Annotated in this window: 60 protein-coding genes (2 of these 60 cut by a window edge); 29 read left to right on the plus strand and 31 right to left on the minus strand. The window is 68.4% G+C overall.

Annotation, left to right across the window (positions count from 1 at the left end):
* The 4 genes from ACFWV3_RS10165 to ACFWV3_RS10180 form a co-directional block, all read right to left on the minus strand.
* On the minus strand, nt 1–479 hold the 5' portion of the coding sequence (locus tag ACFWV3_RS10165) for an FtsK/SpoIIIE domain-containing protein (protein ID WP_382410327.1). Its footprint begins 985 nt before the window's first position; 479 of the gene's 1,464 nt are visible here — the first part of the coding sequence; the start codon lies at nt 477–479; the stop codon falls past the left edge of the window.
* A 968-nt stretch (nt 480–1,447) separates the two neighbouring features.
* Entirely contained in the window at nt 1,448–1,726 is a 279-nt protein-coding gene (locus ACFWV3_RS10170; RefSeq protein WP_382410329.1) for a hypothetical protein, read from the minus strand.
* Complete coding sequence (locus ACFWV3_RS10175) at nt 1,723–1,992, minus strand: hypothetical protein (RefSeq protein WP_382410331.1); 270 nt, start codon at nt 1,990–1,992, stop codon at nt 1,723–1,725. Before ACFWV3_RS10175 ends, ACFWV3_RS10170 begins: the two co-directional genes overlap by 4 nt.
* 2 nt (nt 1,993–1,994) lie before the next feature.
* The gene (locus ACFWV3_RS10180) at nt 1,995–2,474 is read right to left on the minus strand and encodes a hypothetical protein (protein ID WP_382410333.1); all 480 of its coding nucleotides are present in this window, start codon (nt 2,472–2,474) and stop codon (nt 1,995–1,997) included.
* A gap of 222 nt (nt 2,475–2,696) precedes the next feature.
* Between ACFWV3_RS10180 and ACFWV3_RS10185 the strand changes: the two genes are divergently transcribed.
* The 3 genes from ACFWV3_RS10185 to ACFWV3_RS10195 are packed head-to-tail and all read left to right on the plus strand — an operon-like array spanning nt 2,697 to nt 4,771.
* A complete protein-coding gene (locus ACFWV3_RS10185) occupies nt 2,697–3,539 on the plus strand; it encodes a GntR family transcriptional regulator (protein WP_382410335.1) in 843 nt (280 codons plus the stop codon).
* Nucleotides 3,536–4,240, plus strand: coding sequence for an HAD family hydrolase (locus ACFWV3_RS10190; RefSeq protein ID WP_382410337.1), 705 nt, complete (start codon nt 3,536–3,538; stop codon nt 4,238–4,240). Before ACFWV3_RS10185 ends, ACFWV3_RS10190 begins: the two co-directional genes overlap by 4 nt.
* A gap of 57 nt (nt 4,241–4,297) precedes the next feature.
* The gene (locus tag ACFWV3_RS10195) at nt 4,298–4,771 is read left to right on the plus strand and encodes an NUDIX hydrolase (RefSeq protein ID WP_382410339.1); all 474 of its coding nucleotides are present in this window, start codon (nt 4,298–4,300) and stop codon (nt 4,769–4,771) included.
* Nucleotides 4,772–4,781: 10 nt separating this feature from the next.
* Here the strand turns inward: ACFWV3_RS10195 and ACFWV3_RS10200 are convergent, their stop codons facing one another.
* Nucleotides 4,782–5,702, minus strand: a complete 921-nt coding sequence (locus ACFWV3_RS10200) for a hypothetical protein (RefSeq protein ID WP_382410341.1) — start codon at nt 5,700–5,702, stop codon at nt 4,782–4,784.
* 47 nt (nt 5,703–5,749) lie between these two features.
* On the minus strand, nt 5,750–7,045 hold the full coding sequence (locus ACFWV3_RS10205; RefSeq protein ID WP_382410343.1) for a hypothetical protein: 1,296 nt from the start codon (nt 7,043–7,045) through the stop codon (nt 5,750–5,752).
* A 405-nt stretch (nt 7,046–7,450) separates the two neighbouring features.
* Here ACFWV3_RS10205 and ACFWV3_RS10210 point away from each other — a divergent pair, with 405 nt between their 5' ends.
* Nucleotides 7,451–7,687, plus strand: coding sequence for a hypothetical protein (locus ACFWV3_RS10210; RefSeq protein WP_382410345.1), 237 nt, complete (start codon nt 7,451–7,453; stop codon nt 7,685–7,687).
* A gap of 429 nt (nt 7,688–8,116) precedes the next feature.
* Nucleotides 8,117–10,036 carry a hypothetical protein gene (locus tag ACFWV3_RS10215; RefSeq protein ID WP_382410347.1) on the plus strand — a complete coding sequence of 640 codons (1,920 nt, stop codon included), beginning with the start codon at nt 8,117–8,119 and terminating at the stop codon, nt 10,034–10,036.
* 36 nt (nt 10,037–10,072) lie between these two features.
* Here ACFWV3_RS10215 and ACFWV3_RS10220 read toward each other — a convergent pair whose 3' ends face one another.
* The 3 genes from ACFWV3_RS10220 to ACFWV3_RS10230 all read right to left on the minus strand — a co-directional run bounded on the left by ACFWV3_RS10220 (nt 10,073) and on the right by ACFWV3_RS10230 (nt 12,552).
* Entirely contained in the window at nt 10,073–11,455 is a 1,383-nt protein-coding gene (locus ACFWV3_RS10220) for an MDR family MFS transporter (RefSeq protein WP_382410349.1), read from the minus strand.
* Nucleotides 11,456–11,761: 306 nt separating this feature from the next.
* A complete protein-coding gene (locus ACFWV3_RS10225; RefSeq protein ID WP_382410351.1) occupies nt 11,762–11,968 on the minus strand; it encodes a zinc-binding dehydrogenase in 207 nt (68 codons plus the stop codon).
* A 17-nt stretch (nt 11,969–11,985) separates the two neighbouring features.
* The gene (locus tag ACFWV3_RS10230; RefSeq protein ID WP_382410353.1) at nt 11,986–12,552 is read right to left on the minus strand and encodes an NAD(P)-dependent alcohol dehydrogenase; all 567 of its coding nucleotides are present in this window, start codon (nt 12,550–12,552) and stop codon (nt 11,986–11,988) included.
* Nucleotides 12,553–12,713: 161 nt separating this feature from the next.
* On the opposite strand from ACFWV3_RS10230, the gene ACFWV3_RS10235 reads away from it, so the two are divergent.
* Complete coding sequence (locus tag ACFWV3_RS10235) at nt 12,714–13,409, plus strand: hypothetical protein (protein WP_382410355.1); 696 nt, start codon at nt 12,714–12,716, stop codon at nt 13,407–13,409.
* Here ACFWV3_RS10235 and ACFWV3_RS10240 read toward each other — a convergent pair.
* Both ACFWV3_RS10240 and ACFWV3_RS10245 read right to left on the minus strand, forming a co-directional pair.
* Nucleotides 13,374–13,850, minus strand: coding sequence for a DUF6328 family protein (locus tag ACFWV3_RS10240; RefSeq protein ID WP_382410357.1), 477 nt, complete (start codon nt 13,848–13,850; stop codon nt 13,374–13,376). The genes ACFWV3_RS10235 and ACFWV3_RS10240 overlap by 36 nt on opposite strands.
* 56 nt (nt 13,851–13,906) lie before the next feature.
* On the minus strand, nt 13,907–14,587 hold the full coding sequence (locus ACFWV3_RS10245; protein WP_382410359.1) for a DUF4241 domain-containing protein: 681 nt from the start codon (nt 14,585–14,587) through the stop codon (nt 13,907–13,909).
* A gap of 272 nt (nt 14,588–14,859) precedes the next feature.
* On the opposite strand from ACFWV3_RS10245, the gene dusB reads away from it, so the two are divergent.
* The 5 genes from dusB (at nt 14,860) to phoU (ending at nt 21,452) form a co-directional block, all read left to right on the plus strand.
* Complete coding sequence (gene dusB, locus ACFWV3_RS10250; RefSeq protein WP_382410361.1) at nt 14,860–15,981, plus strand: tRNA dihydrouridine synthase DusB; 1,122 nt, start codon at nt 14,860–14,862, stop codon at nt 15,979–15,981.
* Nucleotides 15,974–16,426, plus strand: coding sequence for a hypothetical protein (locus tag ACFWV3_RS10255; protein ID WP_382410363.1), 453 nt, complete (start codon nt 15,974–15,976; stop codon nt 16,424–16,426). The genes dusB and ACFWV3_RS10255 overlap by 8 nt, the downstream gene beginning before the upstream one ends.
* A 141-nt stretch (nt 16,427–16,567) precedes the next feature.
* Nucleotides 16,568–17,488: a GGDEF domain-containing protein gene (locus ACFWV3_RS10260; RefSeq protein WP_382410365.1), complete on the plus strand. Its 921-nt coding sequence runs from the start codon at nt 16,568–16,570 to the stop codon at nt 17,486–17,488.
* A 298-nt stretch (nt 17,489–17,786) separates the two neighbouring features.
* On the plus strand, nt 17,787–20,714 hold the full coding sequence (locus ACFWV3_RS10265) for an LCP family protein (RefSeq protein WP_382410367.1): 2,928 nt from the start codon (nt 17,787–17,789) through the stop codon (nt 20,712–20,714).
* Between the two features lie 72 nt (nt 20,715–20,786).
* Nucleotides 20,787–21,452, plus strand: a complete 666-nt coding sequence (gene phoU, locus ACFWV3_RS10270; protein ID WP_382410369.1) for a phosphate signaling complex protein PhoU — start codon at nt 20,787–20,789, stop codon at nt 21,450–21,452.
* 6 nt (nt 21,453–21,458) lie between these two features.
* On the opposite strand, the gene ACFWV3_RS10275 is transcribed toward phoU, so the two are convergent.
* From ACFWV3_RS10275 to ACFWV3_RS10305, 7 genes are all read right to left on the minus strand, one after another.
* Complete coding sequence (locus ACFWV3_RS10275) at nt 21,459–22,616, minus strand: hypothetical protein (RefSeq protein ID WP_382410371.1); 1,158 nt, start codon at nt 22,614–22,616, stop codon at nt 21,459–21,461.
* An 11-nt stretch (nt 22,617–22,627) separates the two neighbouring features.
* A complete protein-coding gene (gene pstB, locus ACFWV3_RS10280) occupies nt 22,628–23,404 on the minus strand; it encodes a phosphate ABC transporter ATP-binding protein PstB (RefSeq protein ID WP_330854097.1) in 777 nt (258 codons plus the stop codon).
* A gap of 10 nt (nt 23,405–23,414) precedes the next feature.
* A complete protein-coding gene (gene pstA, locus ACFWV3_RS10285) occupies nt 23,415–24,329 on the minus strand; it encodes a phosphate ABC transporter permease PstA (RefSeq protein ID WP_382410374.1) in 915 nt (304 codons plus the stop codon).
* Nucleotides 24,326–25,390, minus strand: a complete 1,065-nt coding sequence (gene pstC, locus ACFWV3_RS10290; protein ID WP_382410376.1) for a phosphate ABC transporter permease subunit PstC — start codon at nt 25,388–25,390, stop codon at nt 24,326–24,328. The genes pstA and pstC overlap by 4 nt, the downstream gene beginning before the upstream one ends.
* A 33-nt stretch (nt 25,391–25,423) precedes the next feature.
* Nucleotides 25,424–26,533, minus strand: a complete 1,110-nt coding sequence (gene pstS / locus ACFWV3_RS10295) for a phosphate ABC transporter substrate-binding protein PstS (RefSeq protein ID WP_382410378.1) — start codon at nt 26,531–26,533, stop codon at nt 25,424–25,426.
* Nucleotides 26,534–26,732: 199 nt separating this feature from the next.
* Nucleotides 26,733–27,608 carry a mycothiol synthase gene (mshD, locus tag ACFWV3_RS10300; protein ID WP_382410380.1) on the minus strand — a complete coding sequence of 292 codons (876 nt, stop codon included), beginning with the start codon at nt 27,606–27,608 and terminating at the stop codon, nt 26,733–26,735.
* 10 nt (nt 27,609–27,618) lie between these two features.
* Nucleotides 27,619–28,374 (minus strand): winged helix-turn-helix domain-containing protein, encoded by a 756-nt coding sequence (locus tag ACFWV3_RS10305; RefSeq protein WP_382410382.1) that lies wholly within the window; start codon nt 28,372–28,374, stop codon nt 27,619–27,621.
* A gap of 174 nt (nt 28,375–28,548) precedes the next feature.
* On the opposite strand from ACFWV3_RS10305, the gene ACFWV3_RS10310 reads away from it, so the two are divergent.
* From ACFWV3_RS10310 to ACFWV3_RS10360, 11 genes are all read left to right on the plus strand, one after another.
* The gene (locus ACFWV3_RS10310; RefSeq protein ID WP_382410384.1) at nt 28,549–29,265 is read left to right on the plus strand and encodes an alpha/beta hydrolase; all 717 of its coding nucleotides are present in this window, start codon (nt 28,549–28,551) and stop codon (nt 29,263–29,265) included.
* Between the two features lie 15 nt (nt 29,266–29,280).
* Entirely contained in the window at nt 29,281–30,114 is an 834-nt protein-coding gene (locus tag ACFWV3_RS10315) for a DUF2993 domain-containing protein (protein WP_382410386.1), read from the plus strand.
* The gene (locus ACFWV3_RS10320; protein WP_382410388.1) at nt 30,111–30,521 is read left to right on the plus strand and encodes a thioredoxin family protein; all 411 of its coding nucleotides are present in this window, start codon (nt 30,111–30,113) and stop codon (nt 30,519–30,521) included. Before ACFWV3_RS10315 ends, ACFWV3_RS10320 begins: the two co-directional genes overlap by 4 nt.
* Before the next feature lie 248 nt (nt 30,522–30,769).
* Entirely contained in the window at nt 30,770–30,841 is a 72-nt protein-coding gene (locus tag ACFWV3_RS10325; protein ID WP_355300619.1) for a putative leader peptide, read from the plus strand.
* 71 nt (nt 30,842–30,912) lie between these two features.
* On the plus strand, nt 30,913–31,350 hold the full coding sequence (locus ACFWV3_RS10330) for a DUF4395 domain-containing protein (protein ID WP_382410390.1): 438 nt from the start codon (nt 30,913–30,915) through the stop codon (nt 31,348–31,350).
* Nucleotides 31,351–31,380: 30 nt separating this feature from the next.
* Nucleotides 31,381–32,226 (plus strand): sulfurtransferase, encoded by an 846-nt coding sequence (locus ACFWV3_RS10335; protein ID WP_382410392.1) that lies wholly within the window; start codon nt 31,381–31,383, stop codon nt 32,224–32,226.
* Nucleotides 32,227–32,231: 5 nt separating this feature from the next.
* Nucleotides 32,232–32,531, plus strand: coding sequence for a DUF1416 domain-containing protein (locus tag ACFWV3_RS10340; protein ID WP_382410394.1), 300 nt, complete (start codon nt 32,232–32,234; stop codon nt 32,529–32,531).
* Between the two features lie 679 nt (nt 32,532–33,210).
* Nucleotides 33,211–33,828 carry an FABP family protein gene (locus ACFWV3_RS10345; protein ID WP_382410490.1) on the plus strand — a complete coding sequence of 206 codons (618 nt, stop codon included), beginning with the start codon at nt 33,211–33,213 and terminating at the stop codon, nt 33,826–33,828.
* A 214-nt stretch (nt 33,829–34,042) separates the two neighbouring features.
* On the plus strand, nt 34,043–34,630 hold the full coding sequence (gene pxpB / locus ACFWV3_RS10350) for a 5-oxoprolinase subunit PxpB (RefSeq protein WP_382410396.1): 588 nt from the start codon (nt 34,043–34,045) through the stop codon (nt 34,628–34,630).
* Complete coding sequence (locus ACFWV3_RS10355; protein ID WP_382410398.1) at nt 34,627–35,478, plus strand: biotin-dependent carboxyltransferase family protein; 852 nt, start codon at nt 34,627–34,629, stop codon at nt 35,476–35,478. The genes pxpB and ACFWV3_RS10355 overlap by 4 nt, the downstream gene beginning before the upstream one ends.
* 87 nt (nt 35,479–35,565) lie before the next feature.
* On the plus strand, nt 35,566–38,100 hold the full coding sequence (locus ACFWV3_RS10360; protein ID WP_382410400.1) for a glycosyl hydrolase family 18 protein: 2,535 nt from the start codon (nt 35,566–35,568) through the stop codon (nt 38,098–38,100).
* 4 nt (nt 38,101–38,104) lie between these two features.
* Here ACFWV3_RS10360 and ACFWV3_RS10365 read toward each other — a convergent pair whose 3' ends face one another.
* On the minus strand, nt 38,105–38,947 hold the full coding sequence (locus tag ACFWV3_RS10365) for an aminodeoxychorismate lyase (RefSeq protein WP_382410402.1): 843 nt from the start codon (nt 38,945–38,947) through the stop codon (nt 38,105–38,107).
* An 80-nt stretch (nt 38,948–39,027) separates the two neighbouring features.
* Between ACFWV3_RS10365 and ACFWV3_RS10370 the strand changes: the two genes are divergently transcribed.
* From ACFWV3_RS10370 to ACFWV3_RS10390, 5 genes are read left to right on the plus strand one after another with little or no spacing between them, the layout of a single operon-like run.
* Entirely contained in the window at nt 39,028–39,417 is a 390-nt protein-coding gene (locus ACFWV3_RS10370) for a Fur family transcriptional regulator (protein WP_382410492.1), read from the plus strand.
* On the plus strand, nt 39,414–40,475 hold the full coding sequence (locus ACFWV3_RS10375; protein ID WP_382410404.1) for a YgfZ/GcvT domain-containing protein: 1,062 nt from the start codon (nt 39,414–39,416) through the stop codon (nt 40,473–40,475). The genes ACFWV3_RS10370 and ACFWV3_RS10375 overlap by 4 nt, the downstream gene beginning before the upstream one ends.
* 18 nt (nt 40,476–40,493) lie before the next feature.
* Nucleotides 40,494–41,318 (plus strand): 3-keto-5-aminohexanoate cleavage protein, encoded by an 825-nt coding sequence (locus ACFWV3_RS10380; RefSeq protein WP_382410406.1) that lies wholly within the window; start codon nt 40,494–40,496, stop codon nt 41,316–41,318.
* A gap of 60 nt (nt 41,319–41,378) precedes the next feature.
* Entirely contained in the window at nt 41,379–41,948 is a 570-nt protein-coding gene (locus ACFWV3_RS10385; RefSeq protein ID WP_382410408.1) for an aerial mycelium formation protein, read from the plus strand.
* A gap of 58 nt (nt 41,949–42,006) precedes the next feature.
* Entirely contained in the window at nt 42,007–43,188 is a 1,182-nt protein-coding gene (locus tag ACFWV3_RS10390; protein WP_382410410.1) for an MFS transporter, read from the plus strand.
* Here ACFWV3_RS10390 and ACFWV3_RS10395 read toward each other — a convergent pair.
* Nucleotides 43,131–43,991: a hypothetical protein gene (locus ACFWV3_RS10395; RefSeq protein ID WP_382410412.1), complete on the minus strand. Its 861-nt coding sequence runs from the start codon at nt 43,989–43,991 to the stop codon at nt 43,131–43,133. The genes ACFWV3_RS10390 and ACFWV3_RS10395 overlap by 58 nt on opposite strands.
* Nucleotides 43,992–44,164: 173 nt before the next feature.
* On the opposite strand from ACFWV3_RS10395, the gene ACFWV3_RS10400 reads away from it, so the two are divergent.
* On the plus strand, nt 44,165–44,350 hold the full coding sequence (locus ACFWV3_RS10400; RefSeq protein WP_382410414.1) for a DUF3073 domain-containing protein: 186 nt from the start codon (nt 44,165–44,167) through the stop codon (nt 44,348–44,350).
* Between the two features lie 72 nt (nt 44,351–44,422).
* Here the strand turns inward: ACFWV3_RS10400 and ACFWV3_RS10405 are convergent, their stop codons facing one another.
* The 11 genes from ACFWV3_RS10405 to ACFWV3_RS10455 all read right to left on the minus strand — a co-directional run bounded on the left by ACFWV3_RS10405 (nt 44,423) and on the right by ACFWV3_RS10455 (nt 55,722).
* The gene (locus ACFWV3_RS10405) at nt 44,423–45,418 is read right to left on the minus strand and encodes an NADH:flavin oxidoreductase/NADH oxidase (protein ID WP_382410416.1); all 996 of its coding nucleotides are present in this window, start codon (nt 45,416–45,418) and stop codon (nt 44,423–44,425) included.
* Between the two features lie 89 nt (nt 45,419–45,507).
* On the minus strand, nt 45,508–46,401 hold the full coding sequence (locus ACFWV3_RS10410) for a pentapeptide repeat-containing protein (RefSeq protein ID WP_382410418.1): 894 nt from the start codon (nt 46,399–46,401) through the stop codon (nt 45,508–45,510).
* Between the two features lie 67 nt (nt 46,402–46,468).
* Nucleotides 46,469–48,322: a 3D-(3,5/4)-trihydroxycyclohexane-1,2-dione acylhydrolase (decyclizing) gene (iolD, locus tag ACFWV3_RS10415; protein ID WP_382410420.1), complete on the minus strand. Its 1,854-nt coding sequence runs from the start codon at nt 48,320–48,322 to the stop codon at nt 46,469–46,471.
* Nucleotides 48,319–49,206 carry a 5-deoxy-glucuronate isomerase gene (gene iolB, locus ACFWV3_RS10420; RefSeq protein ID WP_382410422.1) on the minus strand — a complete coding sequence of 296 codons (888 nt, stop codon included), beginning with the start codon at nt 49,204–49,206 and terminating at the stop codon, nt 48,319–48,321. Before iolB ends, iolD begins: the two co-directional genes overlap by 4 nt.
* Complete coding sequence (locus ACFWV3_RS10425; RefSeq protein WP_382410424.1) at nt 49,203–50,108, minus strand: aldolase; 906 nt, start codon at nt 50,106–50,108, stop codon at nt 49,203–49,205. The genes iolB and ACFWV3_RS10425 overlap by 4 nt, the downstream gene beginning before the upstream one ends.
* A complete protein-coding gene (gene iolC, locus ACFWV3_RS10430; protein ID WP_382410426.1) occupies nt 50,105–51,037 on the minus strand; it encodes a 5-dehydro-2-deoxygluconokinase in 933 nt (310 codons plus the stop codon). The genes ACFWV3_RS10425 and iolC overlap by 4 nt, the downstream gene beginning before the upstream one ends.
* Nucleotides 51,034–51,804 (minus strand): ATP-binding cassette domain-containing protein, encoded by a 771-nt coding sequence (locus ACFWV3_RS10435; protein ID WP_382410428.1) that lies wholly within the window; start codon nt 51,802–51,804, stop codon nt 51,034–51,036. The genes iolC and ACFWV3_RS10435 overlap by 4 nt, the downstream gene beginning before the upstream one ends.
* On the minus strand, nt 51,801–52,790 hold the full coding sequence (locus ACFWV3_RS10440) for an ABC transporter permease (protein ID WP_382410494.1): 990 nt from the start codon (nt 52,788–52,790) through the stop codon (nt 51,801–51,803). Before ACFWV3_RS10440 ends, ACFWV3_RS10435 begins: the two co-directional genes overlap by 4 nt.
* 74 nt (nt 52,791–52,864) lie before the next feature.
* Nucleotides 52,865–53,851 carry a sugar ABC transporter substrate-binding protein gene (locus ACFWV3_RS10445; protein ID WP_382410430.1) on the minus strand — a complete coding sequence of 329 codons (987 nt, stop codon included), beginning with the start codon at nt 53,849–53,851 and terminating at the stop codon, nt 52,865–52,867.
* A gap of 14 nt (nt 53,852–53,865) precedes the next feature.
* Complete coding sequence (locus ACFWV3_RS10450) at nt 53,866–54,726, minus strand: TIM barrel protein (protein WP_382410432.1); 861 nt, start codon at nt 54,724–54,726, stop codon at nt 53,866–53,868.
* Entirely contained in the window at nt 54,727–55,722 is a 996-nt protein-coding gene (locus ACFWV3_RS10455; protein ID WP_382410434.1) for a Gfo/Idh/MocA family oxidoreductase, read from the minus strand.
* A 110-nt stretch (nt 55,723–55,832) separates the two neighbouring features.
* Between ACFWV3_RS10455 and ACFWV3_RS10460 the strand changes: the two genes are divergently transcribed.
* Nucleotides 55,833–56,008: the beginning of a LacI family DNA-binding transcriptional regulator gene (locus ACFWV3_RS10460; RefSeq protein ID WP_382410436.1), read on the plus strand. Its footprint extends 835 nt past the window's final position; 176 of the gene's 1,011 nt are visible here — the first part of the coding sequence; the start codon lies at nt 55,833–55,835; its stop codon lies beyond the right edge, outside the window.

A 56,008-nucleotide genomic window follows, 5' to 3' on the forward strand; every position in this document is an offset into this window, starting at 1 on the left:
ATCCGAACCCGCACCTTGTCCCGCCAGCCCTCAGACCGCACACGACGCAGCTTGGGAAGGAACTCCTTCCGCCGGCTTTCCTTCGTGAGTTCAGCGAGACGCATCACGGTCCGCCAATGCGGCACGTACACCGTGAGCCGCCGCCACTCGGTCAGCAGCCGGTACCAGCCATGACGTAGGAATGAGCCGCGGTCCAGGCCAGCCCAGATCGTCAGCGCCCCGGCGATCGACAGGACAACGAAGGTCAAACCCGACCATCCGAACTGGACGTAGAACAGGTGCCCGGTAAGCAGCCCAACGACGGAAACCGGGTAGTGCACCGCGATGAGTCCCAGCCGCACGACCAGGCGCACCGCCAGCCAGGCCAGCACGAACGGCAGCAGGAGGAGGTTCAGCCACCACGGCAGGTATGCCCACCACGGGACCTGCGGCCGGTAGCCCTCGAACGGGGCCGGATCTACCCACTTGTGCTTCTTCATCGCAGGTCACCGCCGTCCACGACCACAACGACGAAGATCAGCGGCAGCCAGCCCAGGCAGCGGCAGCACTTGATCTGCCCCGGCGCGAACACGCCGAACCTCTTGCAACGCTGGCACTGACGACCGTTCGGAAGCTTCCATTCAGCCGGACGGCCGCCCTGACTTGACGTGCCACATACGTGTGGCGATACGCTTCGCATGGCTCGAATCTCCTTGTGGCGCAAAGAAAGCAAGGTGGATCGAGTCGGTACGTCGCCGGGGAACAGTCAAGGCCCGCCAAGACTTTGGACTGTTTCCCGTGCGACACACCAACACTTGTTCTTTAGTTGTCGATCAGCGCTCTTTGAGCTTCTTCGCGAGTGCCCTGCACCAGGAGCAGAGCGGTCGCCTCTCCGTCTTGCGGAACCAACCGCCGCCGAGGCAGCGCGAGCAGTTCCGGTACTCGATCCGAACCCGACCAGTCACCGGATGCGTTGCAGTCAGGTTCATGCGGTACATCAAGCGAGCCAGCAGGCGAGGCCTCACCGGCACCACCGCCTTACGCGGCTAGATGTGTGGGAGGCCGCAACAACACCGGCCACAATCACACCGGCAGGCGTCCAGGAGCGGGCCGAACCCCAGCGCCTTGCGAACCGACAGCCCGAGCGGTCCGGCCAACTCATGCAGCGCCTCGAAATTGGCGCGGATCATCCACCGGGCAGGCCTCAGTCCATCGGGCGTCACCCAGTACCGCCACGGGCGCTTGCGTTCTGGCCAGAACGAAACTCGTTGCACGATTCCGTTGCACCGCAAGCGTTCCAGCCTCCGATACGTGGCCCGCAGTGACGCGCCAAGATCCTCAGAAAGCTTCTGCGTCGTCCAAAGTGCCCACGGATCATCAAGCAGCGCAACCAGAATCAGCTGTGCGTCTACGTCCGTTGCGAATTCATCAAGAACGGTGTCAGGCCGTAGCAGGTCACCGAGCATGGCTAACCTCGCTCCGGCTGGAGCTGCTCCGGCATGTTGCCGATCCAGCCCATTCCACCCTTGGGGTCCAACACGGCAGCCAAGATGCCGGCGTGCTGAGACAGCGAGCGCAGGAACGTCGCCATCTCCTCCCGTGCATCAGGCCCCTCAGGCATGTGAATGACGATCATCGACGGATCCATGTTCAGCCGAAGGCAATGAGCCGCATCCGCCTTGTCAGGCCACGGCACGATGTCCGCCGATGCGTCCGGACCAGGCGAGATCAACAGCTTGAGCATCATGTTTCCTCGTCCACTGTTCGTGACTGCTCCAGCCGCGCCCGCCGTTCGAACTCCTCTGCCGCAATGGCGCAGGCGTGCCGTGCCCACAACGGCACCGCCAGGTCGGCGGCCAGGATCCGCCACGCCTGCGCCACAGCCGAGTAGCCAATAGCCAGACGAATCAGCGCGTTCTTGTCGCCCGTGCTGGACGCCTCGAACAGGGCTGCTGTCTGCTCGGCATACGCGGTGTTCCACCGGGCGACCGCCTCACGCGACGGCCGCGCCACAACTAGGCCGCCGTCTTCTGGTCGCTCTGGCCCTGCTGACCCGCGGGCTTGCCGGTCTCCCGCTTGGGAGCCGCACCCGTCTGCGGCGCAGCAATGCCCGTCGCGCGAATCGTGAAGCCCTGGTACTTGAACTTGTCGCCCATCACGCGGGGCTCGACCGTCAGCCCCTCGAACGCGACCGGCCGCACCTCAACACCGGGCATGACCTGGACCGAGTGCGGCGGAACGGGCTGCACCTCAGCCAGCACCGTCACGGTGACCGACGCGTCCCGCTCCTTCTCCGCGGACGGGTCCGTGACCACGACCTTCCACTGCCGCTTGCCGGACCTCTCGTCAACCCTCTGCTTGGCCTGCCGACCCCGAGCCCGGTCCTCCTGGCTCATGTACTCCAGGTCAGCGACTACCTCACCGATCATGAGCGCGCCCATCGGAAAGACCTGGTCAAACGCGGCCTCGAAGCGCGTGCCGTAGGGAACCGCCATGACTAACCTCCGTCGCCTTGCTAGCCCGCCTATCCGGGTTAGACAAGTTACAACGTAGCTAGCCTGTCTAGCCAAGTCAAGAACTGGCCCATTTGCGCTGGTCAGCTAGCTCACTAGGCGGGCTAGACAAGTGCGAACGGACACTGCGAACATGTGCGAACACGTTCGCTTTGCGCCGCTTTACACGTCGCTTTGCACCAGCCGACCGCGAGATGAGGAGACATGGCACTGGACCCGGACGACCCGCGCCCGCCGTACGTGCAGGTAGCGAACGCTCTACGGGCAGCCATCCTGACCAAGGTCTTCAAGGCCGGCGACAAGCTGCCCTCTCGCGCCGAGCTGGCGAAGAAGTACGAAGTCGCTCCCATGACCGTGCAGAACGCCCTACGCGAGCTGCGCGACGAAGGCTTGATCGTCTCCAGGCAGGGCAGCGGCGTGTTCGTCCGCGAGCGCACCGAGCGCCCGGTTGGACTACGGCCTCACATCGAGCGCGCGTTCGACGCCGAGCGCGTGACGATCGACTTCGCTGGCTTCTCCGGCGAGACGCTGCACGGCATCATGCAGGAGCCGCTCGACAAGATCCGCATCGGCCGACTCACGCCTGCGTCGATCCACGTTCGCATCCTCGTTCCAGATCCCAGTGTGCCGTGGTCCGTTCCGGTCACCGTGGACGAACGTGCTGACAGTCCGGCATTCCGCAAGCGTGCCGAGGAAATCATGCGGCGGCACACGCTCGCGATCGTCGACAACGTCACCGAACTGGGAGCGCTCGGACTCGTCAAGGACGCGACCGCGGAAGTGCGCGTTCACCCGACAGCCCCGTTGTTCAAGCTCTACCTGATCAACAACGAGGAAGCGTTCTTCGGCTTCTACCCGGTCCGCGAACACGTGCTGTCTCTTGGCGGTGAGCCTCAGGCGATCTACGACCTGATGGGCAAGGACGCCATCCTCTTCCAGCACTCGACCACCGATGACGACACCAGCACGGGCAGTCAGTACGTCGACCAGGCGCGCACGTGGTTCGACAGCATGTGGAACACGATCAGCACGGAGTACAAGCGGTGAGCCCCGAACCGGTCCCTGTCAACGATGCCGAAGCCGTACAACGCATCCTGGCAAGCGCCGACGCGTTGCTGCTCGACTTCGACGGCCCGATCTGCGACGTCTTCGCCGGCCTTCCTGCACACCTCGTCGCCGACCAGCTTCGCCGCATTCTCGCCGAAGGCGGATACACCGAGCTGTCCGCCGAGATCGAGAAGACCGAGGACCCGTTCGACGTTTTCTATTACGCCGCAACGCTTGGCGAGGACGAGGCCGCATACGTCGAGGCCGCAATGCGCGCTCATGAAGTTGAGGCCGTCGCCAGCGCCGAACCCACGCCGGGAACGCACGACCTCATCCAGTCATGGCACGCCGCAGGCCGAACGATGGCAGTTGTCAGCAACAACAGCGTGGCAGCCGTCGAGACGTACCTTCACCTTCACGAACTGAGCGCGTGCGTTGACTACGTGTCCGCGCGCGCCGATTCGGATCCTTCGCGGTTGAAGCCGAGCCCATTCCTGCTCCGTCAGGCGAACGAACACCTCAAGATTGCTCCCGCGCGGTGCGTGCTTGTCGGCGACTCGCTGACCGACATCCAGGCCGCTCATGCAGCCGGGACATCTTTCGTCGGATACGCCAACAGGCCCGGCAAGACCGACTTGTTCATGGCTGAGGGTCCGCAGGTGATCGTCACAGACATGGCTCTGCTCAACGACACGCTCTAACCGCAGGTCCACCAGTAGGGCGACGGCAAGCAGCCGCGGAGCTGGTAGGCAGTTGGTATGGCGCGCACTGATCACTACAACGACCCGAACGCCCCCAAAGCGACCAACATCGTCGTGGCAGTGACCGCGTTCGTGCAGGACGAGCACGGCCGGCTGCTGATGATTCGGCGCACCGACAACGACCTGTACTCGATCCCCGGCGGGGCGCAGGACGTTGGCGAGACGATCGGTCAGTCCGTCATCCGCGAGGTCAAGGAAGAGACCGGGATCGACGTCCAACCCGTCGACATCATCGGCGTGTACTCCGACCCCGCCCACGTCATCGCGTACACGGACGGCGAGGTGCGGCAGCAGTTCTCCATCTGCTTCCGAACGCGTCCGACCGGCGGAGCACTGCGAACGAGCTGCGAGTCAAGCGAAGTTACCTGGGTCAGCCGCGGTGACCTTGATACGCTAACAATCCATCCATCCATACGACTTCGGATCAAGCACGGGTTCGAGGAACGATCAACGCCATACTTTGCGGTGTAGATAATACTTCTCAGGTATCAGCCTCTGAGCTATCACCAAGCACTGCCGACTCTTCCAAGATGGCCTCCGCCATTCCAATGATGTTGAAATCAAGGAACAATGGTGAGATCTCAGATCTTCCATCCTCTGACCTAATCGCGGGCATGCGCATAACTCCAGGAGTGCCCGCCCTACCATCGAATCGAGCAGCCAGCTCGCGCATGTAGAAAAGCGTATTTGAGATGTCCGGGAATACGAGTTTGCGCGCCTTCTTGCCAACTTCCCGAACGGCCGACATAGCCTCGTCCATCATGGCAATTAGATCTATTCGATCAGGCATTTCCTCTATTTCTTCGCGCAGCTGCTTGTTCCATACATCACGCTCACTTAGTAGATGCGCCTTATCCATCTCAGCAACGAATCCTCCCCTTGGGACAATAATTCCACTCGCCCTTACATCAGCCTGACGATTAATGGAAAAATTGACAGCATTGAAGGACTTATGAGCGACGAACTGTCGAAACTTAAAGCAGAAACGGTATCCAAGGGCTCCGTCGAAAGCCTCGACAAATAGAGTCCGCAGCTGCTCACTCGCGCGCGAATCCGATTCAGAGCGATGCTTGACTACTCGGGTCGTCTGCTCGTAATACATCACCACGGCCGACAGGAAGCCCAGTAGATTGCAAGATAGCTCCAGATTGAACGCAGCATTGATTTGCGGAGTTTGCGCAGAGAACCTAGCGGCATGGTCAAGCGCTTTAACCAGACCCATAAACTGCTGGTAACTGTACTCGACATACGGAAGTAGGTCGGCCTCAATAAATCGCATTAGTTGAGCATTTGAATCCATAACGCGTTCGTACTCGAACTTGTCGATGGGGGCAAACAAATCTACCTGATGTTTGACTCCCGGAGCAGAGGACGCACCCCATGTCATCAGATGGTAGGTCATCTCCATTAACTTGCCCCCGCTTTCCTCGTGTCAGGGATCCAGACTAATCACCGGGCGCCGTTGAGAAGCCCAGCCTGATCCACCTTGAGTAACACCGATCCTGCACCCCCAGCAGGAGAAATCAGCATCTGAACCGCCATTTTCAGGATCGGCGGAAGCGCAGCCGCTAGCGCTAGTTTTTCCGGCAGGAAGGCGGCCACGCCCAAAAATCCGATGTCGATAAATTCCATTCGTGCGCGAGCGGCGCGAGCAGATAGAGAACGGTCATTCTTGACCTTTCGGCGCAGATCAGAAACCATTTGTTTAATCGCTTCAGATAGCTGACTCTCAACCTCACCAAGATCAGCGGATGTCGGGATTGACTTTCCGGAGACAAGGCGCGACAGCTCCGCCCTCCATTCATCAAAGGCTTCATCAGACTTTCGAATACGGCATATCTCAAGAATATCCTGCTCGTCGAAGTTTGGAATTGCGTACCCATCAAGCGCCTTAACCAGGAGCGCATCCCTAAGCTCGCGGTTGAGCGTCGTGGCTTGCTTGAATTTATTCATCAACAGCGCAAGATCGACATCTGCACAAGGAGTAAACCTTGATTCAACGAGCGACCCGATAGCCAACGTACGATTGAAGTAGAGAGACGGCGGCTCCACCACTGCCTTTGCCGCGTCGGCCGGATGCCAGCCCGCATTTGGCGTTACCTGAAGGCCTCGAATGTAATCTGAAACAGCAGGCATGCCTACCCACTCACGATTCAAAATATCGTGCACGTCCAGATCAAGCACATCACGTCGGATCTGAGACCAGATCTTCTCTTCCGAACTCTTCCAGAGACGCAAATGCGGTACCGGTATTATCCACCCTTCGCGGATAGGTTTCTCAAACCTCTTCAGTCTGCCAGTCGCTGCTAGAATCTTCGCGAGATTCTCAGCATGATCAGACCCAGCGAACGAGCCCTGATTAGCGTCAGCGGACGGCAAGGGCTGTACCGAGAGCTGCGGATTATTGGACCGGTACGGACCAGGCGCGCGAAAAGTGCCACGTCTACGACATACCCATTCATCCAGCGGACAATGCATCACAATCTCATCCGAGTACAACAAAGAACTCGAAAGAAATGGCATGCCAGGATTTCCTGGTTGCACGATAGATGCGCCGCCACCATAAGACCTGTACTTTACGCCATCGATCGCCGGAGGTGACCAATTATCGTAGAAGTTTTCTACCTGATAGCCGAGCTCCTTCAGCGCCCCATCAGAGAGCGATTCGATGTCGGACTCGGACCACGGGGCACCGAAGAAGCCATCAATTACGTCGAGTACCGACGTCCGAGCTGTGCTAGCCATCTGAACAGTATGCAACGTTCAATCGGTATACAGCTGCCGAATTTGGCTCTACAGGATCAAGGCCGCCGCTAGCGGCACGCTCCGCGCGTACGGCGAACACCCTCCATCCCGGCACTCCCGGCATCCGCTTCGCTGCGCCGGTCGGCCGGGCGGCGCTGCGCGCCGTCCTCCGGCCTGCCCCACTGACGGCCTCACACATAAGAGCCACGCCGGCCAGCGGCTCCCTACGAGCGCCGTCAGGGTCACCGCGGACTGCCGGTCCTGGCGCTCGACTGCCGCGACGGCTTCGCCGCCTTGCCACCGATCAAGGGGCTAGCCGGGCTGCGGAACAAGCGGGATGAGCATCCCTCCGCGCCGATGTAGACGTCGGTGGTCATCGAGCTAGCCTCGCTTGAGGGAGGCGCAGTGGACGCGATCAGCAAGTACCTCGATCTTGTGGACGAGGTCATGCGGCGATACCCGGACCAGCGCGAGGGCCAAGCGCACTACAACGCCTTGCGGATGGGGTGGCCTCATCTTGAAGCACAGGTGCTCGGTACCGACCGAGACTGCTACGGCTCCGACAAAGCGTTGCCCAGGTTGCTCGCCTGGATCGACCAGGTCCTGCCGCATGAGGAGCAGCACCCCGACGTGCCAGCATGACAACGGCCGACGACGCTGCGCCAAGGCTGGAGCGAGTACCTTGGCCCAACGCCACCGGCCGCGTTCTAGGCTCAGTGTCGGGATGATGGCAGAGGTGCGGGCGGCCAGAGGACCAAGATCGACGGCACACTTTAGCCTCAGAAAACGACGGCAAGCGTCGAGAAGCGACTGTCCACAGTGCTCAGATCAAGACCGCATCCGCGCAGGTAGCGAGCACTGTCGACGAAGATCAGCAAACAACGCCGATCGACTTCCGGAAATCTTCGGGTTCAGGGTTCGAGTCCCTGGCGGCCCACCACCTCGCCTGACGTGCGCCTCCCGCACCAGGTCGCGCCAACGCGCGATCCGCCGGACCCCACGGCGGTTCACGCGCGGCCTGAGTCGCGAGGCGGTGACCGGGTAGGCAGCTGCCCTGGATACCGTGTAGCTGTGAGCGATCCTGTCGATGTCCTGGAGCAACTGGAGAGGCAGGCCGACCGGCTGGTGGCCGAGTTTGCCGACTGGGCTGCCGGTCAGGGACTCGATGCCGATCTCTTCGTCATCGAGGCGGCGCTGAGCTCACGGGTCGCGGGTGATGGTGTGCTCGACCGCTGGGACATGGCTGATGTCGAACGCCTTCTGCTGGACTGGTTCCCGCGAAAGGTCACCCTGGAGCAGTCCGGGCTGCCCGGAGTCATCACGACGTTGCACCACTGGGTCGACTTCCTGGTCGCGGCTCGCGGCGGTGAAGCCGGCCGTGTGGACGTGCTGCACTCGGCCGTCGAGCGGTGCGCTGCGGAGTTTCGGGCGAGGATGAGCGACGAGCGCAACCACGGGCCCGCCAAGTTCTGGATGACCAGGATGCTGGAGCACGGTGTCGATGTCGCGGACGGGGATGCCGTCAACGGCTTTCTGGGGGCCGTTCAGGCTGGTGAGATCGACTACGACCAGGACGTGCTGGCCGAGATCATGCGCCGGCACGCGGCCGGTGGTGAGGACGGCCCGGCTTTCCAGGAGGACGACTCGGCGCCGTTGCCGCCTGTGCTGGTTCCGTCCGAGGGCGAGCTGGCGTCTGCTGCCGAGAACACCGACCTGGTGGTCCGGTTTCGGGCGTTGGTGACGTGGGTGGGTGCGGGTCGTACGTTGACCGCCACGAAGCGTCTGCGGGTTGCGGACGCCCGCGAACTGGCGTTGCGGCTGGGGGTGGATGGCGCTTTTCTGGGGCGGGCTCGCAGCAGCGCGGACCTGCCGGAGGTGTCCCTGCTGGTGGCCTGGGCCAGGGCCGCTCGTCTCGTGCGGGTGGTCAAAGGAAGGCTGCTGGTGGTCAAGAGCTCGATCGGCCTGCTGGACCGGCCCTTGGACCTGTGGTTGCGGGCGTTCGAGGCGTTCGGTGCGCTGGGGCCGGCGGCGTGTGGGCCCGAGAGCCCCTACGAAGCCCCTTCACTGCTCGGGCAGGTGCTGCCGGAGGTGACGCTGGATCTGTGGCTGAGCCTCTACACCGCGGGCGAGGCACCTGTGCCGGTGGAACTGCTGGCCGGGCGCACTCGCGAGGTGGTGACGGCCGGGTTCGGCTTCGGTGCCGGTGGGCTGTTCCTCGACCTGCGCGAGATGATGTGGCGGCGCGATCTCACCGCTGTTCTCACGGCCCTGGAGACCTCAGGTGCACTGGAGCTGAGGACGTCGGCGGACCCGTGGGAACGGGACAAGATCGCCGAACTGTCCGGCAGGGACGATCCCGACCTCACTCTTGTGCAACTGACTCCACTCGGGCTGTGGGGTGTGCGCGAGGCGTTGCGTGCGGAGGGGTTCGACGCACCCTCGGCGGAGGAACTGGCACACGCTCCGCTGGCGCGGCTGCTCGATGCCATCGAGCACTGTGGACCTGAGATCGCGTCGTCCTTGCTGGAGGCCTGGGCCACGTCCAGGAACGCCGAGGTGGCGGCGACCGAGCTGGCGGCGTTCTGCGTGAACGGGCCCTCGCCCGCGACGCGGCTGCTGGCGTGGGCCGCGTTGGGACATACCGGCGAGGCTGGTGCGGACCAGGCCCGCCGGTTGCGCTCCGAGGGGGGTGTGGCGGGCGGGATGGCCACCGAATGGCTGGTCAGCCACGGTGAGCTGGCCTCTGGGGCCGCCGGGCACCAGGAGATGATGCTCGCGCTGTCGGAGAACCTGGCGGCCGCGCACGACCACGGGATCCTGATCGACGAACTGGCCGGACATCCTGTCCACGACCAGCTCGGCCTGGTGCGTGCGATGGCCACCGCCGGCCACCCCGACAGCGTCGCGATGTTGACCACCATCTCCCACGACCACCCGAGACGCGAGGTCGCCGCCGCGGCAGCCGAGGCACTCGGCAGCAGCCGGCGGTAGTCACGTCCCGGGTGGGCTGCGCACAACGAAAAGAGCTCAGTGGTGCACGCCCTCCGCGGACCCGCTCGTCCGGTTCGGCAGCAGAGCCGCCACCACGATCGTCGCCACCGCCAGCCCGGCAGCGACCACGAACGCCAGCCTCATGCCGCTCAACTGCGCCGCAGCCGCATCGACACCATCGGCGAGCAGCTGACCCGAACGCGCCGACATCACGGTGACGACCAGCGCGGTGCCGACAGCCGCCGCGACCTGCTGCAGAGTGCCGAGGATCGAGCTGCCGTGCGGGTACAGCGGCGACGGCAGGGCGCCCATGCCCAGGGTGAAGATCGGGGTGAAGGTGGCGGCCAGGCCCACCATCAGCAGGGCGTGGAGGGCCAGGACCTGCCAGTACGGCATGGACATCGACACCTGGGTGAAGCCGGCCAGCGACAGGACGATGGCCACGGAGCCCGGGATGATCAGCGGGCGGCTGCCCAGGCGGTCGTAGAGGCGTCCCACCGTCGGGCCCAGCAGGCCCATGGCCAGGCCGCCCGGCATCAGGAGCAGGCCCGTCTGCAACGGGGTGAGGGCTCGCAGGTTCTGCAGGTAGAGGGGCAGCAGGATCATCGAGCCCATCATGGCCAGGAAGGCGATGCACATCAGGGCCAGGGACAGGGCGAACGTGCGGTGCTTCAGGGTGCGCAGGTCCATCAGCGGGGAGTCGGTGCGCTGGAGCTTGATCTGGCGGAACACGAAGAGGGCGATGGTGACGGCTCCTGCCGCCACGATGCCGATGCCCAGGCTGCTCTCGTGCTCGCCGAACAGGCTCAGGCCGTAGACCAGGCCTCCGAAGCCCAGGGTCGCCATGGCGGCGCTCGCCCAGTCGATGGTGCTGACCTTCGGTTCGCCGATGTTGGTCAGTTGGCGCAGACCGAAGTGGGTCACGGCGCCCGCGATGGGCAGGACGGCCACGAACAGCAGGCGCCAGGAGCCCAGCTGCAGGATCAGGCCGGAGATGGCCGGGCCGAGGGCCGGGGCCACGGAGATCGCCAACGTCACGTTGCCCATCACGCGGCCGCGGTCGCGTTCCGGCACGACGGTCATCAGGGTCGTCATCAGCAGCGGCATCATCACCGCGGTGCCGGCGGCCTGGACGATGCGGCCCAGCAGCAGGACGGTGAACGTCGGCGCCACCGCGCACAGGGCGGTTCCGGTCAGGAAGACGCCCATCGCGATCGTGTAGCCCTGGCGGGTGGTGACGCGCTGCAGGAACCAGCCGGTGACCGGGATCACGGCCGCCATCGTCAGCATGAACGCCGTGGAGACCCACTGCGCCGCCTGTTCGGTGACGTGCATCGACTCCATGAGGCGCGGGATCGCGTTGATCATCAGCGTCTCGTTGAGGATCACGACGAACGTGGCCAGCACCAGCAGGCGCACTACCAGGGGTGTTCTGCCCGCTTCGGTGGTCGGTCGTTCTTGCGTCGCAGCAGGCATGTCAGGCCCTCACTAGGTAGCGGTCGTCTCGCGGCCGAGGCGGTCGGCGTGCTTCGTGACACCGGTGGAGACCGGCAGCTCTGACAGAACTCATCGGTGTGTCCGAAGTGTTCCCCATCGCCGCCTGCTCCTCACCCCAATTCCGCCAGGAGCGGATCAGGACCTCGTCCTCTCACCCAGACGTCGAACCGCCGGCGCCCGAATCGACACCGGCGGCGAAGAAATCTGCGCGAAGAAGAAAGATGCAGGTCAGAGCACCGTGATGACGACGTTGCCGCGCTTGTGGCCGGAGTCGACGTGCCGGTGCGCCTCGGCGATCCGGGCGAGCGGATACGTGCGATCAATCACGACGCGCAGCTTGCCGCCATCTGCCAGAGAGCTGATGACGGGCAGCAGCGCGCGCTTGTTCACCGAGATGCCCACGATCACGCGTCTGCTGCGGAACAACGTCCACAACGCCCACAGGTTGTTCGTCAGGCCGGTCGTGGGGACGTATCGGCCGTGAAGTCGTGTGCGGTGTAGTCGATGACCTCATCGGCGCCGAGCGATCTGACCAGGTCGACGTTCGACGGACCGCACACGGCCGTCACGGAGGCGCCGAGGTGCTTCGCCAACTGCACGGCGTAGGTGCCGATGCTGTCGGACGCGCCGTTGACCAGGACTCGCTCACCCGGACGGATCTTCGCCCTGTCCCGCAGGAAGAACAGCGCCGTGGTGGCACCGTCGACGGCAGCGGCCGCCTCGGCGAACGTCAGGCCGGCCGGCTTCGGCGCCAGCGACCGCGTCACGGCAGCGCCGACGGCCTCGACCACGCCGGAGACCTCCAGCCCCAACGTCCGGAGCGCGGCACGAGGGCGGCGCAGGCCGAGGATCACCCGTCCCCACAACGGCTCGCCGCGGCGCATCGCGGTCTCGGCCGACGTCACCGTGGTGGCGTGCACCTTGATCAGGACGTCGGACGGACGGAGGAGCGGGACCGGTCTGTCGACGACCTGGACGACCTCGGGCGGGCCGAAGCTCGTGTGCACGGCGGCTCTCATGCGCTGACGGTAAGGAGCGGTGGATCCGTTGTGGCGGAACGGAATCGCGGTTCAGGGAGAAAGCAGGGTCTCCACTTGGGGGGACCGGACCACGGGCCGAGACGAAGGTTCGGACCGCGGGCCGATCCGGCCGGGCGCGCGCGGTGGAAGCGTTGCCGGGCATGAGGTTTCCGAACGGGTGGGTGGGCGGCGCGGCGTTGGTGGCCGGGCCGGTTCTGTTGCTGGTGGGCACGCTGTTGCGGTCGCCGTTCCCCTTCTTCTTCCCGGACCAGCTGCGGGCGGTGGCCGAGCATCCGGTGTTGATGAAGGCCGCGTACACGACGTTCCTGGCCGGCAACGTCGTGATGTGGGCCGCGGTGGCGCACCTCGTGCAGCGGATCGGCGAGACCAGACCGAGGTGGGCGGACTGGGCGGGGGTGCTGGTGACGGTGGGGCTGTTCGAGCGGACCTTCCACGCCGGCGTCGACCAGGCGGCGTTCACGGCGACCGCTCACCTGGGTGTCGAGCAGGCCACCGAACTGGTCGCGGGCGGGTACGGGGAGCTGCACCTGTTCAGCTTCCTGTCGTTCACGATCATGTTCGGCTGGTTCGTGCTCGCGGTCGCGGCCCACCTGGGCGGTGAGCTCGGGAAGGTGCGCTCGGTCGCGTTGGCAGCCATGGGGTTGTTGCCGCTGGGGGTGTTGAAGGGCACCGAGGTCGTCTCGATCATCGGGACGGCGGGGTTGTGCGTCGCCCTGGTGCCGCTGGGAGTCCGGGTGATCAGCCGGCAGCCGCGGCCGACGCGCCGCAACGTGCTGACGGTGGTGCCCGTCGTCGTCGGGCTAGGGGTGCTCGCGGTGCTGAGCACGCTGGGATGAGGCGGAGGGCCAGGCGAACCACAGGCCGGTGAAGACGGCGAAGGCCACGGCACCGACCACGATGGACGGCCACAGGCCCAGGATCACCTCGGCCAGCATGAGGACGGTGCCGGTCATCGCGAGCGCGAGGAAGCCGAGGCCCACCAACACGAACGTGTTGCCCGAGCTGACGACGTCCTCCCGGCGGCCCTGGCGGAACAGGACGCGGTGCCAGGCCGCGGGGGCGGTGAGGAACGCGACGGCCACGGCGGCGCAGAGCACCGTGACCAGGTGGGTGACGCGGACGTAACCGCTGGTCGTGGCGTACTTGTCGGTGAAGGCGATGGAGAGCAGGAAGCCGAAGAGGATCTGCACGCCCGCTTGGGCCACGCGCAGCTCCTGGAGCAGCTCGTTCACGTTGCGGGCGAGTCTGCGTTGGTCGGATTCCTCGGCTTCGCTCATCGGCCCTCGCGTACCCGGCGAGGATGGGCCGAAACGCCCATCCGCACGTCAGAGCACTAGCCGCGGTTGATCACGAAGAAATCCGTCACGAACGCCACCGGGTCGCCCGCGGTGTTGCGGCCCACCCACGTCGGGTAGACGCCGTCGCCCCAGCCGGTCGAGAACGCCACGACGTTCAGGCCCGACATCGGGTCGGTGACGTTGGCGGGACCGCGGCCACCGCCCACCGCGCCGAGCGCGTCGATCAGGTCGCAGTTGCCCACCTCGTCGTCGCCGGCCAGGCGGTCCAGCGCGGCCGCGGCGGAGAGGTCGAAGAACGCGCCGGTGCTCGACTTCACGTCGTAGCCGAACTCCGGCATCACGGGCAGCATCGGCACGTGCTCGCCCGGCACCACGGCCGGTCTCCACGAGTAGGCCGGCTCGTCCCGCACCGTCACCCTCGCCGCGGCGACCCGGTAGCCCTGCCGCACGTCGGGGAAGCCGTCGCCGTCGACCCACGAGACCAGCGAGACCGACACCGGGTACGAGCCGGGAGGGACCTCCTCGGTGAACGCCTCGGCGTCCTCCGGCCACAGCACGAACGGGTCGGCCGCGACGAGCCGGCCCGTCGGCAGGGCCAGGTCACCGACCTGCTGCACCGTGACGACCTGCTGCTCGCCGCCCCCGGTCGGCTTGCCGACCGGTCCGTCGACGAAGAACCGCTCGAACCCGGTCCTGATCAGTTCAACCGCCCCCACGCGTAGGCCACCTCCTGAAGGCATGTTGGCAGAAGCCCCCGACACCCGATCGGGGCACCAGGGGTGTGCGCGGGACGTGAGGACCGCCCGGAACCGGCCGCACGGGCGCGGCGCTGGGCAGATGTCGAAACGCTGTGCGGTCGGCGGTCGTGGCGGGTGACATCACGACCGAGAAGGTTGACGCAGATGTAACAGCCGGCTCGACCTTGCGGGGAGCGTCCTCGCGCTGGAACCGGCGTGGCGGGTCTGAGCAGTGCCGTAACCTGGGGGGCGTGTCCGTCCCCACCCTGAAGATCGGCCCGTTCGCCGTCGACCCGCCCGTTGTGCTGGCGCCCATGGCCGGCATCACCAACGTGGCGTTCCGGCAGCTGTGCCGTCAGTACGGGGCCGGGCTCTACGTCTGCGAGATGATCACCGCCAGGGCGCTCGTCGAGCGCGACGCGATGACCATGCACATGATCACGTTCGACGAGGACGAGAGCCCTCGGTCCATGCAGCTCTACGGGGTCGACCCGAAGAACGTCGGCGAGGCCACGAAGATGATCGTGGACGAGAACCTCGCCGACCACATGGACATGAACTTCGGCTGTCCCGTGCCCAAGGTGACGCGCAAGGGCGGTGGGGCGGCGCTGCCGTACAAGCGGGAGCTCTTCCGGCAGATCGTACGGGCCGCGGTGCGCAACGCGGGCGACATGCCGGTCACCGTCAAGTTCCGCATCGGCATCGACGACGAGCACCTCACGTACCTCGACGCCGGCCGGATCGCGCAGGACGAGGGCGCGCAGGCCGTGGCGTTGCACGCGCGCACGGCGTCGCAGCGGTACTCGGGCAAGGCCGACTGGTCGGCCATCGCGCGGCTCAAGGAGGCCGTGACGGGCATCCCGGTGCTCGGCAACGGCGACATCTTCAGCGCCCAGGACGCGCTCGACATGGTCGCGGAGACCGGGTGCGACGGCGTGGTCGTCGGGCGCGGGTGCCTCGGCAGGCCCTGGCTGTTCCGCGACCTGCAGGCGGCGTTCCGCGGTGAGCCGATCCCCGAGGGTCCGGCGCTGGGCGAGGTCGCGCAGGTCCTGCGCACGCACGCCACGCTGCTCGCCGCGCACTACGGCGAGGACAAGGGCCTGCGGGACCTCCGCAAGCACATGGCCTGGTACTGGCACGGCTTCCCGGTCGGCGGCGACACGCGGCGGGCGTTCGCGATGGTGTCGAGCCTGCAGCAGCTGGACGACCTCATCGGGCAGCTCGACCCCGCGGTGCCGTTCCCCGAGAACGCCGAGGGGCCGCGCGGCCGGCAGGGGTCCGCGGCGAAGGTCGTGCTCCCGGAGGGGTGGCTGGACGACCCCGAGGACGCGACCGTCCCCGCCGGCGCGGACGTGATGCACTCCGGTGGCTGAACGCGTCGCTTTGCTCCTCGCCTCGCTCGCGCTGCTCGCGGGCTGCGGCGGTCCTGTCGCGGGCACGCCGAAGCCCGCCCAGCTCAGTGATGACGACCGGGCGAAGTTCAGGCAGTTCTACGAACGCCTGAACAAGGCGGGTGACGAGGGCGCCACGCAGCAGTCGAAGCTGCTCAAGGACACTCAGCACCCCGACTTCCGGCAGAAGGTCTGCGACCTGCGCGGTGCCACCATCAAGGTCGAACCGACCTGGTCCACGCTTCGCGTCGACGCCGACTGGGCACCCCCCGGTGACAAGGCCCATCCCCGTGGCGACGTCTACGTCGTGGCGGTCACGATCACCCTGCGCCAGGAGGGTGCGGTGATCGGAAACCAGATCGGATCCCTGCACGTCGTGCTGTTGGACGACCAGGTGTACGGGTTCGCACCCTGCCTCGGTGGCTGAGCGGGTTGTCGATCTTCCAAGCTCACTGGATCGGAGCAGCTGACGGTCAACCGGACGGGGGAAATCCCACCCGCTCGTGTCCTTGTAGCTCAAGCGGCGCCTCTTGGGGGACGACACCTGCCAAGTAAGGAGGTGACCGCGATGACCGCACTGCGACCCGAGACGGCCCAGCAGACCCCGCACAAGACAGCGCAGAAGACCGCCCACGAGACGCCCCAGCAGACCGCCCAGCAGGGTGCGCAGGCCCGTCAGGCCGACGCCGGTGTCGACAGGCAGGGCCCTGGGCTCGTCGGGCTGCACGAGTCCATCGCGACGTTGCTCGCCTCCCGCGGCCAGTGGCGCCAGGCGTACCAGCACCTCCGCTCCGCGCTCGACCTCGTCCACGCGGACCAGGTCGAGCAGCCGCACGTCCCCGAGCAGCTGCGGCGCGAGGTCGACCGGCTGCGGAAGGAACACGCCGAGGCGCGCGAGCAGAGCCTGCGCGACAGCCTCACCGACTCCTACAACCGCCGCTACCTCGACCAGCGGCTGATCGACCTGCTGGCCGAGCACGGCGCCTGCCGGCACGGGCTCGCCATCGCGCTGATCGACCTCGACTGGTTCAAGCAGGTCAACGACACCTTCGGCCACCTCCTCGGCGACCGCGTGCTCCAGCGCGTCGTCGAGCTCCTGCAGCAGGAGCTGCCCGAGGGCGCCTTCTGCGCCCGCTACGGCGGCGAGGAGTTCGTGCTCGTGCTGCCACGGGTCGACGCCGCCACGGCCGTCGAGATCGCCGAGGCGGCCCGCGAACGTGTCGAGCGTCACGCCTGGCAGGAGATCGCCCCGAACCTGCGCGTGACGGTCAGCGCGGGCCTCGCGTACGAGCCTCCCGCGGACGAGGTTCCCGAGCGTCCGGCGGTCAGCGCCGAGCAGCAGCTGCTGCGCGCCGACAGCCTCCTGTACACGGCCAAGCAGTCAGGTCGCAACGCCGTGGCGTACCGTGCCGACGGACGGGTTCGCCTGGCAGGCGCTGCCGCGGGCAGGCGTGCCATCGATGAGACACGTGTTCTCGGTTACTACTGAGTGAGCTGGCTCACCCGTTCAGGGCAAGCAGACTGCGCGTAATCGCGTACTGATCGCAGCTGTATCACCCGGAGTGGTCGTCAGAAGTCGGCTACATCCGTAGTATCGCGGGCGCAACTGACACGCCGGTGATGCAACCCTTGTGTCCCGGTCGTCGTCACTTCGTAATGACGATCCGCTTTTGCTTCTGACCCAGAAGGGAGATTGGGTGCCCGACGACCCCCGACGTGGCGGCCCCTCTTCCCGCGGTGATCAGGATCCCCAGCACGACCAGCCGACCGGCCGTAGACGTCGCTCGATGGAAGGCTCTGGGGGCCTGAGCGTCTCGGACCTCATCGAGCAGCACAGCAGGACGAACATCCCCCGACCCGTCCCGCCAGGCTCGCCCGACGCTTCCACTACAGGCAGGCGCGCCCTGCCGGATCCTCCTGCCACGGGCAGGCGTGCTCTGCCGGACCCCCCGGCGCAGCAGCCGCAGCAGCCCCAGGCCCCGCGGCAGCAGCCGCCCGCCGCTCACCGGCCTGGTGAGCAGACGGGTGCGCGCCAGCGGCCTGACCAGGCACCACCGCAGAACTTCACGGGTGACACCGGCAGGCGACGCGTGCCGGACGCCCCCGCGGGCCCTCCGAACGGCGCGGTGCGGCCGCCCGGCGAGCAGACCGGTCAGCGGCCGCGTCCGGACGCCACGGGCATGCAGCGCCGCCCGGCCCCCGGCCCGCAGAACGGAGCGGTCCGGCCGCCCGAGGCGGACGCCACCGGCACGAGGCGACGTCCCGCACCCGGCGAGATGGGCCCGAACGGCGCACCACGCCGCATGCCGCCCGGTGACGCGCCGTCCGCGAACGGCATCCCGCGCCCGCCGGCACCCGGTGACCCGCGGCGCATGCCTCCCGGCGACGCCCCGTCGGCGAACGGCATCCCGCGGCGCCCCGCTCCCGGTGCGCCCGAGGCCGGCATGAACACCGGCACCGTGCGCAGGCCCGACGCGGGCGGTCCGCCGCCGCGCAGGCTCGCCCCCGGCGACGCGCCGTCGTCCAACGGCATCCCGCGCCCGCCGGCACCCGACGGCGCGCACCCCGGCCTCAAGCGTCCTCCCGCCGACAGCCCGGCGCCCCGGCGTCTCCTGCCGGGCGACGCGCCGTCGTCGAACGGCATCGCGCGCCCGCAGGCACCCGCCGAGGGACCGGACACGACCGGACGCCGCCCCGTGCCCCCGAACGGGGACGCGACCGGCCGCAGTCCCGTGCCGTCCCGCGCGGAGTCGAGCGGCCCACGGCCGATGCCCCCGCGGGCGGAGTCGAGCGGTCCCCGCCCGGCGCCCGGCGCGGGTGGCGGTGGCATCTCCAACCGGCTCGGAGCGTCCGACGCGGCCGCGCCGGAGGAGCCCCCTGCCGACGGTCCCGGCCCCGAGGCCACCCAGATCGCCTCGGCGGCGGGCGTGGCCAAGGTCGAGAAGCGCGAAGACATGGACCCGCTGAGCCTCACCACCGAGATGGAGGCCATCGGCGACGACGTGAAGAAGCGCCGCGAGGTGGACCACACCCTCGCGCGGTTCTCCGCGGTGCACGACGAGCTGCTCGAGCAGGAGCGCCTGCGCAAGGAGCGGCGCGCCAAGCTCATGCCGTGGGTCAAGGACGGCGAGGACGACGAGGAGGCGACCCAGTTCGCCGACCCCGTCGTCGTCGAGACCGACAGCGACGGCAAGCCGAGGCTCCTGCCCGGACGCACGCCCAAGCAGCGCAGGCTGATGCGCGGCGCCAAGATCTCGGCGGTCGCCGCCGCGGCCGCGGTGTTCGCGTCGACCGGCATCGGCTGGGCCGCCATGCAGTGGGCCGACTCCAAGATCCAGAAGATCGACGCGCTCGGCGGCAACTCGCAGGCCGTGCAGCAGGCGGAGAAGCAGCTCGGCGACGAGAACTTCCTGCTGGTCGGCTCCGACACCAGGGCAGGCGCGAAGGCGGGCGACAACGTCGGAACCCAGGACCAGGAAGGCGGTGCGCGGTCGGACGTGATCATGCTCGCGCACATCCCCGCCGACCGGAAGCGCATGGTCGTCGTGTCGCTGCCGCGCGACGTGCGCGTGGACCGGCCGAACTGCCGCTCCTGGAACTCGGACAACGGGCAGTACGCCGGTCCGCTGGCGCCGGCGAAGGACGTCATGGCGAACTCGGTGTACGCCGAGGGCGGGCCCGAGTGCGTGGCCAACATGATGACCCAGATGACCGGGTTGAAGATCAACCACTTCGTCAGCATCGACTTCATCGGCTTCCGCGAGATGTCGACGGCGATCGGCGGCGTGGAGATCTGCACGCCCACGAAGATCGTCGACGACGAGCTCGGTGTGGTGATCGACAAGCCGGGCAAGCACGTCCTCAAGGGCGACCAGGCGCTGCAGTACGTGCGCGCCCGCAAGGTCCAGGCCAAGGGTGACGGCGGCACGGACTTCGACCGCATCAAGCGGCAGCAGGGTTTCCTCTCGGCGATGTTGCGCCAGGCGCTGTCGAACGAGGTGCTGCTGAGCCCGACGAAGCTCAACAACTTCATCAACGCGCTCACGAAGTCCACGGTCGGCGACAACATCGACGTCGCCTCGCTGCTGGAGCTCGCGAACTCGTTGCAGAGCCTCGACGCCGGCCGCGTCTCGTTCGTGACGATGCCGCACTGGACCGACGAGGGCCCGACGCTGTCGAACAACGACAACATCGAGCGCCTCAAGGACGACGAGATCAAGGCGTTGTTCCAGACGATCATCGACGGAACGCCGCTGCCGCAGGAGAAGCCCACCGAGGGCAAGCCCGGCGAGAACACCCCTCCCGCGCAGCAGCCCGGCACGGTGATCGACCCCAAGGACGTCACGATCCAGGTGTTCAACGGCGACCCCGACAACGACGGTGGTGCCGGGATCACGTCGAACGCGTTGAAGCAGAAGGGGTTCAAGGTCGCCACCCAGGGCAACGCCCCGGAGAACGCGGCCAAGACCACCATCAGGTACTCGAAGGGCAACGAGAACAAGGCGGCGACGCTCAAGGCCGCGGTGCCCAGCGCGGAACTGGTGGAGGCTCCGGAGATGGGCGGCGCCGTGGTGCTGACCCTGGGGTCGAACTTCGACGGCAAGGTCGTGGGCCCGCAGGCGGGCACGCAGCAGGGCACCCCGCAGAACCAGGGAGAACCGGGCAAGGATCTGTCCATTGTGAACGCGGCACAGGACCCCTGCGCGGCGAAGTGATTCGCCTGGGGTTCACCTCGGGTTCATCCTGGCATGTCGCTGCCGCGATGGTCGGGACGTAGGCTGAGCGCCATGCGCGAGGCCTACCACGACCAGCTAGAAGAGCTCGCCGAACGACTGGCCGACATGACCGGCATGGTCGCCGAGGCGATGCAGAACGCGACCGCTGCCCTGCTGCAGGCCGACCTCGGCCTCGCCGAGCAGGTCATCAGCGGCGACCAGAAGGTCGACGACGTCCGCTCCAGCATCGAGGAGCAGTCGTACGCGCTGCTCGCTCTGCAGGCACCGGTCGCGACCGACCTGCGCACGGTGCTCGCGGTGATCCACGCCGCGGAGAGCGTCGAGCGCATGGGCGACCTGGCCCTGCACGTGGCGAAGGCCGCGCGCCGCCGCCACCCGTCGTCGGCGATCCCCGAGGACGTCCAGCCGTACTTCAGCGAGATGGGCCGGATCGCGGTCCAGCTCGCGCAGGAAGCGGCGGAGATCATCCGCAACAAGGACGTCGACCGCGCGCGCAGCCTCGAGGACGAGGACGACGCGATGGACGACATCCACCGCCACCTGTTCTCGGTGATCATGGACAAGGACTGGCAGCACGGCGTGCCGAGTGCGGTGGACGTGACCCTGCTGGGTCGGTTCTACGAGCGCTACGGCGACCACGCCGTGTCGGTCGCCAAGCGCACGGTCTTCGTCGTCACCGGCCGGATGCCCGGCTACGGCGACGACGAGAACCTCTAGAGCCCCTTACCGAAACTGCCCATCGCGCTCTGCCACCAGCTCCGGATCGGCGTAGGCCTCGGAGAACTCGGCGAGCACGGTGGGCAGTTCTTCGTCCCAGGCCGCCCGCGCCTCGTCACGCGGCAGGTCCCGCGCGTCGGCCGTGAAGTACGCCCATGCGCGCACGATGTCCGGCAGCAGAGCCAGGTCCGCGTCCGAGACGTGCAGCTTCGCCGCCACGTTCAGGATCAGCACCGCCGTGAGGGACGCCGGCCCGTAGACCACCGGGTCGCGGTTCTGGTCCACGGCAGCGGAAGCGACGATGCGCGCGAACGCCCGTGCGGCCTCGACGTCGGCGATCCCGTGCTCCGAAGCCAGGAACGCCTCGACGGCCTCGTCCGTCCTTTCCGGACTGACGGCGGGGATCTCGTACTCGTCGGGCACCAGCGCGCGCACGCGGGCGTCGGCCAGTGCGATCAGCTGGACGGGGTGGCGCACGTCCTCCGACCCGATCAGGCCCTCCTCGGTCTCCTCGTCGGGCCCGTCCTCCCAGAACTGCTCGACGTCGGGCCACACGCGGTCGAAGACGTCGCTGGCGCTCAGCGGCGTGATCCTGTCCTCGAACGCGTCGGGCGTCGAGGCGATCATGTCCTCCAGCAACGCCACCGTGCCCTCGTCCGGCGTCGCGAACAGCTCGATGGCGGTGGCGCCGAGCACCGGCTGGCGCATGAACAGCACGGTCTCGCCCACGCCGGCGCGTTCCTGCGTGATCGCGACGACCTCGACGTCGCCCAGCAGGTTCGTGACGAGGAAGGCGTCGCGGAAGTCGACCAGCGTGCCGGGGACGTACCAGGACGGTTCGGCGACACCGCGGGCCGCGACGGCTTCCGCGGCGGCGAAGGCCTCGGCGCGGTGCTCCGCGGAGCCCACCCCGGACAGCGCGCGTAACGCGGTGAGCGCGGCCGGGTCGTCCATCTTCCTCAACGCCTCGACCATCGGCGTGTGGCCGGAGCCCGCCAGCCAGAGCGTGGCGTAGAGCTCGCTCGCCCAGGCGTCCGCGAGCAGCCACGACTCCGAACGCAGCGCGGCCGCCGACTCGAGCAGCGCCCCGTACGGGGACTGCTCCTGCCGGCGGCCGGGTGCCTTGCCTTGCTTCTTCTTGCGGGACTTGCTCTGCGGGCTCACGCCAGGAGAATTTAGCCGAAGCGGCCGGAGATGTAGTCCTCGGTCGCCTTCTGGCCGGGGTTGGAGAAGATCTTCTCCGTGTCGTCCACCTCGATCAGCTGTCCCGGCTGACCGACACCCAGCAGGTTGAAGAACGCGGTCTGGTCGGACACGCGCGCCGCCTGCTGCATGTTGTGGGTCACGATGACGATCGTGTACTCCTTCTTCAGCTCCGTGATCAGGTCCTCGATCGCCAGCGTGGAGATCGGGTCCAGGGCGGAGCAGGGCTCGTCCATCAGCAGCACGTCGGGCTGCACCGCGATGGCGCGCGCGATGCACAGACGCTGCTGCTGACCACCGGAGAGGCCGCCGCCGGGACGCTCCAGGCGGTCCTTGACCTCGTTCCAGAGGTTGGCGCCGCGCAACGAGCGCTCGGCGACCTCGTCGAGCTCCTTCTTGTTCTTCACGCCCGCGAGCTTCAGGCCCGCCACCACGTTGTCGCGGATGGACATCGTGGGGAACGGGTTGGGGCGCTGGAACACCATGCCGATGGTGCGGCGCACCTCGACCGGGTCCACAGTGGACGCGTAGATGTCCTCGCCGTCGAGCAGCACCTTGCCCTCGACGCGCGCGCCGGGCGCCACCTCGTGCATGCGGTTGAGCGACCGCAGCACGGTCGACTTGCCGCAGCCGGAGGGGCCGATGAACGCGGTGACGTTCTTCGGCGGCACCGCGAGCGAGACGTTCTCCACGGCGTGGAACTTGCCGTAGAAGAGGTTCAGGTCCTTGATGTCGAGTCGCTTGGCCATGTCCGCCCGCTCACTTCGTCTTCGGCGCCAGCGCCCGCGAGATCACGGTCGCCAGGAGGTTGAACAGGGTGATGAGGACGACGAGGGTGATCGCCGCGCCCCAGATGCGCTCGAAACCGGCCTGCGTCGGGTTGTTGCGCTCGTTCACCATCATCAACGGCAGCGAGGCCATCGGGCCGTCGAACAGGTTGTAGTTGATGAACGGCGCGTAGGCCGCGAGCACCAGCACCGGCGCGGTCTCGCCCATGACGCGGGCGAGGGCCAGCATGATGCCGGTCAGGATGCCGGAGAGCGCCGTCGGGATGACGATCTTGACGATCGTCTTCCACTTGGGGATGCCCAGCGCGTAGGAGGCCTCGCGCAGCTCGTCCGGGACGATCTTGAGCATCTCCTCGGTCGTGCGCACGATGACCGGCACCATCAGCAGCACCAGCGCGAGCGACACGGCGAGCGCGCTGCGGCCGAGTCCGAACGTCGTGATCCAGACCGTGTAGACGAACAGCGCCGCGACGATCGACGGGACACCGGTGAGGATGTCGACCATGAACGTCGTCGCCTTCGAGAGCCGCGACCGGCCGCCGTACTCGACGAGGTAGATCGCGATCATGATGCCGATCGGCACCGAGATCACGGCGCAGACGAGGCCCTGGACCAGCGTTCCGTAGATCGCGTGGTACGCGCCGCCGCCCTGCTGGCGGGCCAGCAGGCCCGACATGGACTTCTGCCACCAGTCACCGTCGAGGATGACCGGGAAGCCCCGCTGCAGCACCGTGTAGAGCACCCAGACCAGCGGGACGATCGCGACCAGGAACGCGCCCCAGACGAGCGCGGTGGCGAGGCCGTTCTTGACCCGGCGCGAGACGCTGACCGCCTGGAACGTCGGCGGCGTCGCGAGGCGCTGAGGATCCGCGAGATTCGTGCTCACTCGTACTCCTTGTGGCCGGCGACGATCGAGCGCGCGATGGCGTTCACGACGAAGGTCAGCACGAACAGCACCAGACCGGCGGCGATGTAGGCGCCTGCCGAGCGCGGGTCGTTGAACTCGGGCGCGGCGAGCGCGATCTTCGAGGCGAACGTCGAGCCGCCGTCGAAGAGCGACCAGCCGAACGAGGCGGTCGCGGTGCTCAGGATGATCGCGACGGCGATGGTCTCGCCGAGCGCGCGGCCGAGGCCGAGCATCGAGGCGCTGATGTAGCCGGCCTTGCCGAACGGCAGGACGGTCGTGCGCACGACCTCCCACTTCGTCGCGCCGAGGGCGATCGCGCCCTCGATGTGCATCGACGGCGTGCGCTCGAAGACCTCGCGGCTCACGGCCGTGATGATCGGCAGGATCATCACCGCGACGACGATGCCCGCGGTGAAGACGGTGCCGCCGAGCTGCACGTTGACGTTGCCCTTGGCGAAGAGCGGGAACCAGCCGAGGTTCTCGATCAGCCACTCCGAGAACGGGTAGAGCACCGGCCCGAGCACGAACAGGCCCCAGAGACCGAAGACGATCGAGGGGACCGCGGCGAGCAGGTCGACGACGTAGGCGAACGGCCTGGCGAGGTTGCGCGGCGCGTACTGCGTGAGGAACAAGGCGATGCCCAGCGCGATCGGCATGGCGATCAGCAGGGCCAGCAGCGCGACGACGACCGTGACGAGCGTCAGGTCGAGGATGCCGAACCGCAGGTTGGAGGCGTCGGTCGTGTTCCACTCGCGACTGGTCAGGAAGTTGACGTTGTCCAGTCCGAGCGACGGGATGGCCTGCAGGATCAGGAACAGGCCGATCGCGCCGATGAGGACGACGATGAAGACACCGGACCCCGTCGCCAGGCCGCGGAAGATGCGGTCGCCCGGCCGGACGTGAGGTGCCTTGGTCGTTTCTGGAGCTTCCGGTGTCGGGGGAATCGGAGCCTCCGAGGCGTGGGGAGCAGCCGCGACGCCCCCGCCCGCTCCGGACTCACCGGAGCGGGCGGGGCGCTTGGCCACGACGGGATCGTTCATCGCGTCTGTGTCAGCCGAAGTTTCGCATCAACCTCAGGCGATCGCCTTCACAGCGGTCAGGATCTTGTCCTGGAACGCCTTGGGCAGCGGCACGTAGCCGGCCTCGGCGAGCTGGGCCTGACCGGTGGTGGCAGCGACCGTGAGGAACGCCTTGACGGCCTTCGCGGTGTCGGCGTCGTAGCCCTTCGAGCAGACGATCTCGTAGGTCGCGAGCAGCAGCGGGTACGCGCCGGCAGCCTTCGTGCCGTAGATCGAGTCGAGGTCGAGCACCAGGTTGTTGCCCTCGCCCTTGACCTTCGCACCCTCGATGGCCTTGCCGGCCGACTCGGCGGTCAGCTCGACGGCGCCGGCACCGGCGTCGATCTTGGCGATCGAGAGCTTGTTGTCCTGCGCGAACGACCACTCGACGTAGGTGATGGCACCGTCGATGGAGCCGACGGCCTGCGCGACACCGGCGGACTTCTCCTTGCCCTCGCCGACACCGCCCTTGAACTGCTTGCCGTCACCCTTGGTCCAGCCGCCGGCGACCTTCAGGTACTTCTGGAAGTTGTCGGTGGTGCCCGACTCGTCCGAGCGGTAGATGACCGCGATGTCCTTGTCCGGCAGGGTCGCGGAGCCGTTCAGCGCCTTGATGGCCGGGTCGTTCCACTTCTTGACCGTGCCGGAGAAGATCGCGGCGGTCGTCTTGGCGTCGAGCACGAGGCTGTCCACACCGGAGACCTTGTAGCCGACGGCGACGGGGCCGAAGACCAGCGGCAGGTTCCAGGCCGGGTTGGTCTGGCAGCGCTTGGCGGCCGCCTCGGTCTCGGCGCCCTCCTTCAGGGCGGAGTCCGAGCCGCCGAAGTCGACCTGGCCGGCGTTGAAGTTCTTCACGCCCGCGCCGGAGCCCGACGGGTTGTAGGCGAGGTCCACACCGGGGCAGGCGGCCTGGTAGGCCTGCACGAACGCGTCGACCGCGTTCTTCTGCGCGGAGGAGCCCTCGGCGTTCAGCTTGGTCTTGCCGCCACACTCGACGGGCGCGGAGGCACCGCTGGTCGGCGTGCTGCCGCCCGCGGTCGTGTTGTTGTCACTGCCACACGCACCGAGCAGCAGCGCGCTGGCCGCGACGAGGCCGAGCACGGCACCGTGCCGCTGGATCTTCACCTTGGTCCTCCACCTTGCGGAAGCATTTAGCGGTTTCGCGACGGACGTCGCCGCTCGCTACGGAAGGTAGGTAGCCAGGGTGGACAACCCACCTAGACCGGATGAACGGGAGGTGAACACCGAACGGGAAGTGACGGGTCACACGGCCGAAAGAGTGAGCGCGTGACCAGGGCGTATGCGTTTTGTGACGGTCCGTTGACTACCGGGCGTACTGGACGTCGGCGTCCCAAAGGGTGAAGCCGAGCTTCGTGTAGACCCTGACCGCGGCGGTGTTGTCGGACTCGACGTAGAGCATCACCTCGGCGATGCCCCGGTCGCGCAGGTGGTGCAGGCCCGCGAGGGTGAGCGCCTTGCCGAGACCGCCGCCCTGGTCGTCCGGGTCGACGCCCACGACGTACACCTCGCCCAGCTCGGGCGTGTGGACCTTCGTCCAGTGGAAACCCACGAGCTTGTCGGCGGCGTCGAACGCGAGGAGGAACCCCTCGGCGTCGAACCAGTCCTCTTCTTCCTTCGCGCGGACGTCCTCGATGGACATCGCGCCCTGCTCGGGGTGCCAGTCGAACGCGCGGTGGTTCACGTAGACGACCGCGGCCTCGTCTTGGCCCGGCACGAACGGCCGGATGGTGACGCCCTCGGGCAGCTTCGGCTCCGCGAGGTCGCCCTCGAAGCGCAGCTTCATGCGCAGCAGCTCGCGGACCTTGCGGAAGCCGAGCGCCTCCGCGAGCTTGCCGGCGTCCGGGTGGCCGCCGTGCGACCAGATCCGGAGACCTTCCTGGGGGAGCGCTTTCACGAGCGCGGTGCCGACGCCCTGGCGGCGGTGCGAGGGGTGCACGGCGAGCTCGGCGACCTTGTTTCCGTCCGCGTCGCCGAGCAGGTCGACGTGCGCGTACCCGGCGAGCTCGCCGTCCAGGTGCGCGAGGAGGTGCCTGCTGCCGGTGGCGCCGGGGCGCATCCGCAGCCGGACGGCCTCGCCGACCGGTGCCACGCCGTCGGTCTCCCCGGCGGCGGTGAGCAGCTGCCCCACCTCGGCAGCCTGCTCGGTCGTCAGCTCGTCGTACCAGCTCAGTCGCGCCACACAGGCGAACCTACCGCGTGATCAGTTGCTCATCCAGGACGCGGACCGCGTCGTCGATCTCGCTCACCTCGGCCGGGCGGCGCGAGGAGCCGGGACGCGGGGGGCGGACGAACTTGTAGCCCACGTTGCGGACGGTGCCGATCAACGCCTCGTGCTCGGGGCCGAGCTTGGCGCGCAGCCGTCGCACGTGGACGTCGACGGTGCGGGTGCCGCCGAAGAAGTCGTAGCCCCAGACCTCCTGCAGCAGCTGGGCGCGGGTGAACACCCGGCCGGCGTGCTGGGCGAGGTACTTGAGGAGCTCGAACTCCTTGTAGGTGAGGTCGAGCGGGCGGCCCTTGAGGCGCGCGGTGTAGGTGGCCTCGTCGATCACCAGGTCGCCGAGCTGCAGCGCGCCGTCGCCACCGGGCTGGGTGGCACCGCGGCGCGAGCGCACCAGGCGCAGGCGGGCGTCGACCTCGGCGGGGCCTGAGGTCGGCAGCAGGATCTCGTCGACGGACCAGTCGGAGTTGACGGCGACCAGGCCGCCCTCGGTGACGACGGCCACGACGGGCACGTCCACGCCGGACGAGTCGAGCAGGCGGCAGAGCGACCGCGCGCCGACCAGGTCCGTGCGGGCGTCGACCAGCACGATGTCGTGGGGTCCGGCTTCGAGGAGCGCGGAGACCTCGGGACGCAGCGGCCGCACGGCGTGCGGGAGCAGGGCCAGCGCGGGGAGCACTGCCTCCGGGTCCGGGTCTGTCGTCAGCAGAAGCACGTCGATGCTCATCGCGGCGCCCTCCAAATCGGCCGTGGTCGGTCACCTGGACCAGACCAGCGGCGTACGGTGACCGGGCCCCGTTGCCTGCGGATGACGGAGACGATACCGGTGCAACCCGAGAAAGTCCCAGGTCAAGAAGCCGTGCTCACAGTTGTTTCCACAAGCGTCACGCCTGTTACATCCATGTCACACGACGGGGTGCGGCTGCAGGGGGTCCACCACCAGGGGGACAGCGGCCTCGCTTTCGTTGTGGGACACGGGTTCACGAACAACGTGACCAAGCCGTACGTGGCCCGCGTGCTCGCCCGGCTGGCCCGGCGCGGGGGTGTCGTGGCGTTCGACTTCCGCGGCCACGGGCGGTCCGGCGGACGGTCCACGGTCGGCGCGGACGAGGTCCACGACATCGAGGCGGCGGTGCTGACGGCCCGGTCGCTGGGCTACGCGAAGGTCGCCACGATCGGGTTCTCGATGGGCGCCTCGGTCGTGCTGCGGCACGCGGCGCTCGGGGAGACGAAGCCGGACGCGGTCGTGTCCGTGAGCGGACCCGCCCGCTGGTGGTCGCGCGAGACCGCTCCCATGCGCCGGGTGCACTGGTTGCTGGAGCAGCCGCACGGCAAGCTCGCCGCGCGGGCGATGGGGGTTCGGCTCGGCGGCAGCTGGGTACAGGCGCCGGAGAGCCCGCTGGAGGTCGTGGGGCGCATCACGCCCACCCCACTGCTGATCGTGCACGGTGACCTGGACCACTATTTCGGCGTGGAGCACGCCAGGTCGCTGCACCGCGCGTCCTCGGGACATGGCGAGTTGTGGATCGAGAAGGGCATGCGGCACGCCGAATCGGCCTCGACTCCCGACCTGGTAGACCGGATGGCGGCGTGGACCGCCGCGAAGATCGCGCACTGACTCGAAGGACGAGGAATGACTGCAGGGTTTCCCGGCCAGACCCCAGCCCGCGCCAGGCCGAAGAAGAAGTCGCGGCGCGGCAAGTTCCTCATCATCACGGTGATCGTGCTCGGCGTGCTGCTCGTCGCGGCCGACTTCGCGCTGGCGGCGGCCGGCGAGTACCAGATCGCTCAGCGCATGCGGGAGAAGCTGCAGCTCAACGAGGACCCGGCGGTGCGGATCAACGGGTTCCCGTTCATCCTGCAGGCGCTGCGCGGCGACTACCAGCACGTGGAGATCCGCGCGTACGGCGTGCCGATCAAGGACGAGCAGCAGGGCGTGGACCTGCGCGACCTCGACGTCGAGGCCGACCTCCTGCACACCCGCGTCGCGCTCTCGGACCTGTTGGCGGGCAACGTCTCCAAGGCGACCATCGACACGGTCAAGGGCAGCGTGCGGATCAAGGCGCTCGACCTGAACCGGCTCGCGAACCAGGTGACGCCGTTCGACAAGCTCTCGATCGAGCCGGACAACCGCGTCGCCACCCAGGCGCCGACGGACCCGAAGGCGCCCAAGACGACGGCCGCGATCAAGCTCTCCGGCCAGACCAACGTGGCGGGCAAGACCGTCGTGCTCACCGCGTACGGCCAGATCGCTCTGGTCAGCGGCGCCATCCAGATCAACATCGACGACATCGAGCTCGACGACACGTCGTTGAAGCAGATCATCCCGCAGCTGCGCCAGGCGCTCGCGATCAAGATCGACCCCGGCACGCTGCCGTTCGGCGCGACGCCCACGGCCGTCGAGGTGGAGAGCGGCTCGTTCAAGCTGTCCGGCGAGATCGCGGATGTACCGTTGACCCAACGATGACAGGTGTGTGGGCGCTCGTGGGCGCGCTGGCCGTGGCCGGCGCGATCGCCGTGCTGCTCAAGGTCCGGGAGGGCCGCATCTCGTCCCGCCGGAAGCCTTCCGCCGACCTGCCCGCCCCCGTGCGCGACCTGCTCGCGCCGGGGGTGACGCTGGTCCAGCTCTCCACGACGTTCTGCGCCCCCTGCCGGCACGCGAAGGTGATCCTGAGCGACCTCGCGTCCCGCACCGACGGCCTCACCCACGCCGAGCTCGACGTCACGAACCTCCCGGACGTGGCCGCCCGGCTCGGCATCATGCGCACCCCGACGACGCTCGCCCTGGCGTCCGACGGGACCGAGTTGCTGCGCGTCGGCGGGGTGCCGAAACGCGACTCGTTGCTGGACGCCCTCCGCCCGCATTTGCCTTAGGCCGTGTCCCGCGAGCCCGTCGGGCGACAGGAGCGGCCGAGGGCCCCGGAGACGGCACCGCCGCAGCGCCCGAATACGCCCGGTATGAGGGCGCCGCGGCGGCACCGCCTCCGGGTCTCTCGCCCGCGCCTCTCACCGGACGAACTCGCAGGACACGGCCTAATCCGGTCGAGTGAACCTGCGTTGTTCCACCAGATGGACATACCTCCCGCACCGAGGGATTGAGAGCTACCCTCGCTGGCATGACCATGCTGCTCACGAAGCGACGCGCGGTTGACCTGTGCCGCGTGCGCAGCAGCCTGTGTCGCACGACGAGCTGACTGGGCCGCTTGACGCCCATCAGCTACCTCTGCCGGACTGAAAGCACTCGTCCGTCTGCCCGGAGGTCGTCGTGCCCAAGGACAACCCTGTAGACCCGCGCGGCCCGCGCTTCTCCGCCTGGATGACCACGATCATCCTGGCCGTCGTGCTGCTCACCGGCTGGTGGCGTCTCCTCGCCGCCCAGACGGTGCTGTTCGCGATGTGCGCGTTCATCTCGCTGAAGCTCAACCCGTGGGGACACGTCTACCGCTACGCGATCCAGCCGCGCCTCACCCCTACCACCGAACGCGAGGAAGCCGCCCCGCTGCGGTTCGCGCAGGGCGTCGGTTTCGTCTTCGCCCTGATCGGCACCCTCGGTTACGCCACGGGCCTCACCACGCTCGGCATGGTCGCGACCGGCATGGCACTGGTGGCAGCGCTGCTCAACGCCGCGCTCGGCCTGTGCCTGGGGTGCGAGATGTACCTGCTGCTGCGCCGGTACGCACCGGCAACCGCCCGCCCGCAATAAAGACACGCACTACTACAGGAGCAACTTCCCATGAGCCGTGAGAACGTGCTGGTCTCCGCCGCCTGGTCGGAGGAGAACCTCCAGACGCCCGGCGTCGTCTTCGCGGAGGTCGACGAGGACACCACCGCGTACGACGGCGGGCACATCCCCGGCGCCGTGAAGATCGACTGGAAGAAGGACCTCCAGGACCCGGTGCGCCGCGACTTCGTCGACCGCGAGGGCTTCGAGAAGCTGCTCTCGGCCAAGGGCATCTCCAACGACGACACGGTCGTCCTCTACGGCGGCAACAACAACTGGTTCGCCGCCTACGCCTACTGGTACTTCAAGCTCTACGGCCACACCAACGTCAAGCTCCTCGACGGCGGCCGCAAGAAGTGGGAGCTCGACGGCCGCCCCCTGGACAAGGAGGAGGTCACCCGTTCCGAGACCTCGTACTCCGCCCAGGAGCAGGACCTGTCGATCCGCGCCTTCCGCGACGAGGTCGTCGAGGCCATCGGCAACAAGAACCTGGTCGACGTCCGCTCCCCCGACGAGTTCTCGGGCAAGCTCCTCGCCCCGGCCCACCTCCCGCAGGAGCAGGCCCAGCGAGGCGGCCACATCCCCTCGGCCGTGAACGTCCCGTGGTCGAAGGCGGCCAACGAGGACGGCACCTTCAAGTCCGACGACGAGCTCCGCGCCCTCTACGAGGAGGCGGGCTTCGACGGCAGCCGCAAGACCATCGCGTACTGCCGCATCGGCGAGCGCTCGTCCCACACGTGGTTCGCCCTGCGCGAGCTCCTCGGCCACGAGGACGTCAAGAACTACGACGGCTCCTGGACCGAGTACGGCTCGCTGATCGGCGTTCCGATCGAGACCGGCACCGGCAAGGAGGCCTGACCACCATGAGCGACAGCTGCGGCGCCCCCGTCCAGGGCGGCACGATCGAGGTCTCGACCACGGAAACCGTCCTGGAGGGCAAGGTCCTCGCCGACGGCACCCCGGTGGGCGGCGCCTTCGTCCGCCTGCTGGACTCGACCGGCGAATTCACGGCAGAGGTCGTCTCCTCCCCGGAAGGCGACTTCCGCTTCTTCGCGGCCCCTGGCTCCTGGACCGTCCGAGCCCTGCACCGCTCGGGCAACGGCCAGGCAGCCGTCTCGGCCGAGGGCCCCGGCGTGCACGCGGTGGAGATCGCGGTCGCCTGAGACCCGATGAGACCTGGAAGCCCCGGCGGTGCCACACCGCCGGGGCTTTTCGCGTATCCGGCCACGATGGCGAAGCCGAGCCGACTGCGAAGCCGAAGGCGAGCCGCTTGTCGCTTGAAACGCGAGGTTCCGGTGGGGTGGTCCCGTCACGAGCCGTGCCCAGCACTCGCTGCAAGCAGGTAGGGGTGTCAACCCGCCACGCTTTTCGGCGGGTTGACACCCCTACCTGCTTGTGGCTCGCTCGGACTCGGCTTGGGACGGGACCACCCCACCCGAACCGCACCACCTATGCAGCCGCAAGCCGCCGAAAGCAACAGGCGTGCCATCAGCCTGCTCACGGCGCTGGGGGTCTTTGATCAGTTGGCGGGGTCCGGGGCAGAGCCCCGCGCTGGAAACAGGAACCCGCACGCCAAACGCAACCGAACATCCAACCGGCGCGACCCGAAGCCGGTGTCCTCGACCACCACAACTCTGCACGTCAACCCGCGAGAGATATCCTCACACCCGTGGAACACATCTTCACAGGACTCCTAGTACTAGTGACGATCGCCGTACTGTGGTTCGCCGGCTACGTCGTCTACCGCCTCTACTCAGACCAGCGATGACGACCCCAGGCGCCAACGGCACCCCAAGCAACCCAGGCACCCCCGGCGCGGCCGGCACCCCAGGCGCAGTCCCGATCCCCGGCAGCGGCGACGAGGCCATCCGCCTGGCCGAAGAACGAGCGGCAGCCACGAGGGAGCGCAACCTCCCCCAGTTCACCGACATGCCCATCCCGGGCGACACGGCGAACCTCAGGGAAGGCGAGAACCTCAACGACGCCCTCCTGGCGGTCCTCCCGCTGGTCGGCGTGTGGCGCGGCGAGGGCGAGATCGTCTACCCGACGATCGACGGCCCGTTCCGCTTCGGCCAGCAGATCACGTTCGCCCACGACGGCCGTCCGTTCCTCGTGTACGAGGCCCGGTCGTGGCTGCTGAACGAGGCCGGCGAGGTCATCCGTCCCGCGGCGCGCGAGCAGGGTTTCTGGCGCCCGCAGGCGGACGACTCCATCGAGCTGCTGCTCGCCCACAACACGGGCATCGTCGAGCTGTACTACGGCAAGGTGCGCACGCAGACGTCCTGGGAGTTCGAGACCGACGCGGTGATCCGCACGGCCACGGCCAAGGAGGTCAAGGCCGCGCAGCGCCTGTACGGCATCGTCAACAACGGCGACCTCGCCTACGTCGAGGAGCGCGCCATGGTCGGCCAGGAGATGCAGCCGCACGCGTCCGCGCACCTCAAGCGCATCGTCGGCTGACCTCGGATCGCAGGATTGTTCAACGATTCAACACTCGACTTGAGGGATCGTTGAACAATCCGACAGTCCAACGACCGGATTGTTCAACGATCCAGCGATCGACTCGTGGGATTGTTGAACGATCCAAGGCGTCGCGACACTTCAGCGGAGCCGACGACATCCACCGCGTGTCGGATTGTTCAACAATCCCACGATTCCCCGTAGCATGGGTGGCATGCTTCTGCGGCGCTGCGGAACCGACGCCCTCCTGGTCGAGGTCGACTCACTGACGGAGGTCGCGGCCGTCCGCGCGGCCCTCCAGGACCTCGACGGCATCGAGGAGCTGGTCCCGGCCGCACGAACAGTGCTGGTCAAGGGTGACCTCCACCGGGTCAGGGACACGCTGAAGACCGTCGACCTGACCAAGGCACCGACGACGCACCCGCGGGAGATCACCATCCCGGTCACCTACGACGGCCCGGACCTCGACCTCGTCGCGGACACGGCGGGCATCACCGGGGACGAGGTCGTGAAGCTCCACACCGAGGCCACCTACGAGGTCGCGTTCTGCGGCTTCGCCCCCGGCTTCGGCTACCTCACCGGCCTCCCCGACAACCTCCACCAGCCGCGGCTCGACTCCCCGCGCACGAAGGTCCCGCAGGGCTCCGTCGCCATCGCGGGCGAGTTCACCGCCGCCTACCCCCGCGCCACACCGGGCGGCTGGCGGCTGATCGGCCGCACCGAGATCACGCTGTTCGACCCCAGGGCCGAGACCCCCGCGCTCCTGCAGCCCGGCGACCAGGTCAGGTTCGTGGTCGCATGAGCCGCAGCGTCACGATCCTCAAGACCGGTCCGCAGGCTCTCGTCCAGGACCTCGGCCGGCCGGGCCACGCCCACCTCGGCGTGCCGCCGTCCGGCGCCGTCGACCCGCACTCGCTGACCCTGGCCAACCGGCTCGTCGGCAACGACGAACGCGCCGCCGGCCTCGAGCTCCTGCTGGGCGGCCTCTCGCTGAAGGCCGGCGCCAGCTGCACCATCGCCGTCACCGGACCACCGACCGAGGTCAGGATCGACGGCAGGCTCGTCGACTCGCACCAGCCGGTCCACCTCCACCAGAACCAGACCCTCACCATCGGCACACCGCAGACCGGTCTCCGCACGTACCTGGCCATCTCCGGCGGCATCGACGTCGCGGAGGAGCTGGGCAGCCGCTCCACCGACCTGCTGTCCGGAATCGGTCCAGACCCGTTGCGGGACAACGACGTCCTCCACCTCGGCGCACCGAACCCGGCCAGGGGCGCCGACGTCGTGCCGCCCCACCACGCGCCGTCGACGCTGGTCGTCCCCATCCGGCTCGGCCCGCGCGACGACTGGTTCGACGACGCGGAAACCCAGCTGCGCCAGGGGTCCTGGACGGTCTCCGACCGCGGAAACCGGGTCGGCGCGCGGCTGCACGGGACGAAGCTGAATCGTCGTGACGGGGAGATTCCCAGCGAGGGCATGATCACCGGCTCGGTCCAGGTGCCGCCGGACGGCCAGCCCGTGGTGTTCCTCAACGACCACCCGACGACCGGCGGCTATCCCGTCATCGGCGTCGTCGACTGCGACCACCTGCGGTTTCTCGGCCAGGCGCGACCGGGGACGAGCGTCCGGTTCCGCCCCGTCGACTGAGCCGGACGGCCGTTGACGTGAGTGGTCCAGACCAAATACCGTGAAGGGGAAGGCCGCCGCGGAACCTCTACCAACCTGGAGTTCCGCATGCGCCGAGTCCCTGCCCTGCTAGCAGTTCTCCTCGCCGCGCTGGCCCTGGCGGTCCCCGCCCAGGCCGCCACCGGCATCACGGCGACCTTCTCCCGCACCGGCACGAGCGCCAAGTTCGTGGTCGCCAACGCGAGCACGACCGCGCTCAACGGGTGGTCGCTCAAGTTCGACCTGCCGTCCGGCGTGACCGCCACCAACCCGCAGAACGCGACGATCACCCAGAACGGCACGAGAGTGACGCTCACTCCGGCCTTCTACATCAACAACATCCCCGCCGGGCGCAACACCGAGCCGTACAGCCCGACGTTCACGCTGAGCGCCGCGGCCGACCCGACCACCTGCACGATCAACAACATGGCGTGCGACGGCACCGGTGACCCCGCACCGACACCGACCGGACTCACGGCCGACTACTCGGTCTCGGGCGGCACGGCGAAGTTCGTCGTGCGCAACCACGGCACCGCCGCGGTCACCGACTGGTCGATCAGCTTCACGCTCCCCAACGGCGTGACGGTGAGCAACGCCCAGAACAGCACGGTCACGCAGAACGGCAACCAGGTCACCGTCACCCCGGTCTACTACAACAAGACCGTCAACGCCGGAGCGAGCACCGAGCCGTACAGCCCGGCGTTCTCCATCAGCTCCAACGTCGACCCGGTGACGTGCCGCATCAACAACGCGAACTGCGACGGCAGCGCCGACACCCCGCCGAGCGCACCAACGGGTCTGACGTCACCGACGAAGACCACGCGCACGGTGACCCTGCAGTGGAACGCCTCCACGCCCGGCTCGCTCCCGATCACGGGCTACGACGTCTACAACGGCTCGGCGCTCGCCGGCAGCTCCACCACGACGTCCACGATCATCACCGGCCTGAACCCGAACACCGCGTACTCGTTCACGGTGCGCGCCAAGGACTCCAAGGGCGCTCAAAGCACCGCGAGCAGCGCCCTGAGCGTCACCACCAACAACCCGGCCGACGACACCACCCCGCCCACGGCACCGGCCAACCTGCGCGCCACGGCCAAGGACGCCGGCAGCATCACGCTGGCTTGGAACGCCTCCACCGACAACAAGGGCGTCGCGAACTACGACGTCTACGTGGGCTCGACGGTCAAGCAGACCGTCAGCGGCACCACGGCCACGGTGACCGGCCTGACTCCGTCCACGAGCTACACCTTCACCGTCCGAGCCCGGGACATCTACGACAACCTCTCGACCCCAAGCACCGCACTGACTGAACGCACCAACGACATCGTCAGCGGCTACGCGCGCGTCGGGTACTTCGTGCAGTGGGGCATCTATGGACGCCAGTACTTCGTGAAGGACATGGACGCGGCGAAGATGACGCACGTCAACTACGCCTTCGGCAACATCGACCCGGTCAATCTGACGTGCCTGCAGGGCGTCACGAAGGGCACCAGCGCCGACCCGCAGGACCCGAACCAGGGCGACGGCGCGGGTGACGCCGAGGCCGACTACAGCAGGCCGATGAGCGCGGCGCAGTCCGTCGACGGCGTGGCGGACAGCGGCTGGGAACCGTTGCGCGGCAACTACAACCAGCTCAAGAAGCTCAAGGCCAGGTTCCCGAACCTCAAGGTGCTGATCTCGCTCGGCGGGTGGACGTACTCCAAGTACTTCTCCGACGTCGCGGCGACGGATGCCTCGCGCAAGAAGTTCGTGGCGTCGTGCCTCGACGTCTACATCAAGGGCAACCTGCCCGTGTACAACAGCGCGGGCGGTCCCGGCAGCGCCGCGGGCATCTTCGACGGCATCGACCTCGACTGGGAGTGGCCGGGCGCGGAAGGCCACGCCGGCAACCACTTCGGGCCGCAGGACAAGGTCAACAACACGTTGCTGATCGAGGAGTTCCGCCGCCAGCTCGACGCGCTGAGCACCACCACGGGCAAGCGCTACCAGATCACCGCGTTCACCCCGGCCGACCCGGCCAAGATCGCGGCGGGCTGGGAGCTCGGGCGGGTGGCCCAGTCGATGGACATCTTCAACGTCCAGGGCTACGACTTCCACGGCTCCGGCAGCGACAACTCGTGGGAGCCGAACCGCACCGGTCACCAGGGCAACCTCTACCCGGACCCGGACGACCCGTACACGACCAAGTTCAGCGTCGAGAACACCGTGCAGACCTACCTCGACGCCGGGGTGCCGTCGCGCAAGATCGCGCTCGGCCTCGCGTTCTACGGCCGCGGCTGGCAGAACGTGGTCAACGGCGGCAAGAACGGCGAGTGGCAGACCGCGGGAGGCGCCGCACCCGGCCAGTTCCCGGAGGAGTCGGGCACGCGCGGGTACGCCAACCTCGTCGCGTCCGTGCCGAACTGCACCGTCTTCCACGACGAGGTGGCCGTGGCGACGTCCTGCTACACCGGCAACCAGTGGTGGACCTTCGACGACGCCTGGTCGATCCAGAAGAAGACGGCCTGGCTGAAGTCGAAGAACCTGCTGGGCGCGATGTTCTGGGAGATGTCGGGCGACCGCGGCCCGTTGATGGCCGCGGTCGACGCCGGACTCCGCTAGAAGATCAGTACTCGGACTCGTACAGGCCCTGCAGCTCCGTCAGCAGGGCCGACGAGTCGGGCAGCTGCTTGCCGTCCAGCGTGGTCACCCGCGTGATCTTGCGGACGCTGGACGCGAGGAACACGCCCTCGGCGTCGTAGAGCTCGCCGGTCTGGACCGGCTCCACGAGCACGGTCCAGCCGGCGCGCTCGGCGGCGCGGAACAACGCGTACTGCGTGGTGCCGGGCAGGATGCCGAGCTTCGACGGCGGGGTGACGAGCGTCTTGCCGCGCACCACGATCACGGTCGAGGTCGGGCCCTCCAGCACGGAGCCCTCCGACGTCGTGAAGATGACCTCGGCGGCACCGCGGCGCTCGGCCTCGCGCAGCGCGGCCATGTTGATCGCGTACGACAGCGACTTCGCGCCCAGCAGCAACCACGGCGCGCGGTCGGCGAGGTCGGCGTCGATACCGCGGTCGAGCGTCACGGCCGCCAGGCCCTCGGCGCGCTGCTTGAGCACCTTCGCGCCGATCTCCATGCCGAGCGCGAAACCGGTGGGCGTGCCGTCACCGCCCTCGACGCCACGGGTGTAGACGAGCTTCAGGGCGAACTCTCCGCTGCCCTCCCAGTTGCCGAGGACGAGCTCGACCGCCCGCTCGAACTCCGCACGCGGAGGCGGCAGCATGTCGAGCATGGCGGCGGACCGGTCGAGCCGGTCCAGGTGGGGCGTGAGCTCGCGGGGCTTCCCCCCGACCACGAGGATCGTTTCGAACACGCCGTCACCGCGCATGAGCCCGAGGTCGTCGACGCGGATCAGCGGCGAGTCGGGGTCAGCGAGGGTTCCGTCGAGCAGTGCCAGCACGCGCATGGGCCGAGCGTACTGGCAGCAACTAACATGGTGTCGTGGAGACCGCAAGAGGCCTGCGGAAAACGCTGCACGACCGCGGCATGAGGATGACGCCGCAGCGCCAGCTGGTGCTGGACGCGGTCAGAGCTCTGGAGCACGCCACTCCCGAGCAGATCTGCGCGCGCGTCCAGGAGACGGCGCCGACGGTCAACATCACCACGATCTACCGGACGCTCGACCTGCTCGACAAGCTCGGGCTCGTCCGGCACACGCACCTCGGTCACGGCGCGCCGAGCTACTCGGTCGACGAGCACCAGCACGTGCACCTCGTGTGCCACGTCTGCGGCGGCGTCCAGGAGATCCCGTCCGAGCTGCTCGAACCGTTGGTCGGAACATTGCGGGACCGCGACGGGTTCGAACTGGATGCGAGCCACCTCGCGCTGTCCGGCACGTGCCGCGACTGCATCGAGCAGGAGCAGGAGTCCGAGTGAGCTTCCCCGGAGCCATCCCCCCGCCCGACGACTCGACCGACGCCGGCGTCGCCTGGCACTACGGCGACCCGTTCGCCGAACAGCGCTCGGCGGTCCGGTCCGCGGTGGTCGTCGACCGCTCGAACCGCGGCATCATCGCGGTTCCGGGGCAGGACCGGCTCACGTGGCTGCACCAGCTCACGAGCCAGCACTTCGAGCACCTGGGCGAGGGCGCGGCCACCGAGGCGCTGATCCTCGACGCGCAGGGCCGCCTCGAGCACCACATGGTGGTCGCGAACGTCGGCGGCACGGTGTTCCTCGACGTCGAGAAGGTCGACGACCTGCTCGCGTACCTGAAGAAGATGGTCTTCTGGTCGAAGGTCGAGCCGCGGGACGCGTCGGCGGAGTTCGCGCTGCTGACGGTCACCGGGCCGGAGACGCCCGCGGTGCTCGAGAAGCTGGGCGTGCCGATGCCCGCCGACGTCGAGCCGCTGGGCGAGGGCTTCGTGCGCAGGGCGTCGTGGCCCGGTCAGCACGCGGTCGACCTGCTGGTCCCGCGGGCCGAGCTGGCCGGCTGGTGGCAGCGGATCACGGACGCCGGCGCGCGTCCGGCCGGCAGCTTCGCGTTCGAGGCGTTGCGGGTCGAAGCGCTTCGCCCGCGCCAGGGCGTGGACACCGACGAGCGCACCATCCCGCACGAGGTCGGCCTGATCGACAGCGCGGTGCACCTGAACAAGGGCTGCTACCGCGGTCAGGAGACGGTCGCGAAGGTCCACAACGTGGGACGCCCGCCGCGCCGGATGCTCCTACTCCACCTGGATGGTTCTGCCGACGCCCAGCCGGAGACCGGCGACCCGGTCTCGCTGGACGGTCGCGCGGTGGGCCGGGTGGGCAGCGTGGTGCTGCACCACGAGCTCGGACCGGTCGCGTTGGCGCTGGTCAAGCGATCCGTACCGGTCGAGGCGGACCTCGTGGCCGGAGCGCCCGAACGGGAGGTCCAGGCACGAATCGACCCCGACTCGGTGCCGCCGGACACGCCCGGACTGGGCCGGGAAGCTGTTCGCAACTTGAGGGGCTGACGCCCTAAGGTCCGGGGCATGTCCCTGGGCACGCTGATCACCGTCGCTCCCACCGGAGCCGAACACGCGAAAGCCGACGTCCCGCAGCTTCCGGTGACCCTGGAAGAGCTGGTCGCGACGGCGCAGAGCTGCGAGCAGGTCGGCGCGGCCATGATCCACGTCCACATCCGCGGTGAGGACGCCAAGCCGTCGCTCGACCTCGGCCGGTTGAAGGCCACCGTCGAGGCGCTGCGGTCGGAGACGAACCTCGTCGTGCAGCTGTCGACGGGCGGGTCGGTGCACGACCCCGAGGCGGACCGGCTGCGCGTGCTCGAGGCGATGCCGGACTCGGCGTCGTGCACGATGGGCACGGTCAACTTCGGCGACGACGTCTTCCTGAACCGCTGGGAGTTCATCGTCGCCCTGCACAAGGGCATGCAGGAACGCGGCATCGTCCCGGAGTACGAGATCTTCGACATCGGTCAGCTGGCGTCGTTGAAGCGCCTGCTTGACCAGCACGGCCTGCCGGCGGGTGGCCACGTGCACGTCGACCTCGTCATGGGCGTGCCCGGCGGCATGCCCGGTGACGCCGCGACGCTGGTCGCCGCGGTCGCCGCCCTGCCGGACGGGGCAACGTTCTCCGCCACCGGGATCGGTCGCACCACGCTTCCGGTGATGTTCACCGCACTGGGTGCGGGTGGTCACCTCCGAGTGGGTATGGAAGACACGACCAGCTACTCGCGGGGGGTGCCGGTGCGGGACAACGCACAGCTCGTGGCACGTGCCGCGGGACTCTCGAAGATCGCCCAGCGTCCCGCCCTGTCACCTGATGAGGCGCGAAAGCTGCTGGGTGTGCACATTTGAGACAAGTTTGGTGCATGACATGTGTTGGCGGGTGAGGAGGATCTACCGCAGGATGGACACGTGATCGAGGTGCGTCCTGGCGGGCGCCGCCGAATCGACAGGGTGCTCGCCCCCGACTACACGGAGGGCGTCGAGCAGCGCCCGCTCGTGGAGGTGCGCGAACTCCGCGACGAAGCAGCGCAGGAAGAGACCGACCTGTCCTACCTGCGGCGGTTGTTGCACGCGCGGATCGACATCGTGCGCGCGGAACAGGAGCGCCGCAGCTCCGGCGGTTCGGCGGTGGTCGACCAGCTGGCCACGATCCTCTCCACGAACGCCGTCGGCCCGGCGACGGGCCTCGGGCGTTACCAGACCCATGAGCCCTCACGTGCCGATGCGCACCAACGGCACGTGGAAGCGCTGATCTCCGACGTCGACCTCTCGGACGTGAGCTCGTTGTCCGAGTCACGCCTCGGCGAGGTGCTGGAGACGTTCATCTCCGAAGAGGCCTCGGTGTCGGTGCGCCGGCGTGAGGTGCAGGTGGTGGTGGACAAGCTCAACGCCGAGATCGCGTCGCGCTACCAGCGCGGGAGCGCCTCGGTCGACGAGCTGCTGGCCGCCGAGCGCGGGCACCACCGCCGGAAGAGCTGACATCCCATAATCTGGGACGACCGTTCCACTTTCTGAGCAACCGACCTAGCGTGCCCTCATGGGGTATCGCTGGGTCGTGCTGTGCATCGGGGCTCTCGCCCAAGGCACGAACGCGGCCGTCTTCCTCGGGCTGCCGGCGATCAGCCCCCAGCTGCGCGACCACTTCTCCCTGACGTTGCCGCAGGTCGGCCTGCTCCTCGGGGCCGTGAACCTGGGCACGATGATCGCCCTCGTGCCGTGGGGCTTCGCGGCGGACCGGCACGGTGAGCGGCTGGTCATGACGATCGGCGGCGTGGGCGCGGCCGGGTGCCTGGCCGGTGCCGCGTTCGGCAACGCGTGGGTCGCCGGGGCCGCACTGCTCGGCGCGGGGCTGTTCGGGGCCAGCGTCAACGCCGCCAGCGGGCGGGCCGTGATGTCGTGGTTCGGGGCGTCCCAGCGCGGCTTCGCGATCGGGGTGCGGCAGACGGCGACCCCGCTGGGAGCGGCGCTGACGGCCGCGGTGCTGCCCGCCGTGGCGGCGATGGCCGGCGTGCCGGGGGCGATGGTGGTCCTCGCGGGCGCGACCGGGCTGGTGGCACTGGCCGTGGCGATCTGGGTCCGTGAGCCACCGGGTGCCGTGCGCGCGTCGACGGACCACGGGCTGATCCTGCGCGACCCGCGGCTGTTGCGGTTGTCGCTGGCCAGCGGGCTGCTGGTGGTGCCGCAGTTCACGACGACGACGCTGCTCGTGGCGTTGCTGCACGACCACCGGGGCCTGGCGGTCGGCACCGCGGCGACGATCTTCGCGATCGCCCAGGTCATCGGCGGCGCGGCCCGGCTCGGGGTCGGCGTGTGGTCGGACCGGGTGCGCAACCGGATCGGGCCGCTGAAGATCCTCTCGGTGGTGACGGTCGGCGGGCTCGTGCTGATCGCGGCGCTCGACCAGGCGCCGGTGTGGCTGCTGGTGGCGGCGCTCGTGCCCACGACGGCGGTCTCGGTCTGCTGGAACGGGCTCGCGGTCACCGAGGCGATGGAGCTGGCACCCGCCGGCCGCAGCGGCACCGCGCTGGCGATGCAGAACTCCGCGAACTACCTGTCCGCCGCCGTGACGCCCCCGGTAGCCGCGTTCGTCGCGACCGGCGTGGGCTGGCCGGCGGCGATGCTCCTGGCGGCAGCGGCGGGCGTGACGGCCCGCGTGCTGCTTCAGCCGTGGCGTTCCCTGCGGGCGAGCTCGCCCCAGAACTCGCGCAACGCCTCGTAGCGCAGCGCGACCTCCTCGGCGTCGTCGTTCTCCAGGGCGTCGACGATGGCGTTCACGTCGACCGCGGAGGTGTCCTCCAGCAGGTCCTTGTCGTCGAGCAGCTGCACCAGGCCGCCGTAGTCGAGCTCGACGGCCGAGTGCGGGTGGAAGTGCTCCAGCCAGCGGCCCGTGTCGGCCAGGATCGTGGCGGGCCCCTCGTCGCCCAGGGAGCCCTTCACGACCTTGAGCGCCCTCGCCACCCTGCGCCGGGCGTCCGCCATCGCCACGCGCCACGACACCTGGCGTTCCGGGTCGTCCTGGGCGCTCGCCAGCACCACGCGGCGCTGGGCGGGGTCGACGAGGGCGAACCACGGCAGCGGCACCGTCCACGTCGTGGAGATGACGTGCACGGCCCCCGCGGCGAGCTCGGCCATCACGGCGGACGCGCGGGCCCTGACCGTCTCCGGGGAGAGGTCGAGCGCGGCGTCCTGCAGGATCGGCGGCGCGGAGGCCAGGAAGCCCACCAGAGCGGCGGCGGACCGTGCCCGGAGGTCGAGGGGGCAGACGAGCGGCCCCGCGCCGACACGCGCCGCTTCGGAGGTCGGAACCTCGGCCGGACTGATCGTCATCACGTCGAAGGACTCGCCCGGGAGGAGCTTTCGTCCCAACTGTGATCGCAACCACAGCTCGCGTTCGCGATCCCCTGCCTCCGAGCGGGGGATCGGGCCCTTTTCCAGGGCTTTTTCGACCTTGGCCGCTAGCGGTGCGTCCAACACCGATAACGGTTCGTACACCCTCAGGTAGGCGACGAACGGTCTGGGCACCTGTGCATCCTTCCACGCGAGGGCGGCCGGGAGATTTGGCGGTACGTGTCACGCCTACCGCGTCGCGAGGAACCCCATCGGCACGGTACGGTAGTTACCAGGAACTAGTTGTCGAGACGAGTGGGGCCGCCGTTCCCCCGGCCGCCCCCGTCCCTGTGCGAGGGGGTCGAGCCATGGGGCGCGGCCGAGCGAAGGCCAAGCAGACGAAGGTCGCCAGGGAGCTCAAGTACAGCTCTCATGAGACCGACTTCGCTGCGCTGCAGCGCGAGCTGTCTGGTGACGAAAGGTCGCCGAACGGGCGTGGTGGCGATGAGCCACGTGACGACCCGTACGACGACTACGACGACTACCGTCGCTGAATTCAGCCTTCGGAGTTCAAGGGTTGGGCAACCGGTCTTCCGGCGCCCAGCCCTTGAACTCTGAGGGCTCTTTCAGAACGCCCTGGCGTACTGCTTCGGCGCCCTGACCTCCACACCCAGCTGCTGTGCCGCGTGCAGCGGCCAGTACGGGTCGCGGAGCAGTTCGCGCGCGAGCAGGACCAGGTCGGCGGCTCCGTCCGTCACAACCTGTTCGGCCTGCTTCGCGTCCGTGATCAGGCCGACCGCACCCGTGGGCACGTCTGCCTTGCGTCGCACCGCTTCGGCGAGCGGCACCTGGTAGCCGGGCCCGATCGGGATGTCCGCCTGCGCGGTGTTGCCACCGCTGGACACGTCGATCAGGTCCGCACCCGCGGCCTTGAGCGCCTGTGCCAGCACGACGCTGTCGTCGGCGGTCCACCCGCCCTCCACCCAGTCGGTGCCGCTGATGCGCACGAACACCGGCACGTCCGGTCCCACCGCGGCCCGCACAGCAGCGGTGACCTCGACGGAGGGGGCGATGCGTTCCTCGATGCTGCCCTCGTTCGTGAGCGGCGAGTAGAACTCGTGGAGCAGGTACCCGTGGGCCGCGTGGATCTCGAGCACCTCGAAGCCGGCCTCGACCGCCCGCAGCGCGCCGTCGACGAAGGCCTTCACGATCCCACTGTGGCTCTCGAGCTTCTCCGGCGTGTTAAGACCGGGGAACGGCTCCGTGGTGGGCGCGACCGGCACCCAGTCACCGACGGCCTTGCGCCCGGCGTGGGCGAGCTGGATGCCGGGGACCGCGCCGTGCTCCTTGATGAACTGCGTGATGGGCTTCCAGGCTTCGACCTGCGCGTCGTTCCAGATGCCGGTGTCCTGCGGGCTGATCCGCCCCTCCGGCACGACGGCCGTGGCCTCGGCGACGACCAGGCCGGCACCGCCGACCGCGCGGGAGCCCAGGTGGACGAGGTGCCAGTTCGTCGGCACGCCGTCCTCAGCGGTGACCGAGTACTGGCACATCGGGCTGACCGCGATGCGGTTGGGCAGCGTGACCGAGCGCAGGGTCAGCGGGGAGAAGAGCTGGCTCACTTCGGGCTCCCTTGAAACGTTTCGTAGACCTAACTAACGGTTCAAGGGAGCGGGTCGGCGTGTTGTTCCCGTCGATCGGGTTGTCTCAGTCACTGGGCGGTGGCGGCGTGTCCGACGACGCCGCGTTCGTGCAGGACTTCGGGGGTGAGGGCGGGTGGCCAGCGGGTCGTGGTGTCGGCGTGGGCGCCCCGCAGGTCCGTCTCCGACAGGTCGGCGTCGCGAAGATCGGCGCCTTCGAGGTGAGCGCTCCGCAAGGAGGCTTTCCGGAGGCCGGCCCCCACGAGATTCGCTTCGCGGAGATCCGTGGCGCGCAGATCGCAGCCGTCCATGCGGGTCCCCTGCAGCCTGGCGCGGGCGAGGTTCGACCGGCGGATGAAAGCGCCGCTCAGGTGCCGGCCTTCCAGGTGGACGCTGCGGAGGTCGGCTCGCGACAGGAGCAACGGAGGAGCATCGCGATTCGCCGGTGTCTGAGCGAGGATCTCGATCGCGACCTGCACGTCGGGCGCTCGCAGACGCAACCACGGCAGGTCGTGGTCGACCGGTTTCATCGGTTGCTCAGGCCACGGTGAGCGGTTTCGCAGGAAACTGCCGATGGTGAACTGGACGAACCGCCGGTCCTGAGGCGAGTCCTTCGCGATCCTTTCGAGCACGTAGAGGCCACCGATCCGGACGTCCACGTGGCCGTTGGCCAAGTACTCCACGGCGCGACTGAAGCGATCGGTTATCTGGCCGTCCTTGTTGACCCGGACCTGGTACCAGGTCACCGCACCGCCCGCCGCCAGCAACAGGCCGCCGAAGAACTGCAACAGGCTCGAACGCAGAGCGGTTTGCGCCGCCTCGCGCTGCAGCACGAACCTCGCCTGGAGTTCGGTCAGACTCGCGAGGTCGACACGAGGCGACGGATGGATCAACTGCGGCACGAACAGGACAACACCCAAACCGAACAGGACGACCACGCCAAGGCCGGCCGCCCCCAGTCCCATCCTCAGTCTGCTCACGACGGGACATCTTCGCGGCGGCCTTGCTCGGGGAGGTATCCGCTGTTGGGGTTCAGCCCAGGTAGCGAACCTGCCTGGCCTTGCCCTCCGCCACCTCGTCACGCGCCGCGGCGATCTCCGGCCGGTGCGACACCTCCGGCACCCCGACCTCCCACCAAGCCCCGGCCTCGGTCCACGAAGACGGATGCGTCCGGATCACGACCACGGCCGGCCGCTTCTCACCCACCGCCGCCTCACGAGCCTTGCGGTAGGCACCTTCCAGCTCACCCAGCGACTCGGCCGAGAAGACCGCGCAGCCCAGCGCAGCCGCGTGCGCCGCGAAGTCCGTGCGGGGCGGTTCGGCGTGGGAGGTGGTGCAGTCGGGGTAGAGGTTGTTGAAGCCCGCGCCGCCCTGGCCCGTCTGCAGGCGGTGGATGACCGCGTAGCCGTCGTTGTCGCAGACGACCGCCACGAAGCCGTGGCCTGCGAAGGCGGCGGAGAAGAGTTCCGAGTTCAGCATCAGGTACGAGCCGTCGCCGAGCAGGGTGGTGACCACGCCTTCCGGCCGTGAGATCGCCGCGCCCCAGGCACCAGCCAGTTCGTAGCCCATGCAGGAGAAGCCGTACTCCACGTCCATTGTGGACTCGCCGGAGGCTCGCCAGCCGCCGATCAGTTCGCCGGGCAGGCCGCCGGACGCGGTCATGACGTAGTCGGTGGGGCCGCTGACGTCGTTCACGATGCCGACGACCTGGGCGTAGGTCGGGAGGTCCGCAGACGCCTCGCGCAACGACGTGATGTGCGCGTCCCACTTCGTGCGTTCCGCAGACGCGCGCGACGACCACTCCGCAGGCGCCTGCCAGGAGCCCAGGACGTCGGTCAGTTCGCGCAGGCCCTCGTCGGCGTCGGCGACCAGGGCGAACGAGCCGTGCTTCACGGCGTCGAAGCGGGCCGCGTTCAACGACACCAGGTGCACGTCCGGGGAGAAGACGGTCCAGGAGGCCGTGGTGAAGTCCTGCAGGCGGGTGCCGACGGCGAGCACCACGTCGGCTTCGGCGGCCAGGACGTTGGCCGAGGTCGAGCCGGTGATGCCGAGCGGACCGGCGTGCAGGGGGTGTTCGTGCGGGACCAGGGTGCGGCCCGCGGTGGTCTCGACGACCGGGATGTTGTGCTGTTCGGCGAAGCGCAGGGCACGGCCGGCGGCGCCGGAGTAGCGGACGCCGCCGCCCAGGACGAGCAACGGGCGCGACGCCGCGCGGATGGCCGAGGCGGCGTCGGACAGTGCGTTCAGGTCCGGGCGGAGCCGCAGCGGGCGGTGCACGACCGGCTCGAACAGCGAGGAGGGGAAGTCGTACGACTCCGCCTGGACGTCCTGTGGCAGCGCCAGAGTCACGGGGCCGCAGTCGGCCGGGTCGGTCAGGACTCGCGCGACCTGCGGGAGCGTCGAGAGCAGCTGCTCGGGGCGGGTGATGCGGTCGAAGTAGCGGCTGACCGCGCGGAACGCGTCGTTCACCGTCGCGGTCGGGTCGTGGAAGTGCTCGACCTGTTGCAGCACCGGGTCGGGCGCGCGGCCGGTGAAGGTGTCGCCCGGCAGCAACAGGAGCGGCAGGCGGTTGGCGTGGGCGACGCCCGCGGCGGTGACCATGTTCAGGGCGCCGGGGCCGATCGACGACGTGGCGACGCCGACCTGACGGCGGTGCGAGGCCTTGGAGATGCCGACGGCGGCCAGTGCCATGCCCTGCTCGTTCTGCCCGCGCCACACCGGAATCCGGTCGCGGACCTCCTCCAGGGCGTTGCCGATGCCGAGCACGTTGCCGTGGCCGAAGATCGCGAACACGCCGGGGAACAGCGGTGCGACCGAGCCGTCGAAGAGTTCGGTGCGCTGCGCGAGCATCCAGCGGACCAGCGCCTGCGCGGTCGTGAGCTTCACTTGACCCGCCCCTCTGCTGTCGTGACCGGGCACCGGGGATCGAGCTCCTGCGCCGCCCAGCTGTCGCGGACCCAGGTGTGCGCCGGGTCGTCGCAGAACGCCATGGACCGCTCCGCACCCGGACCGGCCAGGACGTTCAGGTAGTACATGGGATAGCCCGGCGCCGCGACGCACGGACCGTGGTAGCCGCGCGGGATCAGGAACACGTCGCCGTCCCGCACGGTCACGTCCTCGTCGATCGTGCCGTCATCGGTGTACGTGCGGTGGAAGCCGAAGCCGGTGCGCGACGGCGTCACGCCGTCCCGGTCGGCGATGCGGAAGTAGTAGATCTCCTCGTTCTCCACCTCGCACGGCTCCGAGGAGTCGTGCTTGTGCGGCGGGTACGAGGACCAGTTGCCGTCCGGGGTGATCAGCTCGCACGCGTTGAGCTTGTCGGCGTGGTCCCACACGCCGGGGACGCCGAAGTTGGTGACCTGCCGGGTCGCGTTACCGGAGCCGCGGACCTCGACCGGAACCCCGCCCGCCGGTCCGTACTTCGGCGACAACCTGCGATCACACCGCGCCATCGGCAGCGCGATCTCACATCCGTCCACAGAGGACAGAACGACCGATGCGTCCCGCGGCACGTAAGCGAAGTCCGTCACCCGCGTGAAGACCGAGTCACGACCCTGCAGCTCGAAGCGAAGATCATCGACCTCGACCGACAACGATCCGGCCAACGGCAGGACGAACGCCTCGAACTCGCCGGTCTCGACCGTCACCGACCCACCGGCCTCGACCCGCAGCACGCGCAGCCCGGTGTAGGTCCAGCCGGCGTCTTCCGGAGACAGGAAGATCACGTCGGACGAGGTCGAGAGCGTCCCGAGTGGACGGTGCAGGGTCATTCCGTGATCCCCTTCGCGGTACGGAGGATTTCAGCGGCAGCGGCGACAGCGGCGGCGACGTCGCCGTCCGGCGGGTAGAGCAGCGCCCGTCCGACGACCAGCCCGCGCACGGTCGGGTGCTGCAACGAACGGCCCCACGACGCCAGGTCGTCCTCCGGCCGTTCGGAAGGCACGCCACCGAGCACCAGCGCGGGCAACGCCGTGGTGTCCAGCACGACCTCGGGCTCGTCCGGCGCGGGCAGCTTCAGCCAGGTGTAAGCGGAGGTCGAACCCAGCCCGGCGGCCACGGCCGAGGCCCGCGACAGAGCCGCGGCGTCCTTCTGCAGCACCAGCTTGTCGTTGTGATCACGCTTGTACGGCAACGGTTCCACCATCGCCATCAGGCCGTGCTCGGCGAGCTCCGTGACGGCTCGCGCGCAGCCCTCCAGCGTCGGGATCGTGCCGGGGTCGGAGTCGACCAGCCGCAGCAGCATCTTGCCGCCGTCGAGGCCGAACGTCGCGATGGACGACGCGGAGTACGCGGTGAAGCGGTCGTCGATCTCCCAGTCCGCGCCGGCCAGGCCGCCGCGGTTCATCGAGCCGATGACCACGCGCTCGTTCAGGCCGTCGAGCAGCAGCAGGTCCTCGATCACGTCGGGCGTGCCGAGCACGCCGTCGACGTCCGGGTTCGCCAGTGCCGTGAGCAGACGCGCGAGCAACGACCGCCGGTCCGCCATCGCCAACGGGTCGCCACCGACGCCGAGCGCACCGCGTGCCGGGTGGTCCGCCGCGACCAGGAACAGCGTGGACTTGCCGTTCAGCAACGAGTTCCGGCGCTTGCGCGACTGATAGGCCCGTCTGATCGAGCCGGGGTCCTCCGCGCGCCGCCACAGCAGTTCCCGCCACTGGCCGTCGGTGATCACAGCAGTTCCTCGATCTCTTCCTGGTCCGGCATGGCATCGGCGCAGGCCAGCCGGGACGCCACGATCGCGCCCGCCGCGTTGGCGTAGCGGGCGGTCTTCACCGGGTCCCACCCGGAGAGCAGGCCGTGCACCAGCGACCCGCCGAACGCGTCACCGGCACCCAGTCCGCACACGACCTCGACCGGGTTCGGCTCGACGGTCCAGCGACCTTCCGGCGTGGCCACGAGCACGCCCTCCGCGCCCTTCTTGACCAGCGCCAACGAGATCCCGTGCGCCAGCAGACGGTCAGCGGCGAGATCGGGATCGGACGTGCCGACCGCCACCTCGCACTCGGTGCGGTTGCCCACGGCGACCGTCACGTGGTCGAGCATCCAGCCGATCTCGGCGCGCGCGGTCTCGACGTCCGGCCAGAACATCGGCCGGTAGTCGAGGTCCAGCACGGTGTGCCCGTTGCGGGCGCGGCTCGCCAGCATCATCCGCTGGGTGCCCCGCGCGGGCTCCGCGGACACGCCCGTGCCCGTCACCCACAGCAGCGGGACGTCCCGCACGAGCGACCACGGCACGTCCTCCTCGCCGAGCGTCAGGTCCGGCGCGATCGGCAGGCGGTAGAACAGCAACGGCGGGTCGGCGGGCGGGTTGAGCTCGCAGAACACCACCGGCGTCAGGAGATCCGGCGACGTGCCGACGTGCTCCGACGAGACGCCGAAGCCCTCCAGCGCCTCGCGGACGTACGTGCCGAAGCCGTCCGGGCCGACCTTCGTCAGCACCCCGGCGCGACGGCCGAGCCGGGCGGCGGCCACCGCGACGTTGGTCGCGGTGCCGCCGAGCGACTTGGCGAACGTGCTGACCCTGGCCAGCGGCACCCCGGACTGCTCCGGGTAGAGGTCGACACCGACCCGGCCGACGGTCAGCACCTCCAGCGACGTCACGCCTCGACACCCCGCAGCTCGTGCTCCAGGGCCTCGAGCTCGGCACCACCGGCCATCTGCTTGGTCAGCTCGTTGATGTCGATCTCGGACTTCTCGTAACTGCCCAGCGCACGGCCACGCTTGAGCAGCAGGAACCGGTTGCCCACCGGGTAGGCGTGGTGCGGGTTGTGGGTGATCAGCACGACGCCGAGGCCGCGATCACGCGCCTGGGCCACGTACTTCAGCACCACTCCTGCCTGCTTCACGCCCAGCGCGGCGGTCGGTTCGTCGAGGATCAGGACCTTGGCGCCGAAGTGCACGGCACGCGCGATGGCGACGCACTGCCGTTCACCGCCCGACAGGGTCCCGACCGGCTGCTCGACGTCGCGCAGGTCGATGCCCATGTCGGACAACGCCTTCTTGGTGATCTCCTTGCCCTTCTTCCGGTCCAGGAACCCGAACTTCGTCGTCGGTTCCGAGCCCAGGAAGAAGTTGCGCCACACCGACATCAGCGGCACGACGGCGAGGTCCTGGTAGACAGTCGCGATACCGCGGTCCAGCGCCTCGCGCGGTGAGGAGAACTTGATCTCCTCACCTTCGACCTTGAAAGTGCCCTGGTCGTGCTGGTGGACGCCGGCCAGGATCTTGATCAACGTCGACTTGCCCGCGCCGTTGTCGCCGAGTACGCACGTGACCTCACCGGCGTTGACCACTGTGGACACGTCGCTCAACGCGATGACGCTGCCGTAGGTCTTGCCGATGTTCTCGGTCTCGATCAACGAGGTCATCGCTTCACCCTTTCCGCCCGGCGCCGCAGCATGTTGTTCACCAGCACCGCTGCCAGCAGCATCACGCCGAGGAACAGCTGGAACCAGTCGCTGTTCCAGCCCGCGTAGACGATGCCCTGCCTGGCCATGCCGAAGATCAGCGCGCCGATCGCCGCGCCCACCGCGGAGCCGAAGCCGCCGGTGAGCAGGCAGCCGCCGATCACCGCCGCGATGATGTACTGGAACTCGAGGCCGATGCCCTGGTTCGCCTGCACGCTCGCGTACCGCAGGATGTTGATCGACCCGACCAGCCACGCGGCGAACGCCGTGGTCATGAACAGCAGGATCTTCGACCGCACGACCGGCACGCCGACCGCGCGCGAGCTCTGCGCGGCGCCGCCGATCGCGAAGATCCAGTTGCCGAACCTGGTGCGCATCAGGATGGTCGACGCGACGACGGTGAACAGGACCCACCAGATGATCGACACGTAGAAGCTCGTGCCGCCGATCTGGAACGTCGAGGCGAACAGGAAGCCCGCCGACTCGTAGCCGGCGGTCTCCCGCATGCCCGACACCTGCACGCTGCCGGTGACCAGCCGCGTGACGCCGAGGTTGAGGCCCTGCAACGCGAGGAAGCTGCCCAGCGTCACGATGAAGCTCGGCAGGCCCGTGCGCATCACGAGCCAGCCGTTCAGCGCGCCCACCGCCAGCGCGAAGGCGAGCGACACCAGCAACGACAGCCAGACGTTGAGTCCGAGCTGGGTGGCGAGGAGAGCCGTGACGAGCGCGGTGGAGGCGGTCATGACACCGGCGGACAGGTCGAACTCGCCACCGATCATGAGCAGCGCCACCGCGACCGCCATGATGCCGAGCATGGAGGCGTCGTCCAGCCAGGTGGCCGCGCCGCCCATGCTCAGGAACTGCTCGGTGACCACGGAGAAGAACACGAACACCAGCAGTGCGCCGAGCATCGCGCCGATCTCAGGACGCTTGATCAGCTGGTCCATCGGCTTCGGCTTGCCGAGCCGTTCGTCGGCAGCCGGTGGCGCTGTGGCCGTCACGGTCATCTCCCCGCTTCCCCTTACCTCTTGCCGTTCTTGGCGTACTCCGCGACCTTGTCCACGTTGGACTTGTCGACGAAGCCGGGACCGGTGAGGACGGGCTTGCCACCGCCGAGCGTGTTGGCGTTGTCCTTGAACAGCTTCAGCATCACGACCGGCAGGTAGCCCTGCTGGTACTGCTGCTGGTCGACGGCGAACAGCACCTCACCGGACTTGATCGAGTTGACCACGTCCGCGTTGAGGTCGAACGTCGCGACCTGCGCCTTGGAGCTCGCACCCTTGATGGCCGAGGCCGCGTTCACGGCGACCTGCGGGTTCAGCGCCAGCACGCCGTCGACGGCCGAGTCGGACTGCAGCTTGGCCTTGATGCGGGCCTCGATGTCGGTCGGGTTGGAGATGTCGACCTGCAGGTTCTCCACCGCGCCGCCGAAGCCGCTGCGGGCGCCGTCGCAGCGCTGGTTGAGGCCCGAGTTGCCGGCCTCGTGGATCACGCAGAGCAGCTTGGTCTTGCCCGCGGCCTTGAGCTTCTTGCCGGCTTCCTCACCGGCGATCGTCTCCTCCTGGCCGACGTGCGCCATGGCACCGAACTCCGCGCTCTTCGCGCTGCCGGAGTTGATCGTGATGACCGGGATGCCCGCCTTCACCGCGTTCTCGATGGAGGTCTTCAACGCGTCGGGGTTCGCCATCGACACCACGATGCCGCCGACCTTCTGCGACACGGCGTTGTCGATCAGCTTGGCCTGGGCGCCGGGGTCGCCGTCGGAGTTGTAGGTGACGCCGACACCGAGCTGCTTGCCCGCGTCCTCCGCGCCGACCTTCACCACGCTCCAGAACGCGTCACCCGCCGTGCCGTGCGTGATGACGGCGACCTTGAGGTCACCCGAGGGGGCGGGGGCGCTGTTGTTGCCCGTGTTCTGCGAGTTCGTACCGGTGGGACCGCTGCAGGCGGCGAGTAGAGCAACACCCGCGAGCGCCACGCCCGCACGGATGACCAAGCGAGACTTCATCGTCTCCAGTCCCTTCAGAGGATCTTTCCGAGGTGCGCGAGGCTGCGCGCGGTGTCCTTCAGTGGCTTGTCCACAGAACTGCCGTCCTTGAGCTGGGTGTCCTGCTCAAGCACGAACCATCCGGCATAGCCCGCCTCTTGAACGAGCTGCACCAGCGCTTCCACGTCCACGTCGCCGTCCCCGAGCGGCACGTAGATGCCCTGTTCCACGGCATCGGTGTAGCTGAGCTCGCCGCTGCGCACCTTCGCCGCGATCTCGTCACGCACGTCCTTGAGGTGCACGTGACCGATGCGGTCCGGGTAGCGGCGCACCAGCCCGACCGGGTCCGTGCCACCGATGAGGAGGTGGCCGGTGTCCAGGCAGAGCTGGAGATCGGAGTCCGCGAGGAACCGTTCGACCTCGGCCTCCCGCTCGACGTGGGTGCCCACGTGCGGGTGCAGCACGGTCCTGAGCCCGTGCTTCGCGGCGATGTCGCGGATCTTCGCGCAGGTTGTGACGAGCGTGTTCCACTCGTCGTCGCTGAGCTTGGGGGTCTCGTCGTAGCCGTCCAGTCCGGTGGCGGCGGCGAGCACGAGGACTTCGGCGCCCCCGGCTTCGAGGATGGCGGCGACGCGGTCGGCTTCGTCCAGAGTGGACTGGACGTCGGTGTGCAGCGGGACCGCCAGGAAACCGCCCACGAGGGTGAGGTCGTGACTGCTCAGGAGGGTCTTGAGCACGTCGGGGTCGGCCGGGAGGTAGTCGGGCGGGCCGAGTTCGGTGGCCGTGAGGCCGAGCTCGTGCATCTCGCTGAGCACGGTGTCGGACGGCAGGACGTTGCCCCAACCGGGCACCTCGCACACACCCCAGGAGATCGGTGCTCCCGCGATCTTCGCCATTTACTCCCCCTCGATCCGCACCGGCGCGCCACTGCGACGCGACTGCTCACACGCGACGGCCAGGCGGAGGCTGATCAAACTCTCTCGCGCCGGCGACGGATTCGCGACCTCTCCCTTGATGACCTGCGTGAACAGGTTCATCTCGTTCACGTAGGCGCGGTGGAAGCGCTCGGGGAAGCCGGGGTAGGCGTCCGCACCGGCCACGTGCCCGCCCGGTTCCAGCGAGTTGAGCGGCGTGCGGGGATCGACGCCGACGACCAACGAGTCCTTGCTGCCCATGACCTCGATGCGGTGGTCGTAGCCGACCGGGTCGTGGCGTCCGCCGGCCAGCGTGGCGTGCGCGCCGCCCGCGAACTTCAGCAGCACCACGGCGTTGTCCACGTCGTCGGCGTCCGCGAACGCCTGGTGCACCAGCACGGACCCGCTCGCGTAGACCTCGACGACCGGCTCACCGACCAGCCACGGCACGGCGTCCAGGTCGTGGATCAGCAGGTCGCGGAAGATGCCGCCGGAGCTCGGCAGGTAGGAGAAGTCCGGCGGGTTCGCGTCGTTGCCGATGGCCCTGACCAGGTAAATGTCGCCGACCTCGCCCGCGCGGATGCGGCGGTTCAGCTCGTAGATCGCCGGGTCGAACCGGCGCTGGAAGCCCACCAGCACCTCGACACCGGACTTCTCGACGTCCGCGATCAACGCGGCCATCTCGTCGACGTCGCTCGCGATCGGCTTCTCGCACAGCGTGGGCACACCCCGGCCGATGGCGGCGCGCAACATCTCCGGGTGGGTGTCGGTCGGGGTCGCCAGCAGCACGCCGTCGACGCTGCCCAGCAACGTGTCGAGGTCGTCGACGGCCTTGGTCTCGGCCAGCTCCGCCGACACCTGCGCGGCCCGGCCGGGCACCGGGTCGAAGAGGAGCACCTCGTCGACGCGATCCAGCGCGGCGAGGTTGGTCGCATGCATGGTGCCGATCCTGCCGACACCCGCTACTCCGATCCGCATCGCAGGTTTCCCCTGTTCGTGGCTGTGATGTTTTAGAGCGCTCTATTGGTTGGAGCGCTCTAACCCTGTAACTTCGGCCACAGGGTGTCAAGAGGGGAGGTGGGTCCAGAATGGTCAGGCCGACGATGGAAGATGTCGCTCTGCGGGCGGGCGTATCCCGTGCCCTGGTCTCACTGGTGATGCGCGGCTCACCCAAGGTGAGCGACATGCGACGCACCGCAGTGCTGAAGGCGGCGGAGGAGCTGGGCTACTCACCGCACGCGATGGCGCGGTCGCTGGCCTCGCG

The organism is Lentzea sp. NPDC059081 (assembly GCF_042738015.1).
Classification (GTDB): Bacteria; Actinomycetota; Actinomycetes; order Mycobacteriales; family Pseudonocardiaceae; genus Lentzea.

Coding starts and splice junctions, on each gene's coding strand:
- ACFWV3_RS10370 (WP_382410492.1), top strand. CDS start 39,028: ATGAGGATGACGCCGCAGCGCCAGCTGGTGCTGGACGCGGTCAGAGCT.
- ACFWV3_RS10235 (WP_382410355.1), top strand. CDS start 12,714: ATGAGGTTTCCGAACGGGTGGGTGGGCGGCGCGGCGTTGGTGGCCGGG.
- ACFWV3_RS10335 (WP_382410392.1), top strand. CDS start 31,381: ATGAGCCGTGAGAACGTGCTGGTCTCCGCCGCCTGGTCGGAGGAGAAC.
- ACFWV3_RS10380 (WP_382410406.1), top strand. CDS start 40,494: ATGTCCCTGGGCACGCTGATCACCGTCGCTCCCACCGGAGCCGAACAC.
- ACFWV3_RS10320 (WP_382410388.1), top strand. CDS start 30,111: ATGACAGGTGTGTGGGCGCTCGTGGGCGCGCTGGCCGTGGCCGGCGCG.
- ACFWV3_RS10265 (WP_382410367.1), top strand. CDS start 17,787: ATGGAAGGCTCTGGGGGCCTGAGCGTCTCGGACCTCATCGAGCAGCAC.
- ACFWV3_RS10195 (WP_382410339.1), top strand. CDS start 4,298: ATGGCGCGCACTGATCACTACAACGACCCGAACGCCCCCAAAGCGACC.
- ACFWV3_RS10400 (WP_382410414.1), top strand. CDS start 44,165: ATGGGGCGCGGCCGAGCGAAGGCCAAGCAGACGAAGGTCGCCAGGGAG.
- ACFWV3_RS10360 (WP_382410400.1), top strand. CDS start 35,566: ATGCGCCGAGTCCCTGCCCTGCTAGCAGTTCTCCTCGCCGCGCTGGCC.
- ACFWV3_RS10455 (WP_382410434.1), bottom strand. CDS start 55,722: ATGCGGATCGGAGTAGCGGGTGTCGGCAGGATCGGCACCATGCATGCG.
- ACFWV3_RS10435 (WP_382410428.1), bottom strand. CDS start 51,804: ATGACCTCGTTGATCGAGACCGAGAACATCGGCAAGACCTACGGCAGC.
- pxpB (WP_382410396.1), top strand. CDS start 34,043: ATGCTTCTGCGGCGCTGCGGAACCGACGCCCTCCTGGTCGAGGTCGAC.
- ACFWV3_RS10410 (WP_382410418.1), bottom strand. CDS start 46,401: ATGGGACTGGGGGCGGCCGGCCTTGGCGTGGTCGTCCTGTTCGGTTTG.
- ACFWV3_RS10340 (WP_382410394.1), top strand. CDS start 32,232: ATGAGCGACAGCTGCGGCGCCCCCGTCCAGGGCGGCACGATCGAGGTC.
- ACFWV3_RS10170 (WP_382410329.1), bottom strand. CDS start 1,726: ATGATGCTCAAGCTGTTGATCTCGCCTGGTCCGGACGCATCGGCGGAC.
- iolB (WP_382410422.1), bottom strand. CDS start 49,206: ATGACCCTGCACCGTCCACTCGGGACGCTCTCGACCTCGTCCGACGTG.
- ACFWV3_RS10200 (WP_382410341.1), bottom strand. CDS start 5,702: ATGACCTACCATCTGATGACATGGGGTGCGTCCTCTGCTCCGGGAGTC.
- ACFWV3_RS10240 (WP_382410357.1), bottom strand. CDS start 13,850: ATGAGCGAAGCCGAGGAATCCGACCAACGCAGACTCGCCCGCAACGTG.
- ACFWV3_RS10390 (WP_382410410.1), top strand. CDS start 42,007: ATGGGGTATCGCTGGGTCGTGCTGTGCATCGGGGCTCTCGCCCAAGGC.
- ACFWV3_RS10365 (WP_382410402.1), bottom strand. CDS start 38,947: ATGCGCGTGCTGGCACTGCTCGACGGAACCCTCGCTGACCCCGACTCG.
- pstC (WP_382410376.1), bottom strand. CDS start 25,390: ATGAACGATCCCGTCGTGGCCAAGCGCCCCGCCCGCTCCGGTGAGTCC.
- pstB (WP_330854097.1), bottom strand. CDS start 23,404: ATGGCCAAGCGACTCGACATCAAGGACCTGAACCTCTTCTACGGCAAG.
- ACFWV3_RS10180 (WP_382410333.1), bottom strand. CDS start 2,474: ATGGCGGTTCCCTACGGCACGCGCTTCGAGGCCGCGTTTGACCAGGTC.
- ACFWV3_RS10310 (WP_382410384.1), top strand. CDS start 28,549: ATGTCACACGACGGGGTGCGGCTGCAGGGGGTCCACCACCAGGGGGAC.
- ACFWV3_RS10205 (WP_382410343.1), bottom strand. CDS start 7,045: ATGGCTAGCACAGCTCGGACGTCGGTACTCGACGTAATTGATGGCTTC.
- ACFWV3_RS10445 (WP_382410430.1), bottom strand. CDS start 53,851: ATGAAGTCTCGCTTGGTCATCCGTGCGGGCGTGGCGCTCGCGGGTGTT.
- ACFWV3_RS10355 (WP_382410398.1), top strand. CDS start 34,627: ATGAGCCGCAGCGTCACGATCCTCAAGACCGGTCCGCAGGCTCTCGTC.
- ACFWV3_RS10230 (WP_382410353.1), bottom strand. CDS start 12,552: ATGAGAGCCGCCGTGCACACGAGCTTCGGCCCGCCCGAGGTCGTCCAG.
- ACFWV3_RS10305 (WP_382410382.1), bottom strand. CDS start 28,374: ATGAGCATCGACGTGCTTCTGCTGACGACAGACCCGGACCCGGAGGCA.
- ACFWV3_RS10260 (WP_382410365.1), top strand. CDS start 16,568: ATGACCGCACTGCGACCCGAGACGGCCCAGCAGACCCCGCACAAGACA.
- ACFWV3_RS10440 (WP_382410494.1), bottom strand. CDS start 52,790: ATGGACCAGCTGATCAAGCGTCCTGAGATCGGCGCGATGCTCGGCGCA.
- ACFWV3_RS10450 (WP_382410432.1), bottom strand. CDS start 54,726: ATGGCGAAGATCGCGGGAGCACCGATCTCCTGGGGTGTGTGCGAGGTG.
- phoU (WP_382410369.1), top strand. CDS start 20,787: ATGCGCGAGGCCTACCACGACCAGCTAGAAGAGCTCGCCGAACGACTG.
- ACFWV3_RS10315 (WP_382410386.1), top strand. CDS start 29,281: ATGACTGCAGGGTTTCCCGGCCAGACCCCAGCCCGCGCCAGGCCGAAG.
- ACFWV3_RS10185 (WP_382410335.1), top strand. CDS start 2,697: ATGGCACTGGACCCGGACGACCCGCGCCCGCCGTACGTGCAGGTAGCG.